Source organism: Burkholderia sp. RS01 (assembly GCF_039748055.1).
GTDB lineage: Bacteria > Actinomycetota > Actinomycetes > Actinomycetales > Micrococcaceae > Arthrobacter.
The window spans coordinates 56028-112817 of record NZ_JBDLAK010000008.1 but is presented as its reverse complement, the minus strand read 5'-3'; the positions used below and the strand labels follow the sequence as shown (position 1 = coordinate 112817).

The following is a 56790-nucleotide window of genomic DNA, read 5'->3' as shown; positions in this document are numbered from 1 at the left end:
CCAGGATGCTCAGACGCCCCACGATCCCGCGGAAGAGCACGCTGACCAGGATGATGGTCACCAGTGTGATGAGCGCTGTCACGGGCGCGGCGTCGAAGTTGTTCTTGGCGGCGGGCGCGAGGTTCAGGCCGATCAGGGCCACGATGGCGCCGGTGACGATCGGCGGCATCAGCCGGTTGATCCAGCCCGCGCCGAACTTCTGGACGACCGCACCGATCACGGAAAGCCCGACGCCGGCCAGCACCACACCGCCCAGCGCGCCGGCCACGCCGTACTGCTGCTGGGACGCCAGGATGGGCGCGATGAACGCGAAGCTCGATCCGAGGTAGCTGGGCACGCGCCCCTGCGTGATCACCAGGAACAGGATGGTGCCGATGCCCGAGAAGAAGAGCGTGGTGGCCGGCGGCATGCCGGTGATGATGGGCACCAGGAACGTGGCGCCGAACATGGCGACCACGTGCTGCATGCCCACGCCGATGGTCAGGGGCCAGGTGAGCCGTTCACCCGGGGCCACCACTTCACCCGGGCGGACGGCCTTGCCATTGCCGTGCAGCTTCCATTTGGTTCCGAGCATGCTCATTGCCGGGGCCTTTCAGAGGGGTAGCCCGCACTGTCGGGGGCTGGGATCTTTCGGGTGCAACAATACCGCGCTGCGGCCCCGTGCGAGAGGGGCAGCGCGAGTGGGCTGGTGGGAAAGGGACCGCGGCGGGAGGGCCGGCGCGGAAGCGAGTGTGCGAAAGGTCACGCCCCGTAACCCCCCGTCACGGGAAGAGGACACCCGCGCAGGAAGTTGAAACCATGGAGTGCCCGCGCGTCCCGGCAGGGACGGCGGCCAAGTGAAAGGGACACCGAATGACAATCGCCCATGAAGAAGCCGTTATCGATTCCGCCGCCGTGGACGCGATCTTCGCCGAAGCCCGCACCGCCAACGCCTTCACCGGCGAGGTCACGGAGCAGCAGGCCCGCGCCATCTATGAACTGACCAAATTCGGCCCCACCGCCTTCAACTCCCAGCCGCTGCGCGTCACCTACGTGCGCTCGGCGGAGGCCCGCGCCAAGCTCGTGGACGCGCTGTCCTCCGGAAACCGCGCCAAGACGGCTTCCGCGCCCCTCGTCGCGGTCCTCAGCTACGACACCTCCTGGCAGGACCAGTGGGACAACTTCCTGCCCGGCTACAACGCCCCGAAGGCCATGTACGACGCCTCGCCGGACCTTGCGACGTCCACGGGCAACAACAACGCGCACCTGCAGGCGGGGTACTTCATCCTGGCTGTGCGTTCGCTCGGCTTCTCCGCGGGTCCCATGACGGGCGCGGATTTTGCCGCCATCGACGCCGAGTTCTTCCCGGCGGGCGACCAGAAGAGCTTCCTCGTGGTCAACATCGGCCAGGCCGCAGCCGGAGCCTGGGGCGAGGCGAAGCCGAAATTCGCCTACGAGGACGTCGTCCGCACCGTCTAGTCCTGAATTGTCCGGCTCCCAAAAGGGTCGGGCAGCCAAAACGGTCCCGGCGCGAAATGCCTCCGGCAATATGGGGGACATTCCGGAGGCATTCGGGGCAGCCTTTCTGCAGCAGGACTGCACGGCAAGCATCCGCGCCAGTTCCAATGTTAGTCCTGTTCAGGTCCGCCTGGAGAGGTGCCCGGTGCCAAACTTGGTGTATGCGGAACCTCATCATGGTCGCGTTCGCCGAACCCGTGGCGGAAGGCCAGGAATTCCGGCGGACCGACTGGCCGTTGCACATCACCCTGGTGCGGTTCGACGTTGGGAACGACGGCGACACCGCCCGGTTCGCGGGCCTCGCCGAAATGCCGGCCAAGCAGGCGCTGGGCACGGTCCTGGCCGTGGGCGGAGATGACCGTTTCGGGCGCCAGGGGTCCGTTCCGGTCAGTCTCGTCGAGGCTGACCCGGCACTCCAGGCGCTGCACGATTCGCTCGTGCAGGCCGTGGAGCAGGTCTCCGGACGCGTCGCCAGCCCGCACCATACGCGGCGGAACTTCCGCCCCCACGTGTCCCACTATGGCGACAAACGCCTGAACCAGGGCGACGCCGTCGTGCTTGGCCAAATAGCGCTCGTGGACATGGCGCCGGATGGCAACCACACCATCCGGCGTATCCTCGAGCTGTGGGAGCTTAGGAAATAACCCCGTCCACCAGCGCCTTGGCCTCGGCCTGGACCTGCTTGAGGTGGTCGGCGCCCTTGAAGGACTCCGCGTAGATCTTGTAGACGTCCTCGGTGCCGGACGGGCGGGCGGCGAACCAGGCGTTCTCCGTGACCACCTTCAGGCCGCCGATGGACGCGCCGTTGCCGGGAGCCTTGGTCAGCTTGGCGGTGATCGCCTCGCCGGCCAGCTGCGTGGCGGTGACGTCCGTCGGCGACAGCTTGCCGAGCGCTGCCTTCTGCTCACGCGTGGCCGCGGCGTCGATCCGGGCGTACACCGGGGCGCCGAACTGGTCCGTGAGGCCCTTGTACAGCTGGGACGGAGACTTGCCGGTGACGGCGGTGATCTCCGAAGCCAGCAGGGCCAGCAGGATGCCGTCCTTGTCCGTGGTCCACACGCTGCCGTCCATCTTGTTGAACGAGGCGCCGGCTGATTCCTCGCCGCCGAATGCGCCTTCGCCGGACAGCAGGCCGGGCACGAACCACTTGAAGCCCACGGGCACCTCGACCAGTTTGCGGCCCAGGCCGCCCGCCACGCGGTCGATGATGGAGGAGGAGACGAGGGTCTTGCCCACCACCGAATTCGGGTTCCAGCCGCTGCGGTTGCGGTACAGGTAATCGATGGCGACGGCGAGGTAGTGGTTCGGGTTCATCAGGCCGCCGTCGGGCGTGACGATGCCGTGGCGGTCGGCGTCGGCGTCATTGCCGGTGGCGACGTCGAACTTCGCGCCCTCGGACATCCGGTTGATGAGTGATGCCATGGCCGACGGCGACGAACAGTCCATCCGGATCTTTTCGTCCCAGTCCAGGGTCATGAAGGCCCACTGCGGGTCCACGGTGGGGTTCACCACCGTGAGGTCCAGGTGGTGCCGTTCGCCGATTTCGCCCCAGTAGTCCACCGATGCGCCGCCCATGGGATCCGCTCCGATGCGGACGCCGGCCTCGCGGATGGCGTTCAGGTCCAGCACCGACGGGAGGTCGTCCACGTAGCTGCTGAGGAAGTCGAACTTGCCGGTGGTCTCGGCGGCGAGAGCGTCGGCCACGGGGATGCGCTTCACGCCGCGGAGCCCGTTTTCCAGCAGTTCGTTGGCGCGGTTGGCGATCCAGCCGGTGGCGTCCGTGTCAGCGGGGCCACCGTGCGGCGGGTTGTACTTGAAGCCGCCGTCAGCAGGCGGGTTGTGGCTTGGCGTGACCACGATGCCGTCGGCCTCCGGGGTGCCGGCCGGGGCGTTCCGGTTGTAGGTGAGGATGGCGTGGCTCAGGGCCGGGGTGGGGGTGTAGCCGTGGCGCGCATCAATGAGGACGTTGACGCCGTTTGCGGCAAGCACCTCCAGGGCGGAGTTCTGCGCCGGTTCGCTGAGGCCGTGGGTGTCCTTGGCGAGGAACAGCGGTCCGGTGATGCCCTGGCCGGCCCGGTATTCCACAATCGCCTGGGTGATGGCCAGGATATGCCCTTCATTGAAGGACGCTTTCAGGCTGGATCCGCGGTGCCCGGAGGTGCCGAACGCCACGCGCTGTCCGGGGTCTCCCAGATCAGGCTTGACGTCGTAATACGCGTCCAGAAGAGCGGTCAGGTCAACAAGGTCTTGGGGTTGGGCAACTGTGCCCGCGCGGCTAGCCATGGCACCAGCATGCCAGACGACGGCGGGGCGCAGCACGGCATGTCCGAAATCCGGCCCCTGTGACGCCGGATGTCTGCAAATAGGGCCGACTACTTGGACGGATTTGGTTTCAGGAACTGAGTACAGGGGCCAAAAGTACCTATATACCGGCCGATTAGGGGACTGCTACTTTCAAAACAACAATGACGACGGCGGGCGTCCGGCCCGGGTGGAAAGTACCGGCGGCGCCTCGCGCGGGCAGCGGCGCGGAACCTTGCGTTCGGGGGAGCGGTTGACCGGAAGTGCGCTGCCGTCTGAAGGGCGAGGAACTCAGGGGGGAAAATGGGGGCTGCAGATGGCGCATTCGAGCGTACCCGGCTGGCCTCAGAGCGGATTGCGCGGCTGAAGCGCGACCTTGACCGGGCGGACCATGACGCGGGGTTAGGTGGAGCGGGCGTGGTTCCGGGCTCTGATCAGCTGATGGCCGCCAAACTTGGAGAGCTGGTTCCGTGGGGCTGGCTCCTGCTGCACGACGTCCACTGGCCCGGGCGGCCCCTTGCCCGCCTGGATCACGTGCTGGTGGGCCCTGGCGGCGTGATGGTGATCGGTGCCAAGGGCTGGACGGGCCGCGTGGAGGTCACTGACGGCGTGCTGCGCCATAACGGCTACGCGCAGCATCCGGCCATCGAGGTGGCCCTGGGACAGGCCGCCGCTGTGGCCGCCCTCCTTCCGGCGTCACGGCGGCGCTTCGTCCGCTCCCTGGTCTGCATCGCCGGGCAGGCCGGCGTGTCCGGAACCACCGGCTCGGGCATTGAAGTGCATGGAATCGACACCGTGGTGGCAGCGGTGGCCGGAATGCCGGATGTGCTGGATTCCCCGGCAATTGCGGAGCTCTACGCCCAGCTCGGGCGGCTGCTGACCCAGCCCCAGGTCCCGAAGGCAACCGGCTTCGGGGGCCGCCCCGGGCGGGTCGCCGTGGCGAAGAACGCAGGGAGCCGCCCCGATGGCCCGGGCTCCACGGCTCCCCGCGCGTCAACCACACAGCCGCCGGCGGCCGGCTCGTCTGCACAATCTGCTGCCGCGGCTTCATCGCCCGCACCGCAGCCCGCTTCTCAACGTTCCGGTCAGCCGCAGTCGGCTCCGCGCCACGCGGCCGGCCTGAACTCCGGGTTTCGGCACGCCACTGTGCTTCCGCCGACGGCAACTCCGTCAGCAGCCCGGCCGCTGTACCCAGCAGGCAGGGAGTATTCGTCCGGGGCTGCGCTTCGTTCCGTCGGGATGGCCCTCATCGCCGGCTTTATCACTACGGCGCTCCTTGCCCCGCCCCTGTGGCTGCTGTGGGAGCTGCTGCCCCAATAGCGCCGGGCCGGAGAAAGCGCTTCGCAGCACTGGCCGCCGCCGACGCAGGAGGATCAAAAGTCCTGGTGCGGCGGTAGTGTTTTGTTCAGGACTTAATGAGGGGAATTTCCATGACAGAGCAGCGCCCCGCCGGGACGGGCGGCGACCAAACACCTGACGGCTACCAGCCGCCGTCGTCCATTCCGCCGCAGGGATCGGATATCCCGGCGCCGCCGCTCTACACGCCGCCGGGAGAGCAGTACGGCCAGCCGTACGGGCAGCAGTACGGCGAGCCGGGCGGACAGAATGACCGGGCCGGAGAAGGGTACGGAAGCCCGTATTCGCAGCCCAGGAGTCCGTACGCCCAACCGGGCGGCCCCTACGGCCAGCCCGGCCAGTACGGCAGCCCGTACGGTCAGCCGGGCCAGTACGGCAGCCCGTACGGCCAGCCTTCCTACTACGGCATGGCCCCCGCCCCGAAGAACCTCAGCATCGCCAGCCTGTGCTGCGGGATTGCGGTCTACGTGGGCTTCGGGGTTTTCCTCCTGCCGCAGCTGGCAGCGGTCATCCTGGGCCACATGGCCCTGCGGCGCGAACCGTCCGGCCGGGGCTTCGCCATTGCGGGCCTCGTCATGGGGTACATCGGGATTGCCCTGACGGTCCTGGCGATCGTGGCACTGGCGGTGCTGGCCAGCCTCGCCACCACGTCGTCCAGCACCTTCTGACGGGTACACGGCCGGCGCGGTCTGGCTCCTAGGCTGTCAGCGCATCGATTAGCCGCGCCTCGTTGGCTTCCAGCCAGCGGCCGCGGCGGGTAATCAGGCCGCCCACGCCGTCGGCCCACATCCGGGCCCAGCCGCCCCCAAGGGTGCGGGCGTTCTGCGCCATGCGGTCGTGCGAGAGCCTGGCGGCCTCCGCACCGAACTGCGGCAGCCGCCGTCGTTCGTCTTCCGTCCACCCGTAGGCGTCGGCGAAGATCCGCAGCCGCCGGAACGGATCCACGGCTTCCCAGCCGTCCCACGCGTCCGCCGGGTCCCGGAGCGGCGCCCAGTGCATCGCCGTGTTGAAGGAATCCTTGAAGCCCGTGCTGGGCCCGGCGAGGTCGAAGTCGACGACGCCCACAGCCCGGCCGCCGCGGACAACCACGTTCTGCGGGGTCACATCGAGATGGCAGACCAGCCCGCCCTGATCCTGCCGGACGGGCCGCGGCGGGAACGGATGCCGGGACGGCACAAAACCCGCCGACGCCTCATGCAGCCGGCGCACCAGCAGCGCCACGGAGCGCAGCAGCTCCTCGGACTGCGCCCACTGTTCCGGCACTGCCCCGGCGCACTCTCCGGGGACGAACGTGAGGACGTCCCGGCCGGCCTCGTCGCGGCCCAGGAAACGGGGCGAGCCCTCAAAGCCGGCGTCCTCCAGCCAGTCCAGGTAGCCGGCCACGGCGTAGCTCTGCGGCTGGTGCGGGCGGCGGACGGTGCCGCCCACCCGCACCACGCCGTCGGTGACGTCTCCCGCCGGCAGGAGTTCGACGTCGGATGCCTCACCGGGAGCCGCGACGTAATGGCGCCGCTCGACGGGGAGGCGTGTCACCGGGTTCACGCGGTTAGCGTACGCCGCTCATCAATTTCCTGATAGCCGGCGACGCGGCAGCCAGCGCAACAGCCAGCAGCATGCCGGTGCCGCCGATGCCGACGAAGTACGGGAGTTCGTCGTCCGGGTTGTACAGCCCCGCCAGGATGCCCGCCAGGGTGGTGCCGAGCGAGACGGACAGGAAGAACAGCGCCACCATCTGGGTGTGGAAGGCCTGCGGTGCGAGCTTGGTGGTCACGGACAGGCCGATGGGGGAGAGGAACAGCTCGGCGAGAGTGAACAGGAACAGGATTCCCACGAGGGCCAGCAAGGGCGTCTTTCCTCCGCCGGCGAGCGGAATGAACGCCAGGAACGCCAGGCCCATCACGAACAGGCCGATCGAGAACTTGAGGGCTGAGCCGGGCTGCCTGGAGCCGAGCCGTGTCCAGAGAGCGGCCATGACCCCGGCGAAGACGATGATGAACACCGGGTTGATGGACTGAACCCAGGCGGCCGGCATTTCCCAGCCGAACAGGTTCCGGTCCAGCTTCTCCTCGGAGTACACCGCGATGAACGTGAACTGCTGCTGGAACAGCGCCCAGAATGCCGCGGAGGCAATGTACAGCGGGATGAAGGCTGCCACGCGCTTGCGTTCGGTGCCTGTGACTTTCTTGCTGGCGAAGATCAGCGCGAAGTAGAGGACGGATGCGCCGATCGCGGCGTAGGCCACGGTCGTGGCGAGGTTCTCCGCGTTCACCACACCGGTGGCGAGGAGCAGGGCGAGGACCGCGGCGACGCCGAGGAAAATGAGCCCGTACCGGGAGCGCAGCGCGGCCGGCAGCGGGCTGGGCACACGGTGCGCCTCCTCCGGGAGCTTCTTGCGGCCCGCCGCGTAGATCACCAGGCCCAGGGCCATGCCGACGGCGGCGGCCCCGAAGCCCCAGTGGAAACCGTTGCTTTCCTGCAGCCAGCCGGTGACGAGCGGGCCGATCAGCGCGCCCAGGTTGATGCCCATGTAGAAGATCGAGAAGCCAGCGTCGCGGCGGTCGTCCTTCTCGCCATACAGCGTGCCGACGAGGGCGGTGGCGTTGGCCTTGAGGCCGCCGGAGCCGACGCCCACGAGGACCAGCCCGGCGATCAGGCCGGGAATTCCAGGCACCAGCGCCAGGGCTATGTGCCCGCACATGATCATGACGGCGGAGCCGAACAGCACGCGTTCGGAACCGAACAGCCGGTCCGCAAGCCAGGCGCCGAGGATGGTGGAAAGGTAGACCCCGCCGCCGTAGGCGCCCACAAGGCCGGCGGCCAGGCCCTGCTCAATTCCGAGGCCGCCCTCGGCCGCCGTGAAGTACATGTAGTACAGCAGGATTCCCTGCATGCCGTAGAAGGAGAACCGCTCCCACATTTCCACGGAGAAGAGGCTGGCCAGCATCTTTGGGTGGCCAAAAAATGAAGTATCGCCCGGCGTTGTAGCGGGGCGATCGGATAAATGAGTTGTGCTCATTTACTTAAGGGTGACACTCCGGATCCGGATTGTCACATGTTCGGTTGCCCGCAGCAACGGCTTCCGGCCCCGCGGGGCCTAGAATCCCAGCTGCGCCGCCGTCTGCAGGAGCAGGGCCTCCGAACCCGGCTGGCCGATCAGCTGGACGCCCATCGGAAGCCCTTCGCCGGCGGCTCCGCCCGTCCAGTGCACCGGGATGCTGACGGCAGGCAGGCCGCATACGTTCACCATGGAGGACCACGGCGCGAACTCGCACTGCCTGCGGTAGTCTCCGTCGGCGTCGCCGGCCCACTCCGCAACGGGCCAGTGACCGTCCCCGTGGCCGGAGCCCGTAAACCAGCCGACGGGCCGCGGCGTTTGCGCCAGGGAGGGCGTGAGGATCAGGTCCCACTCGGCGTACTGGGCCACGGTGTCGCGCTGGAACTGGCGAAGGAAGGCCAGCGACTCGTTGAGTTTCGAGGCGCTCCGCTGCTGTGCGCGGCGCCGGAACGTCCGGGTCAGGGGGGTCAGGAGGGCTTCGCGCTGCGGTGCAATCCGGGCAGCCCCGACCCCCGCCGTCCACGCCGTCGTGAACGCGTCCGGGTAGCGGTTGTCGTAGCGGACGGACGTCTCGACGACGTCGTGCCCGGCACCGGTCAACAGGCGGACCCCGGCCTCAAGCGCCTCCAGGGCCTCGGCATCCGGCGTGAACGGGAAGATGCCGGACCAGGGGCTGTCCAGGCTCACGCCGACACGCAGCTTTGCGGGTTCGCGGGTGACGGCTTCAAGGTACCCGCCTGCGGACTCCGGGCCTGAATCCCGGCCCGAATGCCGGCCCGAACCGTGGCCTGCGCCCGACGGTCCGCCGTTGGGGCCGTCCGTGGTTCCGCCGGAGGATCCGTCCCGAACCAGCGCGTCCAGCATCAGCGCGGCGTCCGCTGCCGAGCGCGCGAGCGGCCCGGTCACCACCAGCCTTGCCGGGTCGCCGCCGCTTTCCCCGGCGGGGGCCAGGCCCCGCCCGGGTTTGAGCCCCAGCAGGCCGCAGGCCGCGGCCGGAATCCGGACCGACCCCCCGCCGTCCGTTCCCGGTGCGAACGGGACCAGCCCGGCGGCCACCGCGGCGGCACTGCCGCCGGAGGAACCGCCCGAGCTGCGGCTCAGGGAATACGGATTCCGCGACGGCGGGGCGATGCGGTTTTCGCTGTAGGCGGTCAGTCCGAACTCGGGCACCTGCGTCTTGCCGAGTGAAATGGCGCCGGCACTTTTCAACGCCGCAGCCAGGGCTCCGTCCAACGGGGCGGGGCGCCGTTCCAGTGCGGCGCTGCCATGCGTAGTGACCACGCCGGCCACATCAGTGAGGTCCTTGAAGGCCAACGGCACGCCATGGAGCGGCGGCAACTCCTGTTCGGCGGAGCGCCGCGCGTACACGTCGTCCGCTGCTGCTGCGTCCGCCATGGCCATGTCGGCGGTGACGGTCACGAATGCCCCCAGCCTGGGATTGGATTCGTCGATCCTGCCGAGGAAATGGGCAGTCGCTTCCCGCGCGGACAGCTCGCCCGATCGCAGGGCATCCCTGAGCTGGACCGCGGACAGCTGGTGGATATCAGCCATGGAAGCCGGACTCCGGGCGCCCTGGCAGTCGCCTTCCGCGGTCAGCGGAGGCGGCACGTATTGAGCGGGGGCGGGCAGGCACTGAGGCTCTCCTTCGGGGTCTCCTGACCAGCGTAACCTGAGCAGTCCGGAGGTGCGCGGCCCGTTGCTGGCGATACGCTGGTGCTGAGAGCTTGGGCCAAGGAGAGGACTCCCATGAGCGACTTCGATACCGTTACCGTCAACGATGTTCCGGCGGACGCCACTATCCTGGACGTCCGGGAGGACTACGAGTGGGTGGCCGGACACGCGGAAGGCGCCGTGCACATCCCGCTGGACCAGCTTCCGGCACGCCTCGACGACCTTGACCCGGACGATGACCTTTACGTCATCTGCCGCACAGGCGGGCGGTCTTTCCGCGCCGCGCAGTGGCTCGTGGGCCAGGGCTATACGGCAATGAACGTGGCCGGGGGCATGGACCAGTGGCTCGAATCCGGGAAGCCGCTCGTCTCAGACAACGGCCTCAAGCCAGTGGTTCTCTGACCTCCGCGCCGTCCCGTACATAACACCAAAGGAATACGCATGCCTGCCGCCCGCCCCACCTATACGTTCCTTGGCCCTGAGGGCACGTTCACGGAGGCGGCCCTCATGCAGGTTCCGGACGCTGCGGAGGCAGTGCGCATCCCGTCGTCCAACGTCAACACCGCGCTGGACAAGGTCCGCGACGGATCCGCGGACGCCGCCATGGTGCCCATTGAGAACTCGGTGGAAGGCGGGGTGACAGCCACGCTGGATGCCATCGCCACGGGTCAGGAACTCCGGATCATCCGGGAGGCCCTGGTGCCTATCAGCTTTGTGCTCGTGGCCAGGCCCGGCGTGGAAATCTCGCAGGTCCGCAGGGTCTCCACGCACGGCCACGCGTGGGCGCAGTGCCGGCTCTGGGTGGATGCCAATATTCCCGGAGCGGAATACATTCCGGGGTCCTCCACGGCGGCCGCGGCAATGGGGCTGCTGGAGGACAACCCGCATTACGATGCCGCCGTCTGCGCGCCGATCGTGGCCGCGGAACAGCCGGGGCTCCATGTGCTGGCAGAGAACATCGGAGACAACCCCGGAGCGGTGACCCGCTTCGTCCTGGTCAGCCGTCCGGGGGTGCTGCCGGCCCGGACCGGCGCGGATAAGACGACGGTAGTGGTCCCGCTGCCCGAGGACAGGCCGGGTGCCCTTATGGAGATCCTGGACCAGTTCGCCACCCGCGGCGTCAACCTGAGCCGGATCGAGTCCCGGCCCACAGGCCAGTACCTGGGCCACTACTTCTTCAGCATTGACGCCGACGGCCACGTGGCAGATGCCCGGGTGGCCGACGCCCTCGCCGGCCTGCACCGCATCAGCCCGGCAACACGCTTCCTGGGCTCGTACGGCCGCGCGGACGCGCAGAGCCCGGTGGTCCCGCCGCACACGTCCGACGAAGCATTCCGTGCTGCGCATGCTTGGGTCGGAGAGATACTTGCAGGCGAAACTCTCGGCACCGGAATGACGGTCAAAGCTTCGCCCACAGCGTAGACAAATGCCCGTTGGGGCACTTCCCTGCCCTTGTTACTGTGCGTATGCTTGCCTGATCAACAAGGGGGGTGGCCCCAACGAAGGGAGCGGGTCATGTCAGACGGAACCAGCACCGACAACGACGGCCAGGGAATGATCGTCAATCCCAAGCCGACCTCCGAAAACCAGGACTGGGACGGGGACGATGCAGACCGGGCGGACCGCCTGCGCTTCGAAGAGGAACAGGCCATGATCCGGGAGCAGTCCGAGGCCCGCGCAGCCGCCAAGGCCGCCGCCGACGCCGCCAAGCATCCCGGTACGGCCAAGACCGCCTAGGCATCCATTCCGCGGTGGCTCTTCCGTCCTGCACAGTCCAGGGCCGTTGCGCCGTCCAGACCATCCAGCCAGTACTCAACGGCTGATCCCGCCGTTCCCGCCACTGATCGCTACTGGCGGGCTGTGTCTTCCCTGACCCGCACCAGCAACGACCTGGGCTCCACGTGAACGGTGACCTTTGTGGCGTCCCCGGAAGTATCGCCGTCGAGCTGCGTGGGCATGGGTTCCGGGCACTTGATGACCACCTTGCCGGACCGGTAGACGCTCATGACGGGCAGGTGCCGCTTGTGCTTGAAGAGGATTTTCGCGTACATGGCCAGCCATCCGACCGCGCTCCGGGGGCTCATGACCACCACGTCGAGCATGCCGTCGTCGATCATGGCCTGGGGGATGAGGTCGATCCCTCCCGGAACAAGCCCGCAGTTGGCAAAGAGGACGCTCCGGATCTTGCGGGCCTGTTCGGGCTCGTCGTCCAGTGAGATCGACACTTTCTTCCGACGGCCGGGCAGGTGGCGGACGCCCGCCTCCGTGTAGGCGAGCCAGCCCACGGCCCGCTTCAACCCGGCGTTCGTGTCGCCCACCACCTCGGCATCCATTCCGATCCCGGCAATCACGAGGAACGCGTGGTTTGAGGAGTGGCCGGTCTGCGAGTTCTCAATCCGCATCCGCGCGGTATCGATGTAGCGCTGGTGGCCAAAGAGGGCAGTCTGGACGCTGCCGTAAAGGTCATAGACGTCCACGTCGACGTTGCGCGCCAGGAGGTTGCCCGTGCCCAGCGGGATCAGGCCCATCGCCACCCCGGTGTGTGCGAGGGACTCTGCCACGACGCGTACTGTTCCGTCGCCGCCGCCCACCAGGACGACGTCGGCCCCGTATTCCAGCGCCGCCCGCACCTGGGAATGGCCGGGGTCCTCCGCCGTCGTTTCAAAGAAACGCGGGGCCTCCCAACCTGCCGTCAGGCAGGCCCGCTGGATCGTGGAGCGCGCCTCCGAGGACTTGGCCTTGACGGGGTTCAGCACCACGGCAACGCGCTGGTGTTCAAGGCCGTGCTCGTGGGCGTTCTCCCGCACGGCGCTGCGGGCGTGTGCTGCCTTGAGCTTGCGCACGCCCCACCAACTGGAGACGGCGAACGCCAGTGCCCCAGCGATCAGGACGTAGAGAAGCAGGTCGCTCATGGTGCTCCAACACTATCCCGCCCGGCGGCGCCCACAGATCAGCAACCAGTCCGGTCATCCGCTGCGGGGAGGGTTGCCGGCGGCGTCCGCCCGGACAGCGCTCCGGATTCGATACTCTTGTCTGGTGATCGACGTAAAAGACCTCAGCGACAACCCGGACAAGTTCCGCGCCAGCCAGCGCGCCCGCGGCGCGGACGAAACCCTGGTGGACGCGATCATCGACGCGGATTCCGCGCGCCGGGCCGCGCTGATCAGCTTCGAAAACCTCCGCGCCGAACAGAATGTGTTCGGCAAGAAGGTGGCCCAGGCCAGGGGCGAGGAAAAGCAGGCGCTCCTGGCAGAGGTCCGCGAGCTCGCCGGGGCCGTCAAGGCCGCGTCAGCGGAGGCCGATGCCGCGCAGGCCAAGCAGGAAGAGCTGCTCCGCACCATTCCGAACCTCATCGAGGACGGCGTGCCGGAAGGCGGCGAGGACGACTTCGTTGTGGTCAGGACCGTCGGCACGCCCCGCGAATTCCCCGACTTCGAACCGCGGGACCACCTTGAGATCGGCGAACTGATCGGCGCCATCGACATGGAGCGCGGCGCCAAGGTTTCCGGCTCACGGTTCTACTTCCTCCGCGGCGTGGGCGCAAGGCTCGAGATGGCCCTGCTGCAGATGGCCATGGACCAGGCCATCGAGGCCGGCTTTGTTCCCATGATCACCCCCACCCTGGTCCGTCCCGAGACCATGCAGGGCACCGGCTTTGACGTCAAGCACGACGCCGAGATCTACCGTCTCGCCGAGGACGACCTTTACCTGGTGGGAACCTCCGAGGTGCCCCTGGCCGGATACCACGCGGACGAGATCCTGGATCTCACGCCCGGACCCATCCGCTTCGCCGGCCAGAGCTCCTGCTACCGCCGCGAGGCCGGCTCGCACGGCAAGGACACCCGCGGCATCATCCGCGTGCACCAGTTCAACAAGGTGGAGATGTTCATCTACACCACTGCCGAAGAGGCCGCCGCGGAACACGAACGCCTGCTGGCCTGGGAAGAGGAGATGCTGGCCAAGTGCGAGCTGCCGTACCGCGTGATCGACACCGCCGCGGGCGACCTCGGAATGTCCGCGGCCCGCAAGTATGACTGCGAAGCCTGGGTCCCCACCCAGGGCGCCTACCGCGAGCTGACATCCACCTCCAACTGCACCACGTTCCAGGCCCGCCGCCTGAACATCCGTGAGCGCGTGTTCAGCGAGGACGGCACACCCAAGGGCACCCGTCCCGTCGCCACCCTCAACGGCACCCTGGCCACCACCCGCTGGATCGTGGCCATCCTGGAACACCACCAGAACCCGGACGGCTCCGTCAACGTGCCGGCGGCCCTGCAGAAGTACATCGGCGGGCTCCAGGTTCTCCCCGTTCTCTAGGCCGGTTTCTGCAGGCAGCGCCGCGAGGCGTGCGCCCCTTCGAACGCGGGGGCAGGTAAACACTCACAGCGGGGAAAACCTGTGAGTATTTACCTGCTGTTCACACGGTGCTGTGGCCTGCGTCCTAGCGGGTGTCAGGGGTGTCTGCTCTACTAAGAGGCATGACTACATTGACTGAAAACTCAGCCGCTGGCATCGAAGACCAGCAAGAAGTACAGCAGAAGCTGATGATCGCCCTGGACGTTGACGGAACCCTGGTGGACCACGACGGCCACATGTCCGCCCCCGTCCGCGAAGCCGCCCAGGCCGTGGTAGCCGCCGGCCATGACGTCATGATCGCCACGGGCCGGTCCCTTAACGCCACCCTTCCCGTCATTGAGCAGATCGGGATCGACCGCGGCTACGCCGTCTGCTGCAACGGCGGCGTGACCCTGCGCCTGGATCCCGAGCTGGCGGACGGCTATGAAATTATCCACAAGGCCACGTTCGATCCCGGCCCCGCGCTCCGTGCCCTCCGCAAGCGCCTGCCGTCAGCCAAGTACGCGCTCGAGGACGAGAACGGAAACTTCCTCTCCACCGAGCGCTTCCAGGACGCGAGCTTCGGTGTGGAGGCCATCGGCGTCGATTTCCAGACCATGCTGGAGGCCACGGCCGTCCGCGTCGTGGTCTTCAGCGCCGAAAACACGCCCGAGGAATTCAACGAGGCCATCGAACACATCGGCCTTGCCGGCGTCACCTACTCGGTGGGCTGGACCGCGTGGCTGGACATTGCCGCCGCGGGAGTCACGAAGGCCAGTGCGCTTGAAAGCCTGCGCCGCAGGCTCGGCGTGGAGGCGTCCGGCACCATTGCCATCGGCGACGGCCGCAACGACATCGAAATGCTCACGTGGGCGGGCCGCGGCGTCGCCATGGGCCAGGCCCCGGAGGAAGTGGTTGCCGCGGCGGATGAGGTCACCAAGTCCGTGTACGACGACGGCGCCGCGCACGTGCTGCGCGGACTCCTGTAAGCGCCGGGCTGCTCAGGCGTTGCCGCGTTAGGGGCCCGGCGGGGTAACGGGGCCTTGGCGGTCCTCGGGAACGCTTACCGCACCTCGAGGATCATGGAAAGCAGCCTGGCTGCGGCTGGCCGGGCGGCGTGCTCCTCGTTCCACTGTGACCTCGCCACGGCCTTGCTGACGGCCTGGGAGGTGATGCCCAGTTCCGCTGCCACGGCCTTCTGCTGCCCGCGAACGCCGGGGGTCAGCAGGTCCAGGACACGCCATTCGGCCTCGCTCCTGTCCCGGACAATATGGCCCAGGAGCCGGAGCACCGATTCGGATTCCGCTGCCACTTCCGCCAGGGGTCCCTCCACGGCCACCGGAATGCGCTCTTTGCCGTAGCGGAGCCGGTCCACGGCCCGGCGTGCGTAGACCAGCCCGTGCCCGGAGGCGTCTTTGATCTGGTTCGGCAGCGGCTCGTTCACGGGGCCGACCCCGATCCCCACGAACCAGCTGCCGCACCGCAGTGCGATCATGGCGGCTTCCACAGTCTGGTGGGCACAGTCCAGGATCCCTTGGACTTCGTCCTCCACGGAGCGATCGAAGTCAAGACGCGCAGGAATGTGCCGGAGGTCCTTGAGGAGCTGCGGAACCCGGTCGCCGTCGCGCCGGCTGTCTGTTTGGTTGATAGTCAGCGTGAACATGGTGGAAATCAGACTACCCGGTGGCTGCCGGGAGGCAAGATCTCCTGACGTGGGACGTTACGCAGCTCACTTCGGCCCGCGGGGGGCGCTGGGGAGGGGCCGGAAAGTGGTCCGGAAAAACGCGACGGCGGCAGGTGGGGTCCCCACGGACCCGCACCTGCCGCCGTCGTAGGTTAAAGCGGGTACTGGGACCACGCCGTCAGGAAGACGGTGGGGATTAGTGTGCTGCGGGCACGTAACGCTTGATGGAAGCCTCGAGTTCGGCTTCGGCAGCGGCACGGTCGGCCCAGCCCTCGGCCTTGACCCACTTGCCGGGTTCCAGGTCCTTGTAACGGGTGAAGAAGTGCTCGATTTCCTTGATCAGGAACTCGCTGACGTCGCTGATTTCCTGGATGTGGTCGAACCTGGGGTCGGCCGGCACGCACAGGACCTTGGCGTCGCCGCCGCCGTCGTCGGTCATGTTGAAGACGCCGATGGGGCGGGCCTCAACGATGACGCCCGGGTGCAGATCGAAGTCCTGCAGGAGCACCAGTGCGTCCAGCGGGTCGCCGTCTTCGCCGAGGGTGTTCTCGAAGAATCCGTAGTGGGTGGGGTACTGCATGGAAGTGAAGAGGACGCGGTCCAGGCGGACTCGGCCGGTCTCGTGGTCGACTTCGTACTTGACGCGCGATCCCTTGGGGATCTCGATGGTCACGTCATGCTTCATGGAATGCTCCTCGACGATTGCTTGGTGTTCGCGGCACGCGAAAAGGAGTGTCAGTGCCGCCGACTACTATTGAGGATATAGCGACAGGCCCAGGTTTCAGGAACTAGTGGGGTAATTTCAGAACTTTGAGGACCAGCAGCATGAGTGGCACCACCGGCACAGCAAGCAGCCGCGAAAGGCTCCACACGCTGATCCGGGCCTGGCCCACGGCCCTGCTCACGCTTCTGCTTGCCGCACTGGCGCTGCCCGCCGGAATGCTCATTGCCCCCGCACTGACCGGCCCGGACCAGTCCGCCCCCGGCGCCGCCCAAACCCCCGCATGGCAGCTCGTGCCGGAACGCCTGTCCGTCCCCCAGGGCATCGGGCCGCTCAGCAACGCGGCGCCAGTTCCCGTCCCGGCGAAGGTGGCGGCAAAGCTGGACCCTGCCCTCAAGACCGACGGCGGCGGGACGTTCACGGGCGTGGTCCAGGACGCAGCCACGGGCCAGGTGCTCTTCGACCGGAACGGTGCCGCCAACAGGATCCCGGCGTCGAACATGAAGCTGCTCACCGCAGTGGCGGCCCTGCGGGCCATCGGCCCTGAGGCGCGGTTCAGCACCAAGGCCGTTTCCGTTTCCCCGGCGAAGCCGCAGGCGTCACCGCCGGGCGCAGCCCGCGCCGGGACGCGCTCCGTGGTGCTGGTGGGCGGCGGGGATGTGCTGCTGGGTGAGGGCGAATCCGCCGCGGACAAGGTGCTCGGCCATGCGGGGCTGGCCACCTTGGCCAACCTGACCGCCGAGTCGCTGCGCAAGGACGGGTTCACCGGCAAGGTGGAGGTCCTCGTTGACGATTCACTTTTCACCGGGCCTTCGCTGAACCCGGCCTGGAGCCCGGAGGACGTGGCAGCCGGGGAGATGGCCCCGTTGTTCCCGCTGGCGCTTAACTCTGCGCGGTTCGATCCCGCAGAGACCACGGGGCCGCGGCCCCAGGATTCCGCCCTTGCCGCGGGCGAGGCTTTCGCGGCCCGGCTCCGGGCGGCCGTCGCGGCTGCGGGAGTGACGGTGGCGCCCGCCGTCGCACGTGTTGAGGGGAAGACGGCGGCAAATGCCGCCGTGCTCGGGGAGGTGCAGTCGGCAACCGTCAGCCAGCAGGTCGACCTCATGCTCCAGACTTCCGACAATTACCTCGCCGAAACCCTCGGCCGGATGTCGGCTGTTGCCACCGGCCAGCAGGGGAGCAGCGATTCCGCCAGGACGGCGGTCCTTAACCAGCTCACGGGCCTGGGCATCCCCACGGGCGGCATGGTGGCAGCGGATGTATCCGGCCTGGCGCTGGACAACCAGGTCTCCGCCCGGCAGTTCTCGGAGGTGGTCCGTGCCATCACCACCGGCCCGGATACACGCCTGAGGGCAGCGCTGGCAGGCTTCCCCGTGGCCGGCCTGACGGGGACGCTCGGGGACAGGTACATCGATGAGTCCACGGCCGAGGGCGCCGGGCTGGTCCGGGCCAAAACGGGAACCCTGAACAGCGTCATTGCCCTCAGCGGTTACGTGGTGGACGCGGACGGCCGGCTTCTGGTGTTCTCCTTCATCGGCAACGGCCTGACTGCGGGTGCGGAGGGCAACAAACCCGCCCTGGACGCCTCGGCCACGGTGCTCGCCGCCTGCGGCTGCAACTAACGGTCAAGGCCCGCTTCCTGCCGGCGCCGGGCCCGGCTGCCGACTGTTCGCCGGTGAGCGAATTTTAAGGCGCGTTGCCGGGCGCGTGTGTTCTGATGGTGCGTATGGAGTCAACCGCAGGCCAGACAACAGCACCGGCCCAGGCCCTGATCAACTGGGAGCTTGCCGCGTCCGCAGCAGCACGGCTTGCTCCGGCAGGCCCTTCGCTTAGCGCGAAGGAGATCGGCGAAGCCGTAGACCAGTTGCGCGCCCTGGCCGATGCGTCGGTGCCCCACGTTCACCACATCACCGGGCTGGAGGCTGCGCGCGATCTCCGCGACTCCTCGGTCCTGGTGGTGGACCGCGCCTCCTGGGCAAAAGCCAACACCCAGAGCTTCGCGGTCATGCTGAAGCCCGCCATCGAAAAAATGCTCGAGAACCGGCGCGGGAACATCAGCCCCGGCGCGGCGAGCGTCAGCGGAGCCATCACCGGCAGCCAGCTGGGCGCGGTGCTGGCGTTCCTTTCCAGCAAGGTACTGGGCCAGTACGATCCGTTCGCCGCGCTCGCCGAAGGTTCCCATGCGCCGTCGGGCGGGCGATTGCTGCTCGTGGCCCCGAACATCATCTCCGTGGAGCGCGAGCTCAACGTGACCCCCGAGGATTTCCGGCTCTGGGTGTGCCTCCACGAACAGACCCACCGCGTCCAGTTCGCCGCGGCGCCCTGGCTCCGGCACCACATGCTGAACGAGATCGACAGCCTCAGCGGCCACCTTCTGGGCAACGTCGACTCCCTCATGGAACGGGCGTCGGCGGCCGCCCGGTCGCTGAAGGACCGCACCGCCTCAGGCGCCACACCGGGTCGGGGCGCCATCCTGGACCTGCTGCAGAACCCCGAGGAGAAGGCCGCGCTGTCCCACCTCACCGCCGTGATGAGCCTGCTCGAGGGCCACGCCAACGTGGTGATGGACGCCGTGGATGAGAGCATCGTGCCCTCCGTGAAGACCATCCGGCAGCGTTTCAACGCCCGCGGCAAGGACAGAGGCGCCATTGAGAAATTCATCCGCAGCCTTCTGGGCCTCGACGCCAAGATGAGGCAGTACAGCGACGGCGCCAAGTTTGTCCGCGCCGTGGTGGAAGTGGCCGGCATGGAAGGCTTCAACCGGGTCTGGGAAGCGGCGGAGAACCTGCCCACCGAGCCGGAGATCCACGACGCCAAGATCTGGATCGACAGGATGGGGCTCTAGTTTCCGTGCAGGGCGCATCAACGGCCTCAGTGCCCGATTCCGACGGCGGCGGCCCTGCCCCGCGTACGGGCCGGCGCCGGCCCGGCCGGCTGGCGCCCGTCCTCGGCACCGCGCGGAAGATGCTGCAGGAAGCGCTCTCCCAGGCCGGTTACCCGGAACGGATCCTCGTCGCCTGCAGCGGAGGCCCCGATTCGCTGGCCCTTGCCGCCGTCGCTGCCTACTTCGCCCGCCGCGGCCACGTGGACGGCCACCCGGTAGCTGTGGGGGCAGTGGTGGTGGACCACCAACTGCAGCCCGGTTCCGCGGACGTCGCGGCCCGAACGGCAAAGACCCTAGGCGAGCTTGGTCTCAGCCCGGTGCAGATCCGCACCGTGGACGTAGCGACCAGCGGTGTGGGCCCTGAGGCGGCAGCCCGGGACGCACGGCATGCCGCGCTTGAAGCGGCAGCAGCCGAGTGGGGCGCGGACGCGATTCTCCTGGGGCACACCCTTGATGACCAGGCGGAGCAGGTGCTGCTCGGCCTCGCGCGCGGCTCCGGCACGAGGTCGCTGGCGGGCATGCGTCCGGTGCGCGGAAGACTGCTCCGGCCTTTCCTGGGCCTCCGGCGCGCGGACACGGTGGAGATTTGCCAGGCGGAGGAGCTCGAACCCTGGCACGATCCCAGCAACGCGGATCCTGCTTTTGCCCGCTCCCGGACCCGCGTGGAAGTCATGCCGCTGCTGGAGGACAAGTTGGGCCCCGGCGTTGCGGAGTCCCTCGCCCGGACCGCCGCCATCCTCCAGCTGGACGCGGACTATCTGGAGGACGTGGCCAACAACACCTATGCCTCGCTCGCAGAGCGCACCGGTCCCGATGTCGGCCTGCCGGAGGCGGCCCTCAACGAACTGGCCCCGGCCATCAGGTTCCGGGTGATCGCCAAGGCCGCCGCCGACGTCGGCGGTCAGCAGCCCAGCTATCAGCGGCTCCTGGCCGCGGAAGCCCTGCTCCGCCGGCAGGGTTCGGCAGGGCCAGTGGAGCTGCCCGGCGGAGTGAGCGTCTACCGCCTGTCGCTCGCCCAGCTGCTGGCAGGCGAACCGGACGGGGAGCAGAGCGGCGCCGGGGTTCCCCGCGAGGGCGCACGCTGTGGGAAGCTTGTATTCCGGCTTCGAAAACCGATCCGAAAATAGTCGCACCCGCATCTACACTTCCCCGCATCTACACAGGAGCTATTGGTGGATTCATCCGACGTCCAGGCAGACCTCAAGCACGTTCTCTACACCAAGGAACAGATCCAGCAGCGCATCACCGAGCTCGCGGCGCAGATCGACAAGGACTACGAAGGCCGTGAAATCCTCATCGTGGGCGTGCTCAAGGGCGCGGTCATGGTCATGGCGGACCTCGCACGTGCACTGCACAGCCACATCTCCATGGACTGGATGGCTGTTTCCTCCTACGGCTCCGGCACGCAGTCCTCCGGCGTGGTGCGCATCCTGAAGGACCTCGACACCGACCTCATGGGCAAGGACGTGCTCATTGTCGAGGACATCATCGATTCCGGCCTCACGCTGTCCTGGTTGAAGACCAACCTCGAGTCCCGCGGCACCGCATCCGTGGAAATCTGCACGGCCTTCCGCAAGCCGACGGCCGCGAAGGTGCAGATCGACGTCAAGTACGTCGGCTACGACATCCCCAATGAATTCGTGGTGGGCTACGGCCTGGACTACGCCGAAAAGTACCGCAACCTGGACTTCGTCGGCACGCTGGCCCCGCACGTCTACGAATAACGGGTCCTGTAGCCGTTTTACCGCGCATTTCTGCTCCACTTTGGGCGCCCACGCCGCCGTCGAACCTTGGAAACAAGGGGCCGACGGCGGCGTGAGCCGGTTAATAGGGTGCAAAAATGCGTAAGTGACCGGCCCTGGCTGCCGGGCCGGGCACGCTGGCCGGGCTAGCGAGGGGTACGTGGCGGCGTGGCCAGGGTCAGGCGAATCTGTTCCAGCATCTCGTCCGGGCGGTGCAGCACGTCCTCGTACAGGTATCTCAGGACGCGGTAGCCGGTGGCTGCACCGACGTTGTTCCGCCTGATGTCCTTCTTGAACTGCGGCTTGTTCAGGTGGAAGCCCACGCCGTCGATCTCGACAATGAGGCAGCCGTTGATGAGGAAGTCCACGTAGCCGATGCCGTCGAGGTAAACCTGCGTCCGGACGTCGAAGCCGTGCCTCCGGAACAGCACGCGGGCGACTGTCTCAAGCAACGAATCCGACCCGTGTTCGACCAGGCCCAGGACCGCACGTGCCCGGCCGTTGCGGGCGCCCGGGAGAAGCCGCCGCAGGAAATCCGGATCGGTCTCGCCGCGGTTGTAGGCGCATTCCACCATCACCAGGGCCTCCAGCTCAGGTAGGCATTGGAGGGAGTGAACCAGGACGTCCTTTAAAGGCAGGATCGGAGGAAGCAGCGTCGAGACATTTCCGCTGATCCGGTGGGCTGGATGGCCGGCGGGGAGCCTGCGATGCGAGGCCGCCAGGTGCGGACGGTCCGGTGTTCGGATGGTCCACAGTGCGTAATGGCCCGCGGCCGAGACACACGTGACCGCGGCGTTGAGCTCATATGCGCGGACGAAGTCCGGATCGGCCTGGGGCAGGCGGTAGACCCCGTGCCGGTGCTTGAGCATCAGGCCGCAGTTCACGGCATGGTCGATCTGACCCGGCGTGAAGCCCGCCTTTCGGAGGTGCGCGAGCCTGGTCACTCCGCCCTGCCGGGTGAGGAAATCCGCGGGAAGCATGCTGTTCAGCCTGCACCGCGCCTTGGAGTTGCTGCAGGTGCCGGGCTGGCTATGTGGACAATCCGGTCCGTTCCTGGGCTGTGGAGGGGGAGTGGCGGCGTGATAATCCGGCATTTCTGCACCTCTTTGGCGGCCGGGAACGGTCCGGGCCCAGGACATCCGCGGCATCCTGATCCTGGCGCCCGTGGAAGTGGTGCAGAAATGCCGGAAGCGGGGGGCCAAGCGCACCGCCCCACGCGAAGCCGGCCGTGCCCGCGGGCCTAGCCCGGTCGCACCCTGCTACGCCCAGAGGGAACTTTTGCCCTACACCGTGCGTGATTTACTCCGGACGGTGTATAGCTAGAAGCGAAGCAGCACCACACGCGCGCAGTCCACGCGCCGTGCAGCACTACCAGGAGGGACGGGGCCAGCCCCCGAACAGATGAAAGCTAAGAGTTTCTTCAAAGGCCCGGGCATCTGGATCATTGTTGTGGTCGGCATGCTCCTGCTCGCCTTTGCTACGTTGGCTCCGGGCGGTGCGACACGGATCGACACCCAGCCGGGCCTTGAGCTTCTTGCCCAGAGCGGCAAAGTGGAACAAGCCAAGATCTTTGACGGCGAGAACCGCGTGGACCTCGTCCTGAAGGACAACCTGGTCATCGACGGACAGGACAAGGGCAAAAACGTCCAGTTCTTCTTCGTCAACGACCGCGGGCCGGACGTCGTCAAAGCCGTGACCGACTCGAACCCCTCCAAGGGCTACACGGACCAGCCGGTGGAGAGCAACTGGCTGTCAGGCCTGTTCTCGCTGCTGATCCCGGTACTGCTGCTCGGCGTCCTGTTCTGGTTCCTGCTCTCCCGCATGCAGGGCGGCGGCTCGAAGGTCATGCAGTTCGGCAAGTCCAAGGCCAAGATGGTCAATAAGGACATGCCGCAGGTGACCTTTGCGGACGTTGCAGGTGCCGACGAAGCCGTTGAGGAGCTCCAGGAAATCAAGGAATTCCTTGCCGAACCTGCCAAGTTCCAGGCCGTGGGCGCCAAGATCCCTAAGGGCGTGCTGCTGTACGGTCCTCCGGGCACCGGCAAGACCCTCTTGGCGCGCGCCGTCGCAGGCGAGGCCGGCGTGCCGTTCTTCTCCATCTCGGGCTCGGACTTCGTTGAAATGTTCGTCGGTGTTGGCGCTTCCCGCGTCCGCGACCTCTTCGAGCAGGCCAAGTCCAACGCGCCCGCCATCATCTTCGTGGACGAGATCGATGCCGTCGGCCGCCACCGCGGTGCTGGCATCGGCGGCGGCAACGACGAACGCGAGCAGACCCTCAACCAGCTCCTGGTTGAAATGGACGGTTTCGACGTCAAAACCAACGTCATCCTCATCGCCGCCACCAACCGCCCCGACGTGCTGGACCCGGCGCTGCTCCGCCCCGGTCGCTTCGACCGGCAGATTTCCGTTGAAGCCCCGGACCTCGTCGGCCGCGACCAGATCCTCAACGTCCATTCCAAGGGCAAGCCCATGGCGCCGGACGTGGACCTCAAGGCAGTGGCCAAGAAGACGCCCGGCTACACGGGTGCGGACCTGGCCAACGTGCTCAACGAGGCGGCGCTGCTGACCGCCCGCTCCAACGCCAACCTGATCGACGACCGCGCGCTGGACGAGGCCATTGACCGCGTCATGGCCGGACCGCAGAAGCGCAGCCGGGTCATGAAGGAACACGAGCGCAAGATCACGGCCTACCACGAAGGCGGCCACGCGCTGGTTGCCGCGGCACTGCGCAACTCCGCGCCGGTCACCAAGATCACCATCCTGCCCCGCGGCCGCGCCCTGGGCTACACCATGGTTGTGCCGGAGAACGACAAGTACTCCATCACCCGCAACGAGCTGCTCGACCAGATGGCCTACGCCATGGGCGGCCGCGTCGCGGAGGAGATCGTCTTTCACGATCCGTCCACCGGCGCCTCGAACGACATCGAGAAGGCCACGTCCACGGCCCGCCAGATGGTCACGCAGTATGGCATGAGCGAGCGCGTGGGTGCGGTCCGCCTTGGCCAGGGCGGCGGCGAGCCGTTCCTTGGCCGGGACGCCAGCCACGAACGCAACTACTCGGACCAGATCGCCTACATCGTGGATGAGGAAGTCCGCCGCCTGATTGACCAGGCGCATGACGAGGCCTACGCCATCCTCACCGAAAACCGCGACGTCCTGGACCAGCTGGCGCTCGAGCTGCTCGAGCGCGAGACCCTGAACCAGGCCGAGATCGCGCACGTCTTCCGCGACATCCGCAAGCGCGACTTCCGCGAAGTGTGGCTGTCCAAGGAAACCCGTCCCGTCCAGTCCGCCGGACCGGTGGAATCGCGGCAGGAGAAGGCCGAGCGCGAGGCCCAGGAGGAAGCCAAGGAAGCCCGGCTGGAGGAACCGCTGGACGCCATTCCGCCGCATCCGCAGGGCGTTCCCGAAGACGCCACCTTCCAGGGTGGAGTAACGGAGGCCGGTCCGGGCGGCCACCACGGCTAAGCTCTTTGGTGTGACTCACTTCGACGACGACGACCTTTCCGCCTCCGCCGACCACTCGGCGGAGGGCGGATCCGGCCGGCACCACAAGGTGGACAGGCCGCGAATTGAAGCGGCGGTGCGGGAAATCCTGCTGGCCATCGGCGAGGATCCGGACCGCGGCGGCCTGCATGACACCCCGCGCCGCGTGGCCAAGGCCTATGCCGAGGTCTTCGCCGGCCTGCACCAGGATCCGGCAAGCGTCCTCTCCACCACCTTCGACCTCGACCACGAGGAGCTGGTGCTGGTGAAGGACATCCCGTTCTACTCCACCTGCGAACACCACCTGGTTCCGTTCCACGGGGTGGCGCATGTGGGCTACATCCCTTCCCACGAAGGCAAGGTCACGGGACTGAGCAAACTCGCACGGCTGGTGGATATATTCGCCCGCCGGCCGCAGGTGCAGGAACGCCTCACCACGCAGATCGTCGAAGCACTGGTCACGCACCTCAAGCCGCGCGGAGCCATCGTGGTGGTGGAATGCGAACACATGTGCATGTCCATGCGCGGCATCCGCAAGCCCGGGGCCAAAACCGTCACAAGCGCGGTCCGCGGGCAACTTCATGACCCGGCCACCCGTGCCGAAGCCATGAGCCTCATACTCGGAAGGTAATAAACAGACTATGGATTCCCTAGCTGCAGCACCTGGAACCGGACCCGCCACATCACCCCTGCCCGTCCTGCGCAAACCGCGGCCGGCAGCCAAATTCGAAGACCTGCCCACCGGCCGCACGCTGGTAATGGGCATCCTGAACGTCACCCCGGACTCCTTCAGCGACGGCGGCAAGCACCCGACGCCGGACACCGCCATCGCCGCCGGCCTGCGGATGTTCTACGCGGGAGCCGACATCGTCGACGTCGGCGGTGAATCAACGCGCCCGGGTGCGGAGGAAGTCAGCCCCGAGGAGGAGCAGCGGCGGGTCCTGCCGGTCATTGAGGCCCTGGTCAAGGCCGGAGCGCTGGTCAGCATCGACACCACCCACACGTCCACGGCGGAAGCCGCGCTCGACGCCGGGGCCACGATCATCAACGACATCTCAGGGCTCAGCCTCGAACCGGGAATGGCCGAGCTCGTGGCCGCGCGCAAGGCGCCGTACGTCCTGACGCACCGCCGCGGCGATGCGAAGACCATGACGTCCCTGACGGACTACGACGACGTCGCGAACGACGTCGTCTCCGAGCTCAACGGCGTCCGGGACAAGCTCTACGCGGCCGGCGTGCTGCCCGAGCAGATCATCATTGACCCGGGCATCGGCTTCTCCAAGACGGACGAGCAGAACTGGGAGCTCCTCGGAAACCTCGGGCGGCTGGAGGAGATGGGGCACAAGGTCCTCGTGGGCGCCTCCCGCAAGCGGTTCCTCGGCACCCTCCTCACCGTGTCCGGCAAGGCTGCGCTCCCGGAGGAGCGCGACGCCGCCACCGCAGCCATCACGGCGATCAGCGCAGCCCGCGGGGCGTGGGCTGTCCGCGTGCACGACGTCGGATCCAGCCTGGACGCAGTCAAGGTCGCGGCCCGCATGGCCCCCGGTCCCGGCCACTAAGCAGGCGGACACGATGGACAGGATCTCACTGAGCGGTGTCACGGCCACCGGCTACCACGGCGTGTTCGACTTCGAACGCCGCGAGGGCCAGCCGTTTGTTGTGGACGCCGTGCTGCACCTGGATTTCAGCCGGGCTGCGGCGTCGGACGATGTCCGGGACACCGCCCACTACGGCGAGGTGGCAGGCCGGATCACGGACTGGATCACCGGTGAGCCCCTCAACCTGATTGAGGCCCTGGCCGTGCGCATGGCCGACGGCCTGCTCAACGAATTCAAGATCGACGCCGTGGAGATCACGGTGCACAAACCAAAGGCCCCCATCGAGGTCCCGTTCGGGGACGTCGCCGTCAGTGTCTACCGGGAGCGGCCATGATCACCCAGTACACCCGGGCGGTACTCGCCCTGGGCAGCAACCTTGGAGAGCGGAACGACACGCTGACCGAAGCCGTGGCGGACCTCGTCGACCGGCCCGAAGTCCGGCTCCTCGCGGTGTCACCGGTGGTGCAGACCAAGGCCGTGGGCGGACCTGCCGGCCAGCCGGACTTCCTGAACATGGTGATCTCCGTGGAGACGTCCCTCGCGCCGCTGGAGCTGCTCAAGCACTGCCAGTCGGTCGAAAACAAGTACCACCGGGTCCGCGAGGTGCACTGGGGGCCGCGGACGCTCGACGTCGACATCATCGTGTACGGGGATCTGGAAAGCTCCGATCCCGTGCTCACCCTCCCGCATCCCCGCGCGGCGGAGCGGGCGTTCGTGCTCTACCCCTGGTCCGTGATCGAACCGTCGGCCACCCTGAACGGCGTGCGCATAGGCGAACTGGCGGCCCAGGCCGCCGACTACCGTGACCTCACCCCGTTCGACGGGTTCGGGGACTTCGACGGCGTGCCCACAGCGGGGGCGGTGTAAGGCCGTGAAGCCCATGAACCCGCTCCTGCTTGCCGTGGTCGGCCTGGCCGTGGCCGTTGCGGGCTGGTCCGCCGCCGTCCTGACGAGCCGGTACGGCATGGCCACCCCGGTGTTGCCGGCCACCGCTTTCGTCACGATGGGCGTGATTGTCGCCCTCACCCTGGTCCTGGGCATCAGGGTCCTGCGCTGGCGCAACAGTGCCAAGAAGAAGACCCCGCTCAATCCGATCCTCGCCGCGAGGACCCTCGTGCTCGCGCAGGCCTGCGCGTACGCGGGATCCGTCCTGCTGGGCTGGCACGTCGGTATTTTCGTGGACCAGTTGCGGATCTGGAGCCTGCGCAGCACCCTGGACATCACCTGGCTTGCCTTTGGCATGGCGGGCGGCGGCCTGGTCATGGTGGTGGTGGGGCTCGTCGTCGAACGTTTCTGCAAGATCCCGCCCGAAGACGGCGACACCGATTCGACGCAGGGCCTGCCCGGCCAGGGCCACCGCGGCAAGGCAAAAGGGGAAGGCGAGTATGCATACCGCGGCGATTGATCCGCCGGGAATCACGTGGCTCCGCGTTTCCCCCAAATACGTCACGGTCCGCCTGGTCGAGTGGGCCCTCGGCAACCTGATCGTTATTGCCGTGCTGAGCCTGCCCCTGCTCTTCACCCGCCTCGGCTGGTGGAGGTGGCCGCCCCTCTGGCTGGCCGTCGCCGTGCCCGCGTTCATGCTGGTGCTCGCACTGTGGCGCCTGCTCCTGATTCCGCGCCAGGTGCGCGCCATCGGCTATGCGGAGCGCGACGACGACCTCCTGATCCGCGGCGGCATCTTCTTCCAGCGCGTCATGGTGGTCCCGTACGGACGCATGCAGTACGTGGACATCAGCGTGGGTCCGGTGGAGCGGCGGCTGGGGCTGTGCACGCTAAAGCTGCACACGGCGTCAGCCTCAACCAACGCCTCGATCGCCGGGCTGCCTGCCGAGGAAGGTGCACGCCTGCGCGAACAGCTCCCAGCGCGCGGTGAAGCCAGGCTGGCCGGGCTGTGACCGCCGGCGGTCCCATGGCTGTTCCCGGAGAAGAGTACGACGGCGAGTGGCTGCGGGTGCATCCGGCCTCGCCGTTCGTGCGGGGCTGGGTGGCGCTGGCCGCGATCGGGTACTTCTTCGGGCGTGACACCTTCGAAAGAATGCTCCAGGGTGAGCCGCTAATGGACGGCCGGATTGCCGGCCGGGCGCCGTGGCTGCTGGCCGGCGGGGCCCTTGTCCTGGTTCTGGCAGTTCTCGGGTTCATCCTGTCCTGGTATTTCACCCGGTACCAGGTGGCGGGAGGCTACGTACGTGTCAACACCGGCTTCCTGTTCAAGCAGCAGCGGCAGGCCCGGCTGGACCGGGTCCAGGCGATCGATATCGTGCAGCCCCTGCTGGCGAGGATCTTCGGGCTGGCAGAACTGAAATTCGAGGTGGCGGACGCCGGCGAGTCAGCGGTCAGGCTCGCGTACCTGCGGATCGACGATGCCCGGCAGCTGCGGGCCACCATCCTGGCCCGCGCATCGGGAGTTGAACTCGATCCCGGGCGTCCTGAAGCAGCCGCGCCCGAGGCGCCCGAGCAGCAGGTCCTGCAGGTCCCGCCGTCGCGCCTGATCGGTTCGCTGCTGCTCAGCGAGCAGAGCGTCTTCATCGTGCTGGGCGGCGTGGCCTCCGTGGTGCTGTCCGCGGTCACCGAAAACCGGGCGTTCTTCCTGTACCTGATCCCCGCGGCGCTCGGCTTGTTTGCCGCGTACTGGGCGTCGTTCCACAGGGGCTACAACTTCACGGCGGCCATCTCCCCGGACGGCATCAGGCTCCGCTACGGGCTGCTGGACACGCAGGCGCAGACCCTTCCGCCGGGCAGGATCCAGGCGCTGAGGGTGTCGCAGCCGCCGCTGTGGCGGATCTTTGGCTGGTACCGGATGCAGGTCAACGTCGCCGGGTACGGGGCCGCCGGCAGCAACGGCGAGGCGGGCTCCCGCACCACCCTGCTGCCGGTGGGGAAAATCGGTGACGTCCTGAACATGCTGGCCCTGGTTCTGCCGGATCCGGGTACCGCCGACCCCCTGCGCGTTTTCCGGGCCGGGCTGTACGGCCTGGATTCCGACGGCGGTTTTGTCACCACGCCGCGCCGGGCCCGCCCCCTGGCGCCGCTCGGCTGGCGGCGCAACGGCTTCGCCGCGACCGATACCGCCCTGCTGATGCGATCGGGACGCTGGTGGCGCCAGCTCGTGGTGGTGCCGCACCAGCGCACCCAGTCGATGGCGCTGCACCAGGGACCGCTGGCGCGCAGATTCGGGCTGGCCGACCTCGTGCTGCACACCACGGCCGGGCCGGTGGCGCCGCGCGTCATCCAGGCGGACGTCGGGGAGGCCCTGGCGCTCTTCGATGACCAGGCGGCCCGCGCCCGCGCCGCCCGCAAACGGCAGACCAGCGAACACTGGCTCGCGCAGGTGGCCACGCTGGTTGCGCCTGCCGCGCTGGTTGAGCCTGTCGAAACCGCGGTTCCCGACGAGCCCGATCAGCGGGTTTCGCACCGGGCGTCCAGTCCAACTCAACAGGAAGGCCCGCAACGTGGCTAAGCCCGGACGCCTCGGCGTCGGAATCATCGGGGCCGGCAAGGTCGGCGCGGTCCTGGGCGCAGCCCTGCGCGCGGCCGAACACGCCGTCGTCGGGGTTTCCGCCGTCTCGGACGCAAGCCGCGAGCGGGCCGAAACGCTGCTCCCCGGAGTCCCCGTGCTTGACGTCCAGGACATCGTGGAGCGCTCGGAGCTGGTGCTGCTGGCCGTGCCGGACGACGCCCTCGAAGGACTCGTGGCGGGGCTGGCCAAACTCGGCGCCTGGCAGCCGGGACAGCTGGTGGCACACACGTCCGGCCGCTTCGGCGTCGGGGTCCTCCATCCCGTGCGAGCCTCCGGGGCCGTGCCGCTGGCGTTGCATCCGGCCATGACCTTCACCGGCATGAGCCTGGACCTGACCCGGATCCTGGACTGCACGTTCGGCGTCACCGCGGACGCCGCCATGCTGCCCATCGCGCAGGCCCTTGTGGTGGAGATGGGCGCGGAACCCGTGGTCATCGCGGAGGGCGACCGCGTCATTTACCATGCTGCCCTCGCGCACGGTTCCAACCACCTGGTCACGCTCGTGGCGCAGGCGTCCCAACTGCTCAGCGAAGTGGGCGTGGACGCGCCGGAACGCATGCTGGGGCCGCTGCTGCGGGCCACCTTGGAGAACGCGCTCGCTTCCGGCGAGTCCGCGCTCACCGGCCCCGTGGCCCGCGGTGACGCGGGGACCGTGGCCGCTCATGCGCTGGCGCTCCGGGAGCACGACGCCGGTGCCGGCGGCGACATCCTCGAGGCGTACCTGGCCATGGCGCGGGCAACAGCGCGGCGCGCTGAAGGGCGGGGGCTGCTGAAACCGGACCAGCTGGAGGGCATCCGCAACGCCCTCGCCAGCACAGATGACGACGGCCCACAGGCCCCGGGAGGAAACTGATATGGGAATCCGACTAGTGACCACAGGAGCGTCGCTCCGTGCCCAGAGCCGCTTGCTCCTGACCCAGAAACACGGCTCCTCCCTAGGCCTGGTACCCACCATGGGTGCCCTGCACGAGGGACACGCGCGGCTGGCGCGGGCCGCTGTCGAGCAGAACGACGTTGTGGTGGCGTCCATCTTCGTGAACCCGCTGCAGTTCGGCGAGGCCGCGGATCTGGAGCGGTATCCGCGGACGCTCGAGGCCGACATGGCCCTGCTCGAGGAACAGGGCGTTGACCTGGTGTTCGCCCCGTCTGTGGAGGAAATGTACCCCGGCGGCAGGCCGATGGTCCGGATCACCGCCGGCGCGCTGGGCGACAAATGGGAAGGCGCGTCCCGTCCGGGGCATTTCGACGGCGCCCTCACCGTGGTGGCGAAGCTGCTCCATTTGGGCATCCCCGGCACCGGACTCCCCGGGAACGGTGCGTTCGTCACCGGCGCGGCAGGAGGCCTGCCGGGTTACCGGGCCTACTTCGGGCAGAAGGACGCCCAACAGCTTGTCCTGGTTAAGCGGATGGTGGCTGATCTGAACTTTCCCGTCGAGATCGTCGGCGTGCCCACGGTGCGCTCAGATGACGGACTGGCGCTGTCCAGCCGCAACCGCTTCCTCTCGGACGAGGAACGCCAAGCCGCCCTGGTGCTGTCGCGTTCGCTGCGGCTCATCGAGGACCGGGCCAACGCGAACGAGGCCCTGGATGTGGACTCGGCCCGGGCGCTCATCGAATCCCAGCGGCTGGTTGAGCTGGACTACCTGGATGTGGTGGATCCCGGAACGCTGGAGCCGCTGGCCGAGAACTGCCGCGAGACCCCGTTCCGCGGTGAGGGGCTGGCGATCGTTGCGGCAAAGGTGGGTGCAGTGCGGCTCATCGACAACGTGCCGCTCAGTTCCTAGCACCACAGCTTCTCCCCATGTACGGGAATGAGTCCGGCCCTTACACTGTTGGAGTCTGCAGCGGCGGTGTCCGCAAGCCATCACTCCCAACTCCGCGAGGGTCTCTCCATGTCTACCGAAGTCACGTCAAACTCCCACGGTGAACCCGTGCGCGAGCCAGACGCCCCGTTGAACCAGCCCGCCGGAGCGGCTCCAGCAACGAAGCAGCCGGCCAGTGCAGCCCCGACCGGGACCCTGCCGGCCGACAAGATGTCCCGCGAGTCCGTGACCGTCATCGTCACACTGCTCGTGGCCACCTTCGTGGTGATCCTCAACGAGACCATCATGAACGTTGCCCTGCAGCGGCTCATGGTGGACCTGCGAGTGGACGCCCCCACGGTGCAATGGCTTTCCACGGGCTTCATGCTGACCATGGCGGTGGTGATCCCCACCACCGGATTCATCCTGCAGCGGCTCTCCACGCGCGCCGTCTTCCTGCTGGCCATGGGCCTCTTCGCCGGCGGAACCGCACTCGCCGCTGCCGCGCCCGGCTTCGAAGTCCTCCTGCTGGCGCGAATCGTCCAGGCCGGCGGCACCGCCATCATGCTTCCTCTGCTGATGACCACCATCCTGACCCTGGTTCCGCTGGCACGCCGCGGGGCTGTCATGGGCAACGTCAGCATCGCCATCTCCGTGGCGCCGGCCATGGGTCCCACGGTTTCAGGCCTGATCCTGGAACACTTCTCGTGGCGCTTCATGTTTGTCTTCGTCCTGCCCATCGCGCTGGCGGCGCTGGCGATCGGTGCCAGGTTCCTGACTAACGTCGGCGAAACAGAGAAATCCAAGCTCGACTTCGTGTCGGTGGTGCTGACCATCCCCGCATTTGGCGGCCTGGTATACGGCCTTAGCCAGATCGGCGGAAGCCACGGCGGCGACGGCGGAGCGAGCACGATCGCCGTGGCGGCCCTGGTCATCGGCGTAGCCGGACTCGTCGCGTTCGTGCTGCGCCAGCTCCAGCTGCAGAAGTCCGAAGCCCCGCTGCTGGACCTGAGGGCGTTCAACTTCCGCATGTTCACGGTGTCCGTGCTGCTCATGGTGGTGGCCATGGTGGCGCTGTTTGGCGCCGTCATCCTGCTTCCCTTGTACCTGCAGGAAATCCGCGGGCTGAAGTCCCTCGAAACCGGCCTGGCCCTGCTGCCCGGCGGCCTCGCCATGGGCCTGCTCGGACCGGTAATCGGCCGGCTGTTCGACAAAGTGGGCCCCTTGCCGCTCACCGTGTCGGGATCGTCCCTGATGGTGCTGGCGCTGTGGCAGTTCTCGATGCTGAACGCCAGCACGCCGGTGTGGTGGATCATCGCACTGCACGTCGGCTTGAGCCTGGGGCTCGCCCTGCTGTTCACGCCGGCCTTCACCACCGGGCTGAATCCGCTGCCTCCGCACCTGTACTCGCACGGGTCCGCCATCATGAGCACCCTGCAGCAGGTTGCCGGTGCCGCCGGCACGGCGCTGCTGGTGTCCATCTTCGCCGTGGTCTCGGCAGGATCCGGGCTCGTCGCCGGGATGAACGCCGCGTTCCTGACGGCCACCATCATCGCAGTAGCCGCCGTCGTTCTGTCCGCCATGATGCGCAAGACGTCCGGCGCCGCATCAGGAGCAGCGGCCCACTAAACGCGAACGGGCACTTAAGCCCCTCCCGCTGAGCGCGAACCGGCAGATAATGCCCGCAAATCCTCATTTTGAGGGCATTATCTGCCCGTTCGCGCCGTGGTAGGGGGCAGGCTCAGCCGGCGAAGAAGTCGCTGAGTTCCGTGATGAGCTTGTCCGGTGCGCGGTTGACGCCGTCGTGCCCGAAGCCCGGCAGGATGGTGTAGCTGGAGCCGGACAGGACGTCGTGGATCTGGCCGCAGGCCACGCCGAAATAGGCAGGGCTCTTCTCGCCCACAATGATGAGCGTCTCCAGCGGCAGTTCCAGGAACGGCTCCGCCGGCATGTCCGCGGCGATGATGGCCTTGATCTCACGGACGCCGGTGCGCATCATCTCGCGCTGCTGCTTGCCGACCGACGTGCCGGCCGTGAGCTTGTTGGCCAGGGTCAGCATGGACAGCGGCATGCGCGACGAGAACGCTCCGCCGGCCTCAAGCCCCCGCTGCAAGACGGCGAGGGCGCGGTCGTCGTCTCCGGCCGCCGTCGCGCGCTCATATTCTGTGGTCCAGTCAGCCTTGACGCTGTGGTTGACGGAAACGGCGGGGTCATAGACGGCGAGCCGCTCCACGGGGAGGGTCCGTGCCGCGTGAATCGCCACGGCGCCGCCGAAACTGTGGCCGAAAACGTCCGTGCTGGACGTGTGCTTCATCACCGCATCGAGGTCTCGGATGTCGACGTCCAGCGTGTAATCCGCGGGCTGCTCGGACGATTCGCCGCGGCCCCGGCGGTTGAAGGTGTGGACCGGGCGGCCCAGTTCGGCGCTGAGCTTCTGGGCGAAGCGGGTGTAGTCGGCGGCCGTCACCATGGAGGCCGTGACGACGACGACGCCGGAACCCGCCGATGCGAGCTCCGCGCCCGTGGTGAACAGCTCAAGTTTGCCGTCGTCGGGTGTGCTGATGATCTCGCGCGTCATGCTCCGAGCCTAGCCGAGGCCGGGCCCCGCTGACAGCCCGGCCCGCCTGAGCGCCGGCCCGGTGGTGACCCGATGCCCGGCGGCTGCATGCTTAGCGACGCAGCCTGCCGTCGGTGCCGTCAAGGAAGCGCGCCATCCTGATGGCCAGGCGCTTCCCGGGACGGATGGGGCCCTCGTGCAGCTGGCCCGGAACCACGCCGAACTCGATCGCCGGAACTGCCGCGGCCAGCTGGCGCCCCATGTCGGCAAAATATCCTGGGCTCCAGCCGCCGCTGAGCATGAGCGTGGGTGTGGACACTCCCACGAAATCGTCCGGGCGGGCGTCGGTGTCCAGCACGGCCCGCATTTCCCTGACGGCAGTCGGCAGCAGCTCCCGCATCTCGGCGCCGAGGCTGGTCCGCGCGGACAGGATGCTCAGCATCCGGAGTGCCCCGAGCGGCAGGTGGGAGACCGGCCCCGCGGTCTCCAGGCCGTGCACCAGAAGTGCCCAGGCGTGGTCCAGCTGCCCCGCCGTCATGGCCTGCTCCAGCTCCGGACGCCAGCGGTGGCCCAGGTTTCCGGACAGCGACACCGCGGCGTCATAGGTCACGAGCCGCCGGAACGGAATGCCGCGCGCCGCCTGAAGAGCCACAAAGCCGCCGTAGCTGTGGGCCACCACGTCCTCTGATCCCGTCGCCCGCATGACGGCCGCGAGGTCGCTGATCTCGGTGGCCAACGAGTAGCCGTCCGGCTGCTGCGCAGACCCGGCCCTGCCCCGGCGGTTGTAGCAGTGCACCGGCCGGCTCAGCAGGAGGCTCAGGTTGCGGGCGAACGGACGGTACAGTGCGTCGGTCACCAGCGTTCCATGAACTACGACGACGCCGGGCGCCGCCGGCGCTGGCGGGTCACCGGCGGCGGGGGAGCTGCCGTGCGTTGCCGCGAGGCCCGCAGGCCGGAAGGAATGCACCTCAAGCTGGCCGCCGCCGTCGTCCGCCTTAACCGTCCACGTCTCCACAGCGAGAGTCTATGCCCCGCTCCTGACAGGAATCCGGCAGCGGCCGCCGGCGCATCGGCGGCCCCGAAAGCCGGGTACGCGAAGTCCCGGTAAACTTGATGATTGTGACTTCCCAAAACACCCCTGCCCCCAAGAATGCCCCAGAGCCGGTCGACGCCAGCGAACAGATGCGCATCCGCATGGAAAAGCGCGCCAAGCTGATTGAACGCGGGGCCGAGGCATATCCGGTGGGTGTTGAGCGCACGCATTCACTCAGCGAGATCCGGGAAAAATACTCGCACTTGGAAGCCGACGAGACCACCGGGGACGTCGTCGGAATCACCGGACGCGTGGTGTTTGTCCGGAACACCGGCAAGCTCTGCTTCGCCACGCTGCAGGAAGGCGGCGTGGACGGTAAGGGCACTCGGCTGCAGGCCATGCTCAGCCTCGCCAACGTCGGCGAAGAGGCGCTCGCGGACTGGAAGGCCCTGGTGGACCTGGGCGACCACGTCTTCATCAAGGGCGAGGTCATCTCCTCCCGCCGCGGCGAGCTCTCCGTCATGGCGGAGTCCTGGTCCATGGCGTCCAAGGCACTGCGCCCGCTGCCGGTGCTGCACGCGGGGCTGAACGAGGAAACCCGCGTCCGCCAGCGCTACGTGGACCTGATGGTCCGCGATGAGGCACGCGAGATGGTCTACACCCGCGCGGCCATCACCCGCTCCATCCGTGAAAGCCTGTACCGCCACAACTACGTGGAGGTGGAGACCCCCATCCTCCAGCTGGTCCACGGCGGCGCCCTGGCGCGGCCGTTTGAAACGCACATGAACGCGTTCGACCAGAAAATGACCCTCCGCATCGCCACCGAGCTCTACCTCAAGCGCGCAGTGGTGGGCGGCATCGACCGGGTCTACGACATGGGCCGCGTATTCCGCAACGAGGGCGTGGACTCAACCCACAGCCCCGAATTCACCACCCTCGAATGCTACGAGGCCTGGGCTGACCAGTTCGTCATGGCAGACCGCATCAAAGAGATCATCCTCGACGCCGCGGACGCCGTGGGCGCCGGACGCACCCTGCAGACCGATGCCGGCGAGATCAACCTCGACGGCGACTGGGCCTGGCTGGCCGTGTACCCGGGCCTTTCCGAAGCCGTCGGCCAGGAGATCACCCCGGACACCCCGCTGGAGGAACTTCGCGCGGTGGCGGAGAAGCACGACGTCAAGGTGGACCCGAAGTGGGACGCCGAGAAGCTGGCCGTGGAGCTGTTCGGCGAGATCGTGGAGCCCACGCTGCTGAACCCCACGTTCGTGTACGACTACCCACCGTCGGCCCAGCCGCTGGCCCGCCCGCACCGCGAGGACGGCCGCCTCATCGAGGCCTGGGACCTCATCATCGGCGGCATGGAGCGCGGCACCGCCTTCTCCGAACTCATCGACCCCGTCATCCAGCGGGAACGGCTCACCGAGCAGTCCCGGCACGCGGCCGCCGGCGACGTCGAGGCAATGCAGCTGGACGAGGACTTCCTCCGTGCCCTCGAGTACGGGGCGCCGCCCATGGGCGGCATCGGCCTCGGCATCGACCGCCTCGTGATGCTGTTCACCGGCGCCGGCATCCGCGAGACCATCCTCTTCCCGCTGCTGAAGCCCGAGGGGCACTGACCGTGGACTACGTAGCCGTACTGCTGCCCTCGCTCGTGGTGGGCCTGCTTTTCTGGTTCGCCATGAAGTCGATCTTTAACGCTGACAAGTCCGAGCGCCAGGCCGAGGCCCGTGCGCAGGCCGAAGCCGACGCGCGGGCAGCCGCCGGCGCTTCCGGGCCCGCCGGGCCTGCCGCCGGGCCGACGAGTGCCGGGCCGGCGGCTGCCGGACCCCGGCCGGGTCCGGCCACGGACGCTCCTTCCGAGCCAACGGCTGAATCAGACAATTAGCAGGCAACATTCTTTCCGGGTGCTTTCCACAGGGAACCATTGCGCGTTTTGACGCGTTGCCTTAATGCGGGAGATACTTCAATAGTTACATCCTGCTTTTCTGGATTCAGGACCCTTTCCAAAAGAGAGAATTTTCATGGCACAGAAAGTTAATATCGTCCTCGTGGACGATCTGGATGGGGGATCGGCGGACGAAACTGTCCGCTTTGGGCTGGATGGTGTGAGTTACGAAATTGACTTGTCATCCGCCAATGCTTCAGAACTGCGGTCCGCGCTGGAACGCTTTGTTTCCGCTGGCCGCAAAACGTCCAGCGGCCGCCCTGCCCGCACCAAGGCATCGGGCGGACGCAACCAGGACTCGGCGCAGATACGGCAGTGGGCACGGGACCACGGATACACGGTTAATAGCCGCGGCCGCATCCAGGCTGAAATTCAGGAAGCCTACCAAAAGGCAAATTCCTAGTCCGCTGGGACTCTGAGCATAAGAACGGCGCCTCCGGTGTTTACCGGGGGCGCCATCCTTTAAGCCCGAGGTTCTTTCCCGCCGCCATAATCGGCCGCCGTCCCCTCTTGGCGGAATCATCTGCCGGGCGGAGTAATCCGCCAGCTCGCGAATACCGGATCTTCATCATCGGGCATATCCGTAAATGTGACGAAGCCATCAGCTGTTATTCCGGGCCGGTATTGCCGCCGAAGGGAACGCAATGCGCGGGCGGGCGGCGCGGGGCAGCGAGGACGCCCGAGGAGACGTTTTGGGCGGCGCACGGCCGGTTCCGGCGGCCGGCTGCGGAGTCGGCGCAAGCGTCACGGTTTCCCCTGTGGCGAACAAGCTCCCCAAGTCTGGATCTCCCACGTAGCATCAAAGTACGTCGTAGCTAGGAGTGTGGCGAAATGTTTGAGCGATTTACGGACCGTGCCCGTCGCGTAGTTGTGCTTGCCCAAGAAGAGGCACGCATGCTGAACCACAATTACATTGGTACCGAACACATCCTCTTGGGTCTGATCCATGAGGGTGAGGGTGTTGCCGCCAAAGCTCTTGAGTCCTTGAGCATTTCGCTCGACGGCGTCCGCGAGCAGGTACAGGAGATCATCGGCCAGGGCCAGCAGGCGCCCTCCGGCCATATCCCCTTCACCCCGCGTGCAAAGAAGGTGCTGGAGCTGTCGCTGCGTGAGGCCCTGCAGCTGGGCCACAACTACATCGGCACGGAGCACATCCTGCTGGGACTCATCCGCGAGGGTGAGGGTGTTGCGGCGCAGGTGCTGGTCAAGCTCGGTGCGGACCTCAACCGTGTCCGCCAGCAGGTCATTCAGCTGCTTTCCGGCTACCAGGGCAAGGAAACCACCGGCGCAGGCGTCGGCCCCGGACAGGCTGAAGGCACACCTGCCGGCTCGGTTGTCCTGGACCAGTTCGGCCGGAACCTGACGCAGGCTGCCCGCGAGAACAAGCTGGACCCCGTCATCGGGCGCGAATCCGAAATGGAACGCGTCATGCAGGTCCTTTCCCGCCGCACCAAGAACAACCCGGTGCTTATCGGCGAGCCCGGCGTCGGCAAGACCGCCGTCGTCGAAGGCCTGGCCCAGGCGATCGTCCGCGGCGACGTCCCGGAGACCATCAAGGACAAGCAGCTGTACACGCTGGACCTCGGGTCCCTCGTGGCCGGCTCCCGCTACCGCGGCGACTTCGAAGAGCGCCTGAAGAAGGTCCTCAAGGAGATCCGCACCCGCGGCGACATCATCCTCTTCATCGATGAAATCCACACCCTTGTGGGTGCCGGTGCCGCGGAAGGCGCCATCGATGCGGCCTCGATCCTGAAGCCCATGCTGGCCCGCGGTGAGCTGCAGACCATCGGCGCCACCACGCTGGATGAGTACCGCAAGCACATCGAGAAGGATGCTGCACTAGAGCGCCGCTTCCAGCCCATCCAGGTGAAGGAGCCTTCGGTGGCGCACGCGATCGAGATCCTCAAGGGGCTGCGCGACCGCTACGAGGCGCACCACCGGGTCACCATTACCGACGGCGCCCTCGCCTCGGCAGCGAACCTCTCCGAGCGCTACATTTCGGACCGCTTCCTGCCGGACAAGGCGATCGACCTCATCGACGAAGCCGGTGCCCGGCTCCGCATCCGCCGCATGACAGCTCCCCCGGAGCTGAAGGAGATGGACGAACGCATCTCCGAGCTGAAGATGGAGAAGGAGTCCGCGATTGACGCGCAGGACTTCGAGGGTGCTGCTGCGCTGCGTGACAAGGAGCAGAAGCTCATCACGGAGCGTTCGGAGAAGGAACGCCACTGGAAGACCGGCGGCATGGACGACATCTCCGAGGTGGACGAGGACCTAATTGCCGAAGTCCTCGCCAACTCGACGGGCATCCCGGTGTTCAAGCTGACCGAGGAAGAGTCCTCGCGACTGCTGAAGATGGAAGACGAACTGCACAAGCGCGTCGTCGGCCAGAACGAGGCCATCAGGGCCCTGTCCCAGGCCATCCGCCGCACCCGCGCAGGACTGAAGGACCCGAAGCGCCCCGGCGGTTCGTTCATCTTCGCCGGCCCCACGGGAGTCGGCAAGACCGAGCTCGCCAAGGCCCTCGCCGAATTCCTGTTCGGTGAAGAAGACGCCCTGATCACCCTGGACATGTCCGAATACTCGGAGAAGCACACGGTGTCGCGGCTCTTCGGTGCCCCTCCGGGCTACGTGGGCTACGAAGAGGGCGGGCAGCTGACCGAGAAGGTCCGCCGCCGTCCGTTCTCCGTGGTCCTGTTCGACGAAGTTGAAAAGGCCCACGCGGACCTCTTCAACTCACTGCTCCAGATCCTGGAAGACGGCCGGCTGACCGACTCCCAGGGCCGCGTGGTGGACTTCAAGAACACCGTGATCATCATGACCACCAACCTGGGTACCCGGGACATCTCCAAGAGCGTTGCCACCGGCTTCCAGTCCGGCACCGACACCCAGACCGGTTACAACCGGATGCGGGCCCGGGTCACGGAGGAGCTCAAGCAGCACTTCCGCCCCGAGTTCCTGAACCGTGTTGACGACGTCGTGGTGTTCCCGCAGCTGACGCAGGACGAGATCATCGAGATCGTGGACATGTTCGTGACGCGCCTGGAGAAGCGCCTCAAGGACAAGGACATGGGCATCGAGCTGACCAAGGCCGCCAAGGTCCTCCTGGCCACCCGCGGTTACGATCCCGCCATGGGTGCCCGGCCGCTGCGCCGCACCATCCAGCGCGAGATCGAGGACCAGCTCTCGGAGAAGATCCTGTTCGGCGAGCTGCACTCCGGTGACATCGTGGTGGTGGATGTGGACGGCGAAGGCGACGACGCCAAGTTCACCTTCGCCGGCAACGCCAAGCCGCGCATTCCGGAAATCGCCCCGAGCGCCTAGGCTCGAACCGCACTCCAGCGACCAGGAAGCCCCGCCCGCCCCGCAAGGGAGCAGGCGGGGCTTCTGCGTTGCCCGCCCCCATCCCCCATAACCGGCCTTCGCCCGTTTGGCCGGCCCTGACCCTCTCAACCGGCCCTGACCCCCTTAACCGGCCCCGGGCGCGGCCGGTCTTGCGGGGCAGGGCCGGTCGCGTTGCTGTGGGAGGTCGATCCTGCGGGGCAGAAGCAGGCCCGCCGCATCACCCGCAGCGCCAAGGGCGAGGCCGGTGCCGCGTTCGCGGCCAACGGCGACGTCTACTTCACGTCCGCCCGCCCCGACCCGGAGAACACCGGAAACGCTGACAGTGACAGCGATTCCGTGACTGCCCTTTGGCTGCTGCCGGCCGACGGCGGGGAGGCCCGGGTGGTGCTGTCGAGGCCCGGCGGAGTGGAAAAGGTGATGACGGCGAGGGACGCGGACGCGGCCTTCGTGGTTGCCGCCGTCCTCGCGGGTTCCACGGACGAAGACACCGACGCCGAACGCCGCAAGAGCCGCAAGGACAACAAGGTGGCGGCCATCCTGCACAGCGGATACCCCGTCCGGTACTGGGACGCTGACCTCGGCCCCGCCCAGCCGCGGCTGTTCGCCGTGGAACCCGGGCCGGAGAAGGAACCCGGCAAACCCGGCACTGTGGACAGCGCCGCGCCGCTGAAGCTCAGGAACCTCACGCCAGCGGCGGGATCCAGGCTCCGTGAGGCCGAGTCGGTCGTCAGCCCGGACGGAAAAACCATCTATACGAGCTTCGCCAAGCCGTTGGCCAAAGCGGACCTGCGCTCCGTCCTCGTCGCGGTGGACGTCGCCACCGGCACGCAGCGGGTCCTCCTCGACCGCGAAGGGATGAGCTACTTCCCGGGGCCCGTCAGCCCGGACGGGAGGTTCCTGGCCGTCGTCAGCGAAAGCGACACCACGCCGCAGGAGGCCCCGCAGGTCAAGCTCCATCTTCTCGACGTTTCCGGCCCGGCCGGTGTGGAGGACCTCACGCCCCTGGCTCACGACTGGGACCGCTGGGCGCACCCCCAGTCCTGGCTCCCGGACAGCTCGGCCCTCCTGGTCACGGCGGACGACGACGGCGCGTCGCCCGTTTTCAGCGTCACCGCTGCGGCAGGAGCCGCGCAGGGGAGCGTCGCCCGGGTGACGCCGGACGCTGCGGCCTACACCGACGTCGTGGTTTCACCGGACGGCGCGGGCGCCTATGCGCTCCGCAGCTCCTACGAATTCCCGACGGAGCCCGTGCGCATCGATCTGGCCACCGGGGACGTCACCAGATTGCCGGGGCCGGCTGAGCGCCCGCAGTTTGCGGGTTCGCTGAAACGGGTCGAGACGACGGCGGCCGACGGCGCGCGCGTTCCCGCCTACCTGGCGCTGCCGGCAGGGGCTTCGGCGGACAGCCCCGCCCCGCTGCTGCTGTGGATCCACGGCGGGCCGCTGGGGTCCTGGAACGCGTGGACCTGGCGCTGGAACCCCTGGCTGCTGACGGCCAAGGGCTACGCCGTCCTGTTGCCGGACCCTGCCCTGTCCACGGGCTACGGCCAGTCGTACATCCAGCGGGGCTGGGGCAGCTGGGGCAAGGCGCCCTACACGGACCTGATGGCGGTCACGGACTCGGTGGTGCAGCGGCCGGACATTGACGAAAGCCGGACGGCCGCGATGGGCGGGTCCTTCGGCGGTTACATGGCCAACTGGGTGGCCGGCCAGACGGACCGGTTCAAAGCGATCGTGACGCATGCCAGCCTCTGGGCACTGGACCAGTTCGGACCCACAACGGACGCGTCCCAGTACTGGCTCAAGGAAATGACGGCGGAGATGGAGCTGGAGAACTCACCGCACCTCCACGTGGAGAACATCCGGACGCCCATGCTGGTGATCCACGGCGACAAGGACTACCGCGTGCCCATCGGCGAAGGCCTGCGGCTCTGGTACGAACTGCTCTCCAAATCCCAGCTCGCCGCCGACGAGAACGGCCAGACCTGCCACCGGTTCCTGTTCTACCCGGACGAGAACCACTGGATCCTGCAGCCGCAGCACGCCAAGGTCTGGTACGGCGTAGTGGAGCACTTCCTCGCCAGGAACGTCCTGGGCAAGGAGCTGCCGCTACCCCCCGAACTCGGCCTCTAAACCACCCCCGCCACCTCCTGCTACCCAACCGTGGTCACCTCCGGCTCGCCGTCCGTGGTCACCTCCGCAGCGACCGGACAGCCATTTGCCGGCGCCTCGCTCGTTCCTCGCTTAGACGGCGCCTACACAAGTGCCTGATCAGGTCGCCGCTCAAGCGCACGTCGCCAAACGCCGGGAAGGGTTGGGGCCGGACCGGCCAAGGACCCAAGGTGCGGTACGGCACGAGGCGAAGGAGGCTGGGGCATTTACGTAGCGTGCGTCTAAGCGAGGAACGAGCGAGCACGCGGTAAATGTCGCAGTCTCCGAGCCGGAGGTGAGTCGGAGGTGAGGCGGCGGAGGTGAGCGGGGAGGAGGGTGCGGCGGTCGCCGTAAGATGGGGGCTGTGACTGACGCCTTCTCTATTCGCCCCGCCCGCACCAGTGACGTGGCTGCCATCAAGAGACTCGTGGCGCCCCTGGCCGACCAACGGATCCTGATGGCCAAGGAGACGGTGGCGTATTACGAGAGCCTGCAGGAGTTCCGGATCGCGGAGTCGGCTGACGGAGAGGTGATCGGCTGCGGCGCCCTTCACGTCATGTGGGAGGACCTCGCGGAGGTCCGCACGCTGGCAGCCTCGGATGCCTGGCGGGGGAAGGGCGTGGGCCACGTCCTCGTCGAGAGCCTGCTGGAGGAAGCCGTGGCGCTCGGTGTCTCGCGGGTGTTCTGCCTGACGTTCGAGGTGGACTTCTTCAAGCGGCACGGCTTCGAAGTGATGGCCGACCAGTCGGCGCTGGACCCCCAGGTGTACTCCGAACTGCTCCGCTCGCATGACGAGGGCGTGGCCGAATTCCTGGATCTGGCCCGGGTTAAGCCGAACACGCTCGGCAACACCCGGATGATCAAGACCCTCTAGGAATCTCCCCGGCCTCCGGGTGGCCTTCCGGATAGATGCTGCGGGTCTCGGACCGCTGCCCGCGCCTCCACTCCGGAGGGTGGAGCCTCGGCAGGATCTTGGCGACGGCAAGCGCCGCGTACATCACCGTGTTCACGGCGACGAACGCAGCCATCATGGCGAACCAGTCCGAATAGAGAAGCGGCTCCGGCAGGAGCAGCCCCGCAGGGGTCGGGCCGAATCCAGTCATCACCGCTCAGCCCACCTTCGCCGGGGCCGAGACATCCTGCGCCGGTAGGGACGGCCCCTGGCGTGTGATGTGCTTCCAGCTGGCCTGCCGGCCCAGGGAAATGTCAATGATGCCCTTGACGTAGGCAACGTTGAGGAACATGTCGAACACCAGCTCGGGGAAGACGGTGAGGGCCAGGAGCCGCGCCCGCCAGCCCCCGGGCCACGCGGTGATCACCCGCTCGGCTGAGAACAGCACGCCCAGCCCCAGCCAGAACGGGAACCAGATCCAGGTGTCCTGGGCGAGTGCCATCAGGGCTATGAGCAGCAGGTACGAACTCAGGGCGATGACGCCGTAGCCCAGGCAGAACTGCTGGGCCCAGTACCGTGCCGTCTGCGGAGTGAACCCGTACGCGCCGAGGTTCTCCAATGCACCACGCTGCCACCGGAGGCGCTGGGCCCACAGCGTGCGCCAGGTGGGCATGAGCTCCGTGACTACCGTGCACTCCGCGGGAGACACCATGAGCGCGCCGAGGGACTTCAAAGCGATGGTCAGCTCGTTGTCTTCGGTCAGTGCGGCAGTGTCGTAGACGTCGCCGTGAACGCCCGGCAGGGAAGGGCCGCGGTATTCGGCCACAGCCCGCAGCGCCGCCGGCCGGAATATGGAGGCCGTCCCCGTCAGCACAAAGACCCTGCCCCGCCGGCGACGCATGTCCCGGGCATACCTGATGTACTCATTGCGCTGGAACTGGCCGATCAGCCCGTGCCCCTGTTCCCCGTAAAACAGGCCGCCGAGTGCCATCAGGGCACGGTCCCTCGTGAATCGCCCGGCCGCGGCCGCCAGGAAACCGTCGTCGAGCACGGTGTCGGCGTCCATGGCCATGACAAGGTCGTTGTCGCCCTGCCGGGGGAGGAGTTGTTTCAGGGCTTGGTTCAGGGCGCCGGCCTTCTTCTGCGTATTGCCCTCCGATTCGAAGACTTCGACTCCGGCCCGGCGGGCCACTTCCGCGGTTGCGTCGGTGCAGTTGTCCGCGACGACGATCACCCGGTCCGGCGGCCGTGATTGCGTCAGGAGCGACGACAGCGTTGACGGCAGCGAAACGGCCTCATTGTGGGCCGGAATGAGCACGCTCACGGTCAGCGGGCCGGCGTAGGCACCCCGCGTTGCCGCCATCACCAGCCGCGGAGCCAGCGGCTGGGCGGGGCTTGCCGAGCGCCGCGCACGGGTGGCCACCAGCCGCTCTGTGAGCGCCACCCCGGCAATCAGCAGAAGCGCGACGGCGATCGCCGCCGCCAACAGCCACGCCGACGGCGCATCGGCCACGTAGAGGACGCTCCACAGCCCGAGGATGATCCCCCGGCTGGGGGAGTGGGCGGTCACCGGAACCTCTGTGGAGACCATGAGCCACAGCAGCGCGGCGGTGCCGACGGCGAAGGCGGCGATCAGCAGGGCGGCGGCCCCCTGAAAGGGACGTTTCGAGTTCATTGAGGGTACCCCCGCTACGCGGATTTGCCGGTCCAGTGACCGTCTATCGACGCCATAGTGCCAGCGGTAGTGCGGATTTCCCGCTGGAACGAATCAAGATCCGCTCAACGTTCCCTCAACAGGATCTTTCTTTTTGTACATTTGCTGGATAAACTTTCGGGAACGCCGGAAGGGACAGTCATTGGGGGCTGTCCCTTCCGCTGTTCCCGCGCTGTTGCAGCGACTGCCCGCCGGGGTTTCCGCACATGGCGGTCACCAGAGCTACCGAAGGCCGGGTCCCGGTAGTAGGGTCAAATCACATCTTGACCGATGTCAATATCGAAGTACCGAGAGCCCAGGAGCCCGGCCGTGAAAAAGCTCATCAATGACCCCCGCGCTGTGGTGGACGAATCAGTGGAAGGATTTGGGCTCGCCCATGCCGACCTCGTGACAGTCAACGCAGATCCGAAGTTCGTTACCCGCCGGGATGCCCCCGTGGCGGGGAAAGTAGGCCTGGTATCCGGCGGCGGCAGCGGGCATGAGCCCCTCCACGCCGGATTCGTCGGGTTGGGAATGCTCGACGCCGCTGTGCCCGGCGCCGTCTTCACGTCACCCACCCCGGACCAGATCATCCCGGCCACACTCGCCGTCAACTCCGGCGCAGGAGTGGTCCACATCGTCAAGAACTACACCGGCGACGTCCTCAATTTCGAGACGGCCGCGGAGATGGCACAGGCAGAGGGCGTGGAGGTTCGCACGGTACTGGTCAATGATGACGTCGCCGTTGAGGACTCCCTCTACACTGCCGGTCGCCGGGGCGTTGGCGGCACGGTCCTGGTCGAGAAGATTGCCGGCGCCGCGGCTGAGCGGGGCGATGACCTCGATGCCGTTGCGGCCATCGGGGACCGGGTGAATCAGAATGTGCGGACCATGGGTGTCGCGCTCTCCGCATGCACCGTCCCGCATGCGGGCTCGCCGAGTTTCGACCTCAAGGACGACGAGATCGAGATCGGCATCGGAATCCACGGTGAGCCAGGGCGGCACCGGATCGCCATGGAGGGAGCCGACGGCATCACCGACCGCCTGCTCGAACCCATACTCGGCGATCTCGGGGTGGCCTCCGGAGACAAGGTCCTTCTGTTCGTCAACGGCATGGGCGGGACGCCGCTGAGCGAGCTCTACATTGTCTATCGTCGGGCCGCGCAGGTCCTGTCGGACCGGGGAGCCACCGTGGAGCGCTCCCTCGTCGGGAACTACATCACAGCACTGGAAATGCAGGGCTGCTCCATCTCGGTACTCCGGCTCGATGACGAACTGACTGCCCTCTGGGATGCCCCCGTGCACACCCCCGCCCTGCGCTGGGGCGTGTAGCCGTGGGGCTGGACGTCAACTGGGCCGTGAAATGGCTGACGCTCTCCGCTCAGGCGATGGCGGAGCACAGGGTGGAACTCATTGAACTGGACAGGGCCATCGGCGACTCGGATCACGGGGAGAACATGGATCGCGGCTTCCAAGCGGTCTTGGACAAGCTGGCAGAATCCCCGCCGGAAACCCCGGGGGCTGCGCTCAAGCTGACGGCCATGGCGTTGATGTCCAAGGTGGGCGGGGCCGCCGGTCCGCTCTACGGCACGGCGTTCCTGCGGGCCGGCACCGCGCTTGGCGACGCCGCCTACATCGATGCCGCGGCGCTCGCCGCGGCGCTGGGCGCCGCACGGGACGGCATCGTGGCCCGGGGCAAGGCGGAGTCCGGCGACAAGACCATGGTCGATGCCTGGACTCCCGCCGTCGAAGCCGCCGCCGCAGCGGCCGCCGACGGCGACACCCTTGCCGTGCTGATTGCCGCGGCGGAAGCCGCAGAAGCAGGGGCCGTGGCCACCGATCCCCTCGTGGCACGCAAGGGCAGGGCCAGCTACCTTGGCGAGCGAAGCGCCGGCCACCGCGATCCCGGGGCCGCCTCGAGCGCTCTGATCCTGCGTGCCGCAGCGGGGGCCGCCGCGTGACAGTGCGCATCGTTGTGGTTTCCCATAGTGAAAAGATCGCCGACGGCGCCGTGGAACTGGCAGCGCAGATGGCGCCGGACGTGATGATGGTTCCGGCCGGCGGAACCTCCGACGGCCGGATCGGCACCAGCCTTGAAAAGGTGATGTCCGCCCTGGAACTCGCCGCCGGCGGCGAGGGCATTGTGGTGCTCACAGACCTCGGATCGGCCGTCATGACCGCCGAGTCGGCGCTGGAATTCGCGGAAGCGCCGGATACGGTGCTGCTCGCCGACGCGCCCATTGTGGAAGGCCTCGTGGCGGCGGCCGTGGCAGCCCAGGGCGGCGCCAGCGTCCACGCGGTCAAACGGGCAGCGGAGGCAACCCACGGCTACCCCGCGTCGCGGCCCAAGGACGAGGAACATGTTCCCTCCGCCGCGCACGTTGCCGCAGGGGCCGCGCACGCCGGAGAAGCCCGCACCGGCGTCCCGCAGCCAGGAGTTTCCGTAGCTGCGCCGGCTCCCGCCGTTCCGGACGCGAGCGGCGACTTTGAGCTCGTCAACCTGGCCGGCATGCACGCCCGGCCAGCGGCAAAGATCGCCGGCGGCCTTGCCGCGCTCGACGCCGAGGTGACGGTTAACGGCGTCGACGGCGCCTCCATGACGGGGCTCATGACGCTGGGGGCAGGCAAAGGTTCGGTGCTCCATGTGGAAGCGTCCGGCCCGGACGCGGAACGCGCCGTGGCCTATGTGGAGGGCCTGGTCAAGGCAGGTTTCGGAGAACCCTGAAGCCCTTCGTGAACGGTCCCGGTGGCCCAACAGCCATGCGTCCCACCAGCTGAAGGGGCCCGGCAGCCTAGCGGTCCTGGCGGAGCCCGGCCTCATCCAACACCACGGAAGCGGAGATAAACCGCCCGCACGGTTCGCCGAACGGGTAGTCGCCCCGCGGAGTGAAGCGCAGGGTGCGCGCGGGCAGGGGGCTGCCGTCGATGGAGGTTCCCGTGGCCGTGACGTCTATCGGCGACTCCGTCAGGACGTCCAGCATGAGCATGCCCCGCTTGGTGCCGTCCGGCGAGGCCGTGGCTGAGCACGGGCGGTCCGGTCCGCGGCCGTCCTGCTCCGGAACATCTGGGCCTGGAAAGCCGCGCCTCGGAACATCGGGCGGCACGGCGGGCTCGCAGCCCAGGTCCACGGAAATGCTGCCGGCCACCAGCGTCAGGTCATTCTCCCGGCACACTCCCTCCTGGCAGGCCTTGACGTGGAGGGCCTTCACCGCAGGGGCGTAGCTTGCCGCCACCGTGACCGACACGCCTGAGGCCTGGGCGATCGCGGGACAGGCCACCTCGAACATGTGGCATCCGGAGACGAGTACGGTCGTCGCAACTGTGGCCAGAAGTACCCCTGCCTTGCCCATACTTCAGCGTAAATCCGGCTCAGTGCCGCGCGGACCCGGAGGCGGAAACTGGTGCAGACATCGTTACCCCTGCCACTGGAACGACTGCCAATTCGAGATCAAAGGGCGGCCCCCACAAGCCCCGGCCGGGGCCCGTCCGCCAGATGTGCAGCTACGCGGGCAGCCTGTACCCGCCCTGATGCTGCTCGGCGAGGCCGTCCGCCAGAAGCCCTGCCAGCGCCCGCTCCAGCTGCTCGGGAGGGCAGTTCAGGCGGTGCAGCGCGGCGAGCGGGACGCCGATGCCGGCCGCCTCGAAGCCGAGGTCCGCCGGCGCCTGCTGGAACATCTCCGCCGGCACCGGCGCGTCGGCCAGCCGCAGGACGGCCATCACGCCGCCGCGGACCTGGCGGTCAGTGCCGTGCCAGGCCTGGCCCTTGGGCGTGTACGACGGCGGCGGCTCGCCCGCCGCCAGCCAGGCGCACCGCTCGCGTACCGGACATGCGGCGCACTTGGGGGCACGCGCTGTGCAGACCAGCGCCCCCAGTTCCATGACTGAGGCGTTCCAACGGACGGAACTGCCGACGTCGTCCGGCAACAGTGCGGCGGCCAGCCGCATTTCCGCAGACGTCAGCGCCGGAGCGGGCAGTGCGCTGCCCGAAAAGAGCCGCGCGTGGACGCGCCGGATGTTGGTGTCCACCACTGTTTCGCGCCGCCCGAAGGCAAAGGCGGCGACGGCGGCCGCGGTGTAACCGCCCACGCCCGGGAGGCTGAGCAGCTCGGCGTAGCCCCCGGGAACCTCCCCGCCGTGGTCCTGAACGATCGCAGTGGCCGCGCCGTGCAACCGGAGGGCACGCCGGGGGTAGCCGAGGCGGCCCCACGCGCGGACCGCTTCACCTGCCGGTTCTCCGGCCAGGTCAGCGGGTTCGGGCCAGCGCCGCAGCCACTCTTCCCAGACCGGGAGCACCCGCACTACGGGGGTCTGCTGGAGCATTATTTCGCTCACCAGCACACCCCACGGAGAGCAGTCGGGCGATCTCCAGGGCAGGTCGCGGGCTTCGTCCCCGAACCAGTTCTCCAGGGCGCGGTGGATCGCCGGCAGCCCTAGTCCGGCAGGGGCGTCCGTGGACGCGGGGGAGGAAACGGTTTTGGTTTTGATGCCAACACTCTAGTTGAAATCCGGTCCGGCCATGCCGGGGCCCGGATTGTCAGCTGGCTTCCTGATGTATGTCCGGTTCCATTCCGTTGGGCCGAGTTCCGTTGGGCCGTGCGGGCAGGCGTTTCACATGGCCGTGAAGCGTCTCGCCTCCCCGGCCGTTGGCGGCCGGCACCGCAAGCGCGACCACAAAGCTGGCACCGTCCGGATCCGCGCAGCGGATGGTCAGGCTCCGCGTTCCCTCGGGAATCGACGGAGCAAAGAACTGCAGCTGACGGGCGCCAATGGTGGCAACCTGATCCAGCCGGTACTCCGTGCCGAAGTGATCGTAGATGGCAATTTCCGGGGTGTTGGGCTCCGAGCCGTTGGTGGATGCAAGGTGCAGGTTGACCACGATGCCGGTGTTCCAAATCTCAACGGCGAGAACTGTGAACTCCGTTCCGTGGCTCTGGTGCTTTCCAAAAGTCAGCGGCAGCAGGACGCGTTCAAGGTGACCGACAGACACATGATTTTCCATCAATGGTCCTCTCCTACTAGGCCCGGTAAGTGGTAACCGGGATTCAATTTTAGTAAGCCTGCTGACAGTTGTCACGGGAAATTGAACAACGAATTGAACATGGCTGGTCCCGGGCCCGGCGTGGTGGAACCCCATAAACCCCGGCCGTTCTCTAGCCTAGGAGGATGGGTAGGCAAGACGATCCGACATCCGGCGCGGGCCGGGTTCCGGTGCAGAAATCGGCGATGAAGAAGAAACCGGCAGCAAAGGCGCCGGCCGGAAGAACAGCGGGAAAAAAGTCTGCCGGTCCGGGCTCCCGGACTGTGCGGAAGCCGAGCCCGGCAGTGTACCGGCGTCGTCGCCTGTTCGCCGGGGGAGCGCTGCTGCTGGTCCTGGGACTGATCGCCGGCGGGATTGCCACAGTGTCCGCCGCGGTCAACGCCCAGACGGAGCAGGTAGCCGCCACGGAGGGCGGAAGTACCTCGCAGCCGAGCGGCGGGCAGACTGCGGGGGCGCCGTCCGCGACCCCCTCCGCCACGCCGTCGGCCTCACCCGCCTGTGACCAGAAGCTCGTGACCGTTACTGCCGCCACGAACAAGGCTTCCTACGGCCCGGACGAAAAGCCGATATTGACCCTCAAGGTCACGAACGGCGGCAAACTGCCGTGCAAGGTGAACATCGGCACGTCGCAGATGCAGTTCCTGGTCACCAGCGGCTCGGACCGGATCTTCTCCTCCGGTGACTGCCAGGCCTCCAGCAACGACCTCGTCAAGTCCATCGCCCCGGGCAGGAGCGAGACGGCGAACTTCCCGTGGCCGCGCAGCCGCTCGGTGCAGGGCTGCGCCAAGATCGCGGAGGGGTCCGCCGCCGGCAGCGGATACTACGTGTTCATCGCCAAGCTCGGCGCCAAGGTCAGCCCGCCGGCCGTCTTCCAGCTGAGCTGACGCGGGTTTAGAGGAAGCGGTCGAGGAGGCTGGCTTCGGCCATCCGGCTGAGCCCCTCGCGCACCGTGCGGGCACGCTGGTCGCCGATGCCGTCCACGGTCATGAGGTCGTCGATGCTCGCGGCCATGAGGTGCTGCAGCCCGCCAAAGTGGTCCACGAGCCGGTCGGCCACGGCCTTCGGGACGGCCTTCAGCCCGGACAGCAGGCGGTAGCCCCGCGGCTGGACGACGGCGTCGAGCGTGTCCACTCCGCCGGCGAACCCGATGATCCCGGCGATCTTGCCGAGGTCGATCAGCTCGGTGGGGCCCAGGCTGAGCAGGGCACTGACCGCACCGTCGATGTCCTCGGGCGACGCATTCGGCCCGGCGTAGTCGCGGATGATGATGTCGCTGCCCGGCCCGCGGCCCACCGTGAGTTCGTCCAGCTGGAGGGACAGGAGCCTGCCGTCCTCGCCGAGCTCCAGCACATACTGGGAAATCTCCTCCGAGATCCGGCGCACCATTTCCTGGCGCTGCAGCGTGACGGCGACGTCGCGCACGGTCACCATGGCCTCGATTTCCAGGGCGGAGAGCGAACTCGTGACCTGGTCCAGCCGGGACCGGTAGCGTTCCAGCGTGGCGAGGGCCTGGTTGGCGCGGGCGAGAACCTTCTCGGAGCCCTCCAGCACGTGCCGCAGCCCGTTCACGTAGAGGGCGATGATCTGCATGGACTGGCTTACGGAGATCACCGGGACGCCGGTCTGGATGGCCACGCGTTCTGCGGTCCTGTGGCGGGTGCCGGATTCCTGCGTTTCGATGCTTGAATCGGGAACCAGCTGGACCGCGGCGCGGAGGATGTTCCCGGCGTCCTTGTCGCAGATGATGGCGCCGTCCATCTTGGCCAGCTCGCGCAGCCGCGTGGGGGAGAAATCGATGCCGATGTCGAAGCCGCCGGAGCAGATCGATTCGATGGTCCGGTCCGATCCCAGTACAATCAATGCGCCGGTGCGTCCGCGGAGAATGCGTTCCAGGCCGTCCCTCAGCGGGGTTCCCGGGGCCACCCTACCCAAAGTCGCTTTCAGCGATTCTTCAGGGCTGCGAGCCATAGACATTCCCTTCAAAGGTGCAGGGCGGCCCTGCAGGTATGCCGGTTTTCAGGAGTCTGCCGGCAGGATCAAAAGTACTCGGTTTCCCGCATGCACCATCCTAGACGTACATTACCCCAAGAACCGCACGGACAAGCCTCAAAGTGCCCCGTCGAACGTCTGCCGGGAAGCCCCCCGAAGTGCCTCCGGCGGCGGCCGGCGGACGGCCACTTTGGGCCCGCCTTCCGCACGGTTTCCGGCCCTGCGATAAACTTGAAGCCTTGGCTGGCGAGTCACCGCCGCCACCCGGAAGCTGAATTCTCCTGAGCCCCAGATTCATCAGGGCTTCTGACCTTTCAGGCCCCCGCACATATTTCCGAAAACCAGGATCCTCCGCGGATCGCAGCGAAAGTAGCACCGTGTCCCAAGAAGTCCTCAGCCCCGCCCGAGTCCATGAGATTCACAAGCAGGCGGGCCGACGCCGGACGTTCGCTGTCATCTCACATCCGGACGCCGGCAAGTCCACGCTCACCGAGGCCCTCGCCCTGCACGCCAAGGTCATCGGCACGGCGGGAGCCTCCAGTGGAAAGGCCAACCGCAAGGAGACTGTCTCGGACTGGATGCAGATGGAGAAGGACCGCGGCATTTCCATCAGCTCCGCGGCGCTCCAGTTCTCCTACCGCGACACCGTAATCAACCTGCTGGACACCCCCGGCCACGCGGACTTCTCGGAGGACACCTACCGGGTGCTGGCCGCCGTCGACTGCGCAGTGATGCTCGTGGATGCGGCGAAGGGCCTGGAAACCCAGACCATGAAACTCTTCGAGGTCTGCAAACAGCGGAACCTGCCCATCATCACGGTCATCAACAAGTGGGACCGCCCGGGCCTTGACGCGCTGGCGCTGATGGACGAAATCACCGAACGCACCGGCCTCCAGCCCATGCCGCTGACATGGGCCGTGGGCATCTCCGGTGACTTCCGCGGCGTGTGGGACCTGCGCAACGACCGCTTTGCCCGGTTCCAGCGCAACAACGCCGGCGCCAACATCGCCCTCACCGAGTACTTCACCCCGGAGGAAGCCGCCGCCAACCAGGGGGACGACTGGTCCAACGCCGTGGACGAAGCCGGACTGGTCATCGAATCCAACCTTGAATTCGACGTCGACGCCTTCCACGCGGGCAAGGCCACGCCCATCCTGTTCAGCTCCGCGGCGCTGAACTTCGGCGTCAAGGAGATCCTGGACGCCCTGGTGGACTTCGCCCCGCCCGCCGCGCCGCGGCCCGACGTCGACGGCGCCGCACGGCCTGTGGACGCGCCCTTCGCCGGATTTGTCTTCAAGGTCCAGGCCGGCATGAACAAGGCCCACCGCGACCACGTCGCCTTCATCCGCGTCTGCTCGGGCGTGTTCGAGCGCGGCATGGTGGTCACCCAGACGCGGACTGGCAAGTCCTTCGCCACAAAGTATGCGCAGCAGGTGTTCGGCCGCGAACGCGAAGTCATCGATGAGGCATTTCCCGGCGACGTGGTTGGCCTGGTCAACGCGTCCTCGCTGCGGGTGGGCGACAGCCTCTTCCTCGAGGACCCGGTGGAATTCCCCGCGATTCCGCTGTTCGCTCCGGAACACTTCCAGGTGGCCCGTTCCAAGGACCCCAGCCGCTTCAAGCAGTTCCGCCGCGGCATCGAGCAGCTCGAGCACGAGGGCGTCATCCAGGTGCTCCGCTCCGACATCCGCGGTGACCAGGCGCCGGTGCTTGCCGCCGTCGGCCCCATGCAGTTCGAAGTGGTGGAGGACCGCATGGCCCACGACTTCAGCGCACCCATGCGGCTGGAACGACTCCCGTATTCCATGGCAAGGATCTCGACGGCGGACGCCATGCCCACGCTGGCCAACGTGATCGGCGCTGAGGTGCTGCTGCGGTCCGACGGCGAATACCTCGCCCTGTTCAACGACGTCTGGGCACTGCGCCGCATCGAGAAGAACCACCCCGACCTCACGCTCGTGCCGATCGGAACGCACAACCCCGCCAAGTAGCCGCTGCGGCCATCCGCCGGCCCCACGGATCCGAATACTCCATGGAACCCGGGGTTGTCCGGTCCTCCGGGCCGGGGCGGTGTTCCGGTCGGCTGAGCGGTGCCGAATTGTCTAACGCCGGGCGTCAGGTCCGGTTCCTGGAAGCAAGGTGTGCCATGTCTGCAGTTTCATCCCGGGCCGTCGTTACCGGCATGGGCTCGCTCAACCCCCTCGGCGCCACGGTTCCCGAAACCTGGACCTCAATGCTGGCCGGGCGTTCGGGCATCGCCGCCCTGAGCGAGGCCTGGGCCCACGCCCTGCCGGTGCGGATCGCGGGACGCGTCACGGCCGATCTGGCGTCCCTGCTGACTACCCGCGAGCTCAAGCGGATGGACCGCTGCGGACAGCTTGCGCTCGTTGCGGCCCGTGAGGCCTGGGCCCAGGCTGGAACCCCCGACGTCGATCCCGAACGGCTCGCCGTGGTGATCGGTTCAGGCTACGGGGGCCTGGACACCACGCTCGCCCAGACCCGTGAGCTGGACACCGGCGGTCCGCGGAAGGTCTCGCCGCACACCCTGACCCGGATCATGGTCAACGGCCCGTCCGCCTGGGTTTCCATCTACGGCGCCTGGATCAGCCCCATGCCGATCGCCTTGACGACCGCCTGCACCTTGTTGGCCGCGCCGAGCTTGGCGAGGATGTTGTTGATGTGGAACGTGACGGTGCGCTCGGAGATGTTGAGCTGTTCGCCGATCTCGCTGGCGGTGCGGCCTTCGCTGGTCCAGCTCAGCACCTCGCGTTCGCGCTTGGTGAGCGAGATGCTCGCGGCCGGCGACAGCTTCGGCACGAGGAACCGGCCCATCAGCGAATGCGAGAGATTGGCGAGCCAGTTGGCCTGCAGCGTCAGGCTGTTGATCTCGGCCGGCGTGAGGCGGTCCGAGCGCCGCGCGATGGTCAACAGTCCGAACACGCCGCGCGCGGCCCAGCTCGACTGCGCGACGCCGACCGACATGCCGAAGTCGCGCGCGTCGCGCCAGAGCGACGGTTGCTCCGCCGCATCGGCGTCGGGCCAGATGATCATGTTCGGGCTCGCCGCCCCGTCGCGCACGGTCGGATCGATCTCGATGTAGTTGCGCGCCTGATAGTGCGCCATCCAGCCCGGCGGATAGGTGTCGAAGATCTCGACCAAGGGCTGCGATCCCGGCTGCGGCACGCGGATTCCATAGCAGCAGTACTCGAAGCCGAGACGCTTCGAGTATGCGGAAACCTGGTGAAAGAGCTGCTGCTCGTTTTCCGCCGTATTGAACTGGTGGTAGGCATCCTGCCAGCGTAGTTCCATCGATCTTGGCGCCCGCGGCGGGGCACGCACCCCCGTCAGCGCCTGCGCGTCCGGCGCCGAGGCAATCGCGCAAGGTGCCGAGATGATCCGGTCCGGAGCGGCCGACGTCGTGATTGCCGGCGGCGTTGACGCGTGCGTCAACGACCTCATCATCAGCGGCTTCTCCCAGATCAGGGCCCTCTCCACCCGCAACGACGACCCGCAGGGGGCGTCGCGTCCGTTTGACCGGGACCGTGACGGCTTCGTCATCGCGGAAGGCGCCGGCATCCTGGTGCTGGAGAGCGAAGACCATGCCCGGGCGCGCGGCGCGGAGGTCCTGGGTGCCATAGCCGGTGGCGCCGTGACCTCGGACGCCAGCGATATTGTGGCGGCCGACCCGGACATGCAGCGCAGGGTCATGGAGAAGGCGCTCGCCTCGGCGGACCTCAGCGGGGCGGACATCGGATTTGTGCACGCCCACGCGACGTCCACTCCGGTGGGCGACAGGCTGGAAGCGCAGGCCATCCGGGCGGTGATCGGCACCGCGGTGCCGGTGACGTCCACGAAGTCGCTGACCGGGCACCTGCTCGGCGGCGCCGGCGCACTGGGTGCCATCGCCACGCTCCAGGCCCTCCGGACCGGCGACCTTCCCGGCACGTACAACCTGGGCCGCGTCGACCCCGAGGTGGACCTCAACGTCATCACCGGAACCGTCAGCGGCAGCACCGCGACGGCGGGCCTCGTCAATGCGTTCGGCTTCGGCGGACACAGCGTGGCGCTGGTGGTCACTGCGTCCTAGGCAGGGCCCTGTTTGAGCCTCCGGGCGGGTCACCCCAGGGCCCTGCCTACGGGGTCAGTTCTTCCGCGGGGTGCGCGTCCGGATGAGGGCGGCGCTCCCGGCGGCGAGGCCGAGGAGGCCGGCCGCCAGCCCGGCGATGCCGAAGGTGTTGTCCGGTGCGGCCGAGACGGGCGCGGTGGCAGACGCCGCCGTTGCATCGGCGACCTTCGCGTCCGCCGCAGTCGTGTCCGCAGCAGCAGTGCCGGCGCTCGCGCCATGGCCGTGTTCATCAGCGGCGGCCGTGGTGACGAAAGCGGGAACCGGGTGGTCGGGTTCAGCCTGGCCGGCAGCCTCGGGCTCATTCCAGTTCACCACCGTCCCGTCGGAGTAGGTCTGCGCCGCCGGCAGGGCCACCGTGGTGCCCGC

Annotated in this window: 55 protein-coding genes (2 of these 55 running past the window's edge); 36 read left to right on the top strand and 19 right to left on the bottom strand. The window is 67.6% G+C overall.

The genetic code is table 11. The features are described from left to right. Positions 1-580, bottom strand: partial view of a solute carrier family 23 protein gene (locus ABFP37_RS09620; protein ID WP_347033402.1) — the 5' portion only. Its footprint begins 782 nt before the window's first position; only the first 580 of its 1362 coding nucleotides appear in the window; the start codon lies at positions 578-580; its stop codon lies off the left edge, out of view. A gap of 272 nt (positions 581-852) precedes the next feature. On the opposite strand from ABFP37_RS09620, the gene ABFP37_RS09615 reads away from it, so the two are divergent. Further along, entirely contained in the window at positions 853-1458 is a 606-nt protein-coding gene (locus tag ABFP37_RS09615) for a malonic semialdehyde reductase (RefSeq protein ID WP_347033401.1), read from the top strand. Between the two features lie 200 nt (positions 1459-1658). Beyond that, the gene (locus tag ABFP37_RS09610; RefSeq protein ID WP_347033400.1) at positions 1659-2141 is read left to right on the top strand and encodes a 2'-5' RNA ligase family protein; all 483 of its coding nucleotides are present in this window, start codon (positions 1659-1661) and stop codon (positions 2139-2141) included. Here ABFP37_RS09610 and pgm read toward each other — a convergent pair. Then, positions 2131-3780 (bottom strand): phosphoglucomutase (alpha-D-glucose-1,6-bisphosphate-dependent), encoded by a 1650-nt coding sequence (gene pgm / locus ABFP37_RS09605; RefSeq protein WP_347033399.1) that lies wholly within the window; start codon positions 3778-3780, stop codon positions 2131-2133. The two genes, ABFP37_RS09610 and pgm, sit on opposite strands and share 11 nt — an antisense overlap. Before the next feature lie 321 nt (positions 3781-4101). Between pgm and ABFP37_RS09600 the strand changes: the two genes are divergently transcribed. Then, the gene (locus ABFP37_RS09600) at positions 4102-5118 is read left to right on the top strand and encodes a nuclease-related domain-containing protein (protein WP_347033398.1); all 1017 of its coding nucleotides are present in this window, start codon (positions 4102-4104) and stop codon (positions 5116-5118) included. Positions 5119-5228: 110 nt separating this feature from the next. After that, the gene (locus ABFP37_RS09595) at positions 5229-5822 is read left to right on the top strand and encodes a DUF4190 domain-containing protein (RefSeq protein ID WP_347033397.1); all 594 of its coding nucleotides are present in this window, start codon (positions 5229-5231) and stop codon (positions 5820-5822) included. Between the two features lie 28 nt (positions 5823-5850). On the opposite strand, the gene ABFP37_RS09590 is transcribed toward ABFP37_RS09595, so the two are convergent. The 3 genes from ABFP37_RS09590 to ABFP37_RS09580 form a co-directional block, all read right to left on the bottom strand. Then, on the bottom strand, positions 5851-6696 hold the full coding sequence (locus ABFP37_RS09590; protein WP_347033396.1) for a hypothetical protein: 846 nt from the start codon (positions 6694-6696) through the stop codon (positions 5851-5853). 4 nt (positions 6697-6700) lie between these two features. Next, on the bottom strand, positions 6701-8170 hold the full coding sequence (locus tag ABFP37_RS09585) for a peptide MFS transporter (protein ID WP_078027442.1): 1470 nt from the start codon (positions 8168-8170) through the stop codon (positions 6701-6703). 78 nt (positions 8171-8248) lie between these two features. Then, the gene (locus tag ABFP37_RS09580; RefSeq protein WP_347033395.1) at positions 8249-9760 is read right to left on the bottom strand and encodes an amidase; all 1512 of its coding nucleotides are present in this window, start codon (positions 9758-9760) and stop codon (positions 8249-8251) included. A gap of 195 nt (positions 9761-9955) precedes the next feature. On the opposite strand from ABFP37_RS09580, the gene ABFP37_RS09575 reads away from it, so the two are divergent. The 3 genes from ABFP37_RS09575 to ABFP37_RS09565 all read left to right on the top strand — a co-directional run bounded on the left by ABFP37_RS09575 (position 9956) and on the right by ABFP37_RS09565 (position 11617). Then, positions 9956-10282 (top strand): rhodanese-like domain-containing protein, encoded by a 327-nt coding sequence (locus ABFP37_RS09575; RefSeq protein ID WP_078027441.1) that lies wholly within the window; start codon positions 9956-9958, stop codon positions 10280-10282. Between the two features lie 39 nt (positions 10283-10321). Then, the gene (pheA, locus tag ABFP37_RS09570) at positions 10322-11302 is read left to right on the top strand and encodes a prephenate dehydratase (RefSeq protein ID WP_347033394.1); all 981 of its coding nucleotides are present in this window, start codon (positions 10322-10324) and stop codon (positions 11300-11302) included. Positions 11303-11395: 93 nt separating this feature from the next. After that, on the top strand, positions 11396-11617 hold the full coding sequence (locus tag ABFP37_RS09565; RefSeq protein ID WP_078027439.1) for a hypothetical protein: 222 nt from the start codon (positions 11396-11398) through the stop codon (positions 11615-11617). A 110-nt stretch (positions 11618-11727) separates the two neighbouring features. Here ABFP37_RS09565 and ABFP37_RS09560 read toward each other — a convergent pair whose 3' ends face one another. After that, positions 11728-12792, bottom strand: coding sequence for a diacylglycerol kinase family protein (locus tag ABFP37_RS09560; protein ID WP_078027438.1), 1065 nt, complete (start codon positions 12790-12792; stop codon positions 11728-11730). Positions 12793-12916: 124 nt separating this feature from the next. Here ABFP37_RS09560 and serS point away from each other — a divergent pair, with 124 nt between their 5' ends. Together serS and ABFP37_RS09550 are read left to right on the top strand one after the other, a co-directional pair. Further along, positions 12917-14197: a serine--tRNA ligase gene (gene serS, locus ABFP37_RS09555; RefSeq protein WP_078027437.1), complete on the top strand. Its 1281-nt coding sequence runs from the start codon at positions 12917-12919 to the stop codon at positions 14195-14197. 161 nt (positions 14198-14358) lie between these two features. Next, the gene (locus tag ABFP37_RS09550) at positions 14359-15204 is read left to right on the top strand and encodes an HAD family hydrolase (protein ID WP_078027436.1); all 846 of its coding nucleotides are present in this window, start codon (positions 14359-14361) and stop codon (positions 15202-15204) included. Positions 15205-15278: 74 nt separating this feature from the next. On the opposite strand, the gene ABFP37_RS09545 is transcribed toward ABFP37_RS09550, so the two are convergent. Continuing rightward, positions 15279-15878 (bottom strand): hypothetical protein, encoded by a 600-nt coding sequence (locus tag ABFP37_RS09545; RefSeq protein WP_078027435.1) that lies wholly within the window; start codon positions 15876-15878, stop codon positions 15279-15281. Positions 15879-16095: 217 nt separating this feature from the next. Then, complete coding sequence (locus ABFP37_RS09540; RefSeq protein WP_078027434.1) at positions 16096-16584, bottom strand: inorganic diphosphatase; 489 nt, start codon at positions 16582-16584, stop codon at positions 16096-16098. A gap of 140 nt (positions 16585-16724) precedes the next feature. Between ABFP37_RS09540 and dacB the strand changes: the two genes are divergently transcribed. The 4 genes from dacB to hpt all read left to right on the top strand — a co-directional run bounded on the left by dacB (position 16725) and on the right by hpt (position 21228). Next, positions 16725-18242, top strand: coding sequence for a D-alanyl-D-alanine carboxypeptidase/D-alanyl-D-alanine-endopeptidase (gene dacB, locus ABFP37_RS09535; RefSeq protein ID WP_078027433.1), 1518 nt, complete (start codon positions 16725-16727; stop codon positions 18240-18242). Between the two features lie 104 nt (positions 18243-18346). Then, on the top strand, positions 18347-19465 hold the full coding sequence (locus tag ABFP37_RS09530) for a zinc-dependent metalloprotease (protein ID WP_347033393.1): 1119 nt from the start codon (positions 18347-18349) through the stop codon (positions 19463-19465). 29 nt (positions 19466-19494) lie between these two features. Beyond that, the gene (gene tilS, locus ABFP37_RS09525; protein ID WP_347033392.1) at positions 19495-20631 is read left to right on the top strand and encodes a tRNA lysidine(34) synthetase TilS; all 1137 of its coding nucleotides are present in this window, start codon (positions 19495-19497) and stop codon (positions 20629-20631) included. Between the two features lie 45 nt (positions 20632-20676). Next, positions 20677-21228: a hypoxanthine phosphoribosyltransferase gene (gene hpt, locus ABFP37_RS09520; RefSeq protein ID WP_078027431.1), complete on the top strand. Its 552-nt coding sequence runs from the start codon at positions 20677-20679 to the stop codon at positions 21226-21228. Between the two features lie 164 nt (positions 21229-21392). Here hpt and ABFP37_RS09515 read toward each other — a convergent pair whose 3' ends face one another. Continuing rightward, positions 21393-22226 (bottom strand): DUF559 domain-containing protein, encoded by an 834-nt coding sequence (locus ABFP37_RS09515; RefSeq protein ID WP_347033391.1) that lies wholly within the window; start codon positions 22224-22226, stop codon positions 21393-21395. Between the two features lie 421 nt (positions 22227-22647). Here ABFP37_RS09515 and ftsH point away from each other — a divergent pair, with 421 nt between their 5' ends. The 11 genes from ftsH (at position 22648) to ABFP37_RS09460 (ending at position 33281) form a co-directional block, all read left to right on the top strand. Next, complete coding sequence (gene ftsH, locus ABFP37_RS09510) at positions 22648-24714, top strand: ATP-dependent zinc metalloprotease FtsH (protein WP_078027429.1); 2067 nt, start codon at positions 22648-22650, stop codon at positions 24712-24714. Between the two features lie 88 nt (positions 24715-24802). Then, a complete protein-coding gene (folE, locus tag ABFP37_RS09505) occupies positions 24803-25363 on the top strand; it encodes a GTP cyclohydrolase I FolE (protein ID WP_347033453.1) in 561 nt (186 codons plus the stop codon). Between the two features lie 10 nt (positions 25364-25373). Next, the gene (gene folP, locus ABFP37_RS09500) at positions 25374-26291 is read left to right on the top strand and encodes a dihydropteroate synthase (RefSeq protein WP_347033390.1); all 918 of its coding nucleotides are present in this window, start codon (positions 25374-25376) and stop codon (positions 26289-26291) included. 13 nt (positions 26292-26304) lie between these two features. Next, entirely contained in the window at positions 26305-26664 is a 360-nt protein-coding gene (gene folB, locus ABFP37_RS09495) for a dihydroneopterin aldolase (protein ID WP_078027426.1), read from the top strand. Then, entirely contained in the window at positions 26661-27197 is a 537-nt protein-coding gene (folK, locus tag ABFP37_RS09490) for a 2-amino-4-hydroxy-6-hydroxymethyldihydropteridine diphosphokinase (RefSeq protein WP_347033389.1), read from the top strand. The genes folB and folK overlap by 4 nt, the downstream gene beginning before the upstream one ends. Before the next feature lie 13 nt (positions 27198-27210). Continuing rightward, a complete protein-coding gene (locus ABFP37_RS09485) occupies positions 27211-27735 on the top strand; it encodes a DUF3180 domain-containing protein (protein WP_347033388.1) in 525 nt (174 codons plus the stop codon). Next, the gene (locus ABFP37_RS09480; protein WP_347033387.1) at positions 27716-28228 is read left to right on the top strand and encodes a PH domain-containing protein; all 513 of its coding nucleotides are present in this window, start codon (positions 27716-27718) and stop codon (positions 28226-28228) included. Before ABFP37_RS09485 ends, ABFP37_RS09480 begins: the two co-directional genes overlap by 20 nt. Before the next feature lie 14 nt (positions 28229-28242). Continuing rightward, positions 28243-29790 (top strand): PH domain-containing protein, encoded by a 1548-nt coding sequence (locus tag ABFP37_RS09475; protein WP_078027520.1) that lies wholly within the window; start codon positions 28243-28245, stop codon positions 29788-29790. Further along, complete coding sequence (locus ABFP37_RS09470; protein WP_347033386.1) at positions 29783-30703, top strand: DUF2520 domain-containing protein; 921 nt, start codon at positions 29783-29785, stop codon at positions 30701-30703. Before ABFP37_RS09475 ends, ABFP37_RS09470 begins: the two co-directional genes overlap by 8 nt. A gap of 1 nt (position 30704) precedes the next feature. Beyond that, a complete protein-coding gene (locus ABFP37_RS09465) occupies positions 30705-31634 on the top strand; it encodes a pantoate--beta-alanine ligase (protein WP_078027421.1) in 930 nt (309 codons plus the stop codon). Positions 31635-31742: 108 nt separating this feature from the next. Beyond that, on the top strand, positions 31743-33281 hold the full coding sequence (locus ABFP37_RS09460) for a DHA2 family efflux MFS transporter permease subunit (protein WP_347033385.1): 1539 nt from the start codon (positions 31743-31745) through the stop codon (positions 33279-33281). Between the two features lie 112 nt (positions 33282-33393). On the opposite strand, the gene ABFP37_RS09455 is transcribed toward ABFP37_RS09460, so the two are convergent. Beyond that, on the bottom strand, positions 33394-34230 hold the full coding sequence (locus ABFP37_RS09455) for an alpha/beta hydrolase (RefSeq protein ID WP_144275859.1): 837 nt from the start codon (positions 34228-34230) through the stop codon (positions 33394-33396). A 91-nt stretch (positions 34231-34321) separates the two neighbouring features. Continuing rightward, a complete protein-coding gene (locus tag ABFP37_RS09450) occupies positions 34322-35224 on the bottom strand; it encodes an alpha/beta hydrolase (protein ID WP_347033384.1) in 903 nt (300 codons plus the stop codon). A gap of 104 nt (positions 35225-35328) precedes the next feature. On the opposite strand from ABFP37_RS09450, the gene lysS reads away from it, so the two are divergent. The 6 genes from lysS (at position 35329) to ABFP37_RS09420 (ending at position 43560) form a co-directional block, all read left to right on the top strand. After that, positions 35329-36861, top strand: a complete 1533-nt coding sequence (lysS, locus tag ABFP37_RS09445; protein ID WP_347033383.1) for a lysine--tRNA ligase — start codon at positions 35329-35331, stop codon at positions 36859-36861. A 2-nt stretch (positions 36862-36863) separates the two neighbouring features. Then, positions 36864-37130: a hypothetical protein gene (locus ABFP37_RS09440; protein WP_347033382.1), complete on the top strand. Its 267-nt coding sequence runs from the start codon at positions 36864-36866 to the stop codon at positions 37128-37130. A gap of 136 nt (positions 37131-37266) precedes the next feature. Continuing rightward, the gene (locus ABFP37_RS09435) at positions 37267-37593 is read left to right on the top strand and encodes an Lsr2 family protein (RefSeq protein ID WP_347033381.1); all 327 of its coding nucleotides are present in this window, start codon (positions 37267-37269) and stop codon (positions 37591-37593) included. A 428-nt stretch (positions 37594-38021) separates the two neighbouring features. After that, positions 38022-40514 (top strand): ATP-dependent Clp protease ATP-binding subunit, encoded by a 2493-nt coding sequence (locus tag ABFP37_RS09430; RefSeq protein WP_078027415.1) that lies wholly within the window; start codon positions 38022-38024, stop codon positions 40512-40514. Between the two features lie 192 nt (positions 40515-40706). Continuing rightward, positions 40707-42668, top strand: a complete 1962-nt coding sequence (locus ABFP37_RS09425; protein ID WP_347033380.1) for a prolyl oligopeptidase family serine peptidase — start codon at positions 40707-40709, stop codon at positions 42666-42668. A gap of 382 nt (positions 42669-43050) precedes the next feature. Next, positions 43051-43560 (top strand): amino-acid N-acetyltransferase, encoded by a 510-nt coding sequence (locus ABFP37_RS09420; RefSeq protein ID WP_347033379.1) that lies wholly within the window; start codon positions 43051-43053, stop codon positions 43558-43560. On the opposite strand, the gene ABFP37_RS09415 is transcribed toward ABFP37_RS09420, so the two are convergent. Beyond that, positions 43547-43789, bottom strand: a complete 243-nt coding sequence (locus tag ABFP37_RS09415; protein WP_347033378.1) for a hypothetical protein — start codon at positions 43787-43789, stop codon at positions 43547-43549. The genes ABFP37_RS09420 and ABFP37_RS09415 overlap by 14 nt on opposite strands. 6 nt (positions 43790-43795) lie before the next feature. Continuing rightward, entirely contained in the window at positions 43796-45253 is a 1458-nt protein-coding gene (locus ABFP37_RS09410; protein WP_347033377.1) for a glycosyltransferase family 2 protein, read from the bottom strand. Positions 45254-45601: 348 nt separating this feature from the next. Between ABFP37_RS09410 and dhaK the strand changes: the two genes are divergently transcribed. The 3 genes from dhaK to dhaM are packed head-to-tail and all read left to right on the top strand — an operon-like array spanning position 45602 to position 47996. Further along, the gene (gene dhaK / locus ABFP37_RS09405) at positions 45602-46603 is read left to right on the top strand and encodes a dihydroxyacetone kinase subunit DhaK (protein WP_078027411.1); all 1002 of its coding nucleotides are present in this window, start codon (positions 45602-45604) and stop codon (positions 46601-46603) included. 2 nt (positions 46604-46605) lie between these two features. Further along, a complete protein-coding gene (dhaL, locus tag ABFP37_RS09400) occupies positions 46606-47232 on the top strand; it encodes a dihydroxyacetone kinase subunit DhaL (protein WP_078027410.1) in 627 nt (208 codons plus the stop codon). Beyond that, entirely contained in the window at positions 47229-47996 is a 768-nt protein-coding gene (gene dhaM / locus ABFP37_RS09395; protein WP_078027409.1) for a dihydroxyacetone kinase phosphoryl donor subunit DhaM, read from the top strand. The genes dhaL and dhaM overlap by 4 nt, the downstream gene beginning before the upstream one ends. Before the next feature lie 67 nt (positions 47997-48063). Here dhaM and ABFP37_RS09390 read toward each other — a convergent pair whose 3' ends face one another. The 3 genes from ABFP37_RS09390 to ABFP37_RS09380 all read right to left on the bottom strand — a co-directional run bounded on the left by ABFP37_RS09390 (position 48064) and on the right by ABFP37_RS09380 (position 50273). Beyond that, positions 48064-48621 carry a hypothetical protein gene (locus ABFP37_RS09390; protein WP_347033376.1) on the bottom strand — a complete coding sequence of 186 codons (558 nt, stop codon included), beginning with the start codon at positions 48619-48621 and terminating at the stop codon, positions 48064-48066. A gap of 151 nt (positions 48622-48772) precedes the next feature. Next, the gene (locus ABFP37_RS09385) at positions 48773-49603 is read right to left on the bottom strand and encodes an A/G-specific adenine glycosylase (RefSeq protein WP_347033375.1); all 831 of its coding nucleotides are present in this window, start codon (positions 49601-49603) and stop codon (positions 48773-48775) included. A gap of 202 nt (positions 49604-49805) precedes the next feature. Continuing rightward, entirely contained in the window at positions 49806-50273 is a 468-nt protein-coding gene (locus tag ABFP37_RS09380; protein WP_347033374.1) for a hypothetical protein, read from the bottom strand. 161 nt (positions 50274-50434) lie between these two features. Here ABFP37_RS09380 and ABFP37_RS09375 point away from each other — a divergent pair, with 161 nt between their 5' ends. Next, the gene (locus ABFP37_RS09375) at positions 50435-51193 is read left to right on the top strand and encodes a hypothetical protein (protein WP_144275855.1); all 759 of its coding nucleotides are present in this window, start codon (positions 50435-50437) and stop codon (positions 51191-51193) included. 7 nt (positions 51194-51200) lie between these two features. On the opposite strand, the gene disA is transcribed toward ABFP37_RS09375, so the two are convergent. Continuing rightward, positions 51201-52277, bottom strand: a complete 1077-nt coding sequence (gene disA, locus ABFP37_RS09370) for a DNA integrity scanning diadenylate cyclase DisA (protein ID WP_078027405.1) — start codon at positions 52275-52277, stop codon at positions 51201-51203. A 398-nt stretch (positions 52278-52675) separates the two neighbouring features. On the opposite strand from disA, the gene ABFP37_RS09365 reads away from it, so the two are divergent. After that, a complete protein-coding gene (locus tag ABFP37_RS09365; RefSeq protein WP_078027404.1) occupies positions 52676-54289 on the top strand; it encodes a peptide chain release factor 3 in 1614 nt (537 codons plus the stop codon). A gap of 598 nt (positions 54290-54887) precedes the next feature. Here the strand turns inward: ABFP37_RS09365 and ABFP37_RS09360 are convergent. After that, positions 54888-55607, bottom strand: coding sequence for an autoinducer binding domain-containing protein (locus ABFP37_RS09360; RefSeq protein ID WP_015877499.1), 720 nt, complete (start codon positions 55605-55607; stop codon positions 54888-54890). Between ABFP37_RS09360 and ABFP37_RS09355 the strand changes: the two genes are divergently transcribed. Then, positions 55606-56385 (top strand): beta-ketoacyl-[acyl-carrier-protein] synthase family protein, encoded by a 780-nt coding sequence (locus ABFP37_RS09355; RefSeq protein ID WP_347033452.1) that lies wholly within the window; start codon positions 55606-55608, stop codon positions 56383-56385. The genes ABFP37_RS09360 and ABFP37_RS09355 overlap by 2 nt on opposite strands. Positions 56386-56439: 54 nt before the next feature. Here ABFP37_RS09355 and ABFP37_RS09350 read toward each other — a convergent pair whose 3' ends face one another. After that, positions 56440-56790: the 3' portion of a YcnI family protein gene (locus tag ABFP37_RS09350; protein ID WP_078027402.1), read on the bottom strand. 417 nt of this gene lie beyond the right edge of the window; the window shows 351 of its 768 coding nt (coding positions 418-768); the start codon falls outside the window, past its right edge; the stop codon is at positions 56440-56442.

Bases quoted from the DNA above. Each gene is read 5' to 3' on its own strand.
- ABFP37_RS09360 (WP_015877499.1), bottom strand. From the start codon at position 55,607: ATGGAACTACGCTGGCAGGATGCCTACCACCAGTTCAATACGGCGGAA.
- ABFP37_RS09565 (WP_078027439.1), top strand. From the start codon at position 11,396: ATGTCAGACGGAACCAGCACCGACAACGACGGCCAGGGAATGATCGTC.
- ABFP37_RS09390 (WP_347033376.1), bottom strand. From the start codon at position 48,621: ATGGGCAAGGCAGGGGTACTTCTGGCCACAGTTGCGACGACCGTACTC.
- ABFP37_RS09460 (WP_347033385.1), top strand. From the start codon at position 31,743: ATGTCTACCGAAGTCACGTCAAACTCCCACGGTGAACCCGTGCGCGAG.
- ABFP37_RS09545 (WP_078027435.1), bottom strand. From the start codon at position 15,878: ATGTTCACGCTGACTATCAACCAAACAGACAGCCGGCGCGACGGCGAC.
- ABFP37_RS09430 (WP_078027415.1), top strand. From the start codon at position 38,022: ATGTTTGAGCGATTTACGGACCGTGCCCGTCGCGTAGTTGTGCTTGCC.
- ABFP37_RS09485 (WP_347033388.1), top strand. From the start codon at position 27,211: ATGAACCCGCTCCTGCTTGCCGTGGTCGGCCTGGCCGTGGCCGTTGCG.
- ABFP37_RS09480 (WP_347033387.1), top strand. From the start codon at position 27,716: ATGCATACCGCGGCGATTGATCCGCCGGGAATCACGTGGCTCCGCGTT.
- ABFP37_RS09550 (WP_078027436.1), top strand. From the start codon at position 14,359: ATGACTACATTGACTGAAAACTCAGCCGCTGGCATCGAAGACCAGCAA.
- ABFP37_RS09600 (WP_347033398.1), top strand. From the start codon at position 4,102: ATGGGGGCTGCAGATGGCGCATTCGAGCGTACCCGGCTGGCCTCAGAG.
- ABFP37_RS09415 (WP_347033378.1), bottom strand. From the start codon at position 43,789: ATGACTGGATTCGGCCCGACCCCTGCGGGGCTGCTCCTGCCGGAGCCG.
- pgm (WP_347033399.1), bottom strand. From the start codon at position 3,780: ATGGCTAGCCGCGCGGGCACAGTTGCCCAACCCCAAGACCTTGTTGAC.
- pheA (WP_347033394.1), top strand. From the start codon at position 10,322: ATGCCTGCCGCCCGCCCCACCTATACGTTCCTTGGCCCTGAGGGCACG.
- ABFP37_RS09465 (WP_078027421.1), top strand. From the start codon at position 30,705: ATGGGAATCCGACTAGTGACCACAGGAGCGTCGCTCCGTGCCCAGAGC.
- ABFP37_RS09455 (WP_144275859.1), bottom strand. From the start codon at position 34,230: ATGACGCGCGAGATCATCAGCACACCCGACGACGGCAAACTTGAGCTG.
- dacB (WP_078027433.1), top strand. From the start codon at position 16,725: ATGAGTGGCACCACCGGCACAGCAAGCAGCCGCGAAAGGCTCCACACG.
- ABFP37_RS09575 (WP_078027441.1), top strand. From the start codon at position 9,956: ATGAGCGACTTCGATACCGTTACCGTCAACGATGTTCCGGCGGACGCC.
- folK (WP_347033389.1), top strand. From the start codon at position 26,661: ATGATCACCCAGTACACCCGGGCGGTACTCGCCCTGGGCAGCAACCTT.
- ABFP37_RS09515 (WP_347033391.1), bottom strand. From the start codon at position 22,226: ATGCTTCCCGCGGATTTCCTCACCCGGCAGGGCGGAGTGACCAGGCTC.
- ABFP37_RS09475 (WP_078027520.1), top strand. From the start codon at position 28,243: ATGGCTGTTCCCGGAGAAGAGTACGACGGCGAGTGGCTGCGGGTGCAT.
- ABFP37_RS09435 (WP_347033381.1), top strand. From the start codon at position 37,267: ATGGCACAGAAAGTTAATATCGTCCTCGTGGACGATCTGGATGGGGGA.
- ABFP37_RS09560 (WP_078027438.1), bottom strand. From the start codon at position 12,792: ATGAGCGACCTGCTTCTCTACGTCCTGATCGCTGGGGCACTGGCGTTC.
- folB (WP_078027426.1), top strand. From the start codon at position 26,305: ATGGACAGGATCTCACTGAGCGGTGTCACGGCCACCGGCTACCACGGC.
- ABFP37_RS09580 (WP_347033395.1), bottom strand. From the start codon at position 9,760: ATGGCTGATATCCACCAGCTGTCCGCGGTCCAGCTCAGGGATGCCCTG.
- ftsH (WP_078027429.1), top strand. From the start codon at position 22,648: ATGAAAGCTAAGAGTTTCTTCAAAGGCCCGGGCATCTGGATCATTGTT.
- disA (WP_078027405.1), bottom strand. From the start codon at position 52,277: ATGGCTCGCAGCCCTGAAGAATCGCTGAAAGCGACTTTGGGTAGGGTG.
- folP (WP_347033390.1), top strand. From the start codon at position 25,374: ATGGATTCCCTAGCTGCAGCACCTGGAACCGGACCCGCCACATCACCC.
- ABFP37_RS09540 (WP_078027434.1), bottom strand. From the start codon at position 16,584: ATGAAGCATGACGTGACCATCGAGATCCCCAAGGGATCGCGCGTCAAG.
- ABFP37_RS09595 (WP_347033397.1), top strand. From the start codon at position 5,229: ATGACAGAGCAGCGCCCCGCCGGGACGGGCGGCGACCAAACACCTGAC.
- ABFP37_RS09610 (WP_347033400.1), top strand. From the start codon at position 1,659: ATGCGGAACCTCATCATGGTCGCGTTCGCCGAACCCGTGGCGGAAGGC.
- ABFP37_RS09410 (WP_347033377.1), bottom strand. From the start codon at position 45,253: ATGAACTCGAAACGTCCCTTTCAGGGGGCCGCCGCCCTGCTGATCGCC.
- ABFP37_RS09615 (WP_347033401.1), top strand. From the start codon at position 853: ATGACAATCGCCCATGAAGAAGCCGTTATCGATTCCGCCGCCGTGGAC.
- ABFP37_RS09585 (WP_078027442.1), bottom strand. From the start codon at position 8,170: ATGAGCACAACTCATTTATCCGATCGCCCCGCTACAACGCCGGGCGAT.
- ABFP37_RS09530 (WP_347033393.1), top strand. From the start codon at position 18,347: ATGGAGTCAACCGCAGGCCAGACAACAGCACCGGCCCAGGCCCTGATC.
- ABFP37_RS09375 (WP_144275855.1), top strand. From the start codon at position 50,435: ATGGGTAGGCAAGACGATCCGACATCCGGCGCGGGCCGGGTTCCGGTG.